At 42.7% G+C, this 57,671-nt stretch carries 48 protein-coding genes and 1 pseudogene (2 of these 49 only partly in view); 34 read left to right on the forward strand and 15 right to left on the reverse strand.

Going from position 1 to position 57,671, the window contains the following annotated elements; translation table 11 throughout:
* From radC to METHO_RS03630, 7 genes are all read left to right on the forward strand, one after another.
* On the forward strand, positions 1 to 668 hold the 3' portion of the coding sequence (radC, locus tag METHO_RS03600; RefSeq protein ID WP_015324161.1) for a RadC family protein. The gene continues 22 nt to the left of window position 1, outside the view; the window shows 668 of its 690 coding nt (coding positions 23-690); its start codon lies beyond the left edge, outside the window; its stop codon occupies positions 666 to 668.
* 46 nt (positions 669 to 714) lie between these two features.
* Entirely contained in the window at positions 715 to 1,632 is a 918-nt protein-coding gene (gene mmp11 / locus METHO_RS03605; RefSeq protein ID WP_015324162.1) for a methanogenesis marker protein 11, read from the forward strand.
* A 13-nt stretch (positions 1,633 to 1,645) separates the two neighbouring features.
* Positions 1,646 to 3,160: a thiamine pyrophosphate-dependent enzyme gene (locus METHO_RS03610; protein ID WP_245546329.1), complete on the forward strand. Its 1,515-nt coding sequence runs from the start codon at positions 1,646 to 1,648 to the stop codon at positions 3,158 to 3,160.
* A gap of 262 nt (positions 3,161 to 3,422) precedes the next feature.
* Positions 3,423 to 4,487, forward strand: a complete 1,065-nt coding sequence (gene endA, locus METHO_RS03615; protein ID WP_015324164.1) for a tRNA-intron lyase — start codon at positions 3,423 to 3,425, stop codon at positions 4,485 to 4,487.
* Positions 4,488 to 4,496: 9 nt separating this feature from the next.
* Positions 4,497 to 4,958 carry a DUF2209 domain-containing protein gene (locus METHO_RS03620; RefSeq protein ID WP_015324165.1) on the forward strand — a complete coding sequence of 154 codons (462 nt, stop codon included), beginning with the start codon at positions 4,497 to 4,499 and terminating at the stop codon, positions 4,956 to 4,958.
* Positions 4,915 to 6,159 (forward strand): GTPase HflX, encoded by a 1,245-nt coding sequence (hflX, locus tag METHO_RS03625; protein WP_015324166.1) that lies wholly within the window; start codon positions 4,915 to 4,917, stop codon positions 6,157 to 6,159. The genes METHO_RS03620 and hflX overlap by 44 nt, the downstream gene beginning before the upstream one ends.
* 268 nt (positions 6,160 to 6,427) lie before the next feature.
* Positions 6,428 to 7,099 (forward strand): CehA/McbA family metallohydrolase, encoded by a 672-nt coding sequence (locus METHO_RS03630; RefSeq protein ID WP_015324167.1) that lies wholly within the window; start codon positions 6,428 to 6,430, stop codon positions 7,097 to 7,099.
* Here METHO_RS03630 and METHO_RS03635 read toward each other — a convergent pair.
* From METHO_RS03635 to METHO_RS03645, 3 genes are read right to left on the reverse strand one after another with little or no spacing between them, the layout of a single operon-like run.
* On the reverse strand, positions 7,096 to 7,710 hold the full coding sequence (locus METHO_RS03635) for a DUF447 domain-containing protein (RefSeq protein WP_015324168.1): 615 nt from the start codon (positions 7,708 to 7,710) through the stop codon (positions 7,096 to 7,098). The two genes, METHO_RS03630 and METHO_RS03635, sit on opposite strands and share 4 nt — an antisense overlap.
* A complete protein-coding gene (locus tag METHO_RS03640) occupies positions 7,683 to 8,657 on the reverse strand; it encodes a triphosphoribosyl-dephospho-CoA synthase (RefSeq protein WP_015324169.1) in 975 nt (324 codons plus the stop codon). The genes METHO_RS03635 and METHO_RS03640 overlap by 28 nt, the downstream gene beginning before the upstream one ends.
* Positions 8,654 to 9,787 carry a methanogenesis marker 9 domain-containing protein gene (locus METHO_RS03645; RefSeq protein WP_015324170.1) on the reverse strand — a complete coding sequence of 378 codons (1,134 nt, stop codon included), beginning with the start codon at positions 9,785 to 9,787 and terminating at the stop codon, positions 8,654 to 8,656. The genes METHO_RS03640 and METHO_RS03645 overlap by 4 nt, the downstream gene beginning before the upstream one ends.
* Positions 9,788 to 10,038: 251 nt before the next feature.
* Between METHO_RS03645 and METHO_RS03650 the strand changes: the two genes are divergently transcribed.
* The 3 genes from METHO_RS03650 to npdG all read left to right on the forward strand — a co-directional run bounded on the left by METHO_RS03650 (position 10,039) and on the right by npdG (position 12,578).
* Positions 10,039 to 10,245, forward strand: a complete 207-nt coding sequence (locus METHO_RS03650) for a hypothetical protein (protein WP_015324171.1) — start codon at positions 10,039 to 10,041, stop codon at positions 10,243 to 10,245.
* A 227-nt stretch (positions 10,246 to 10,472) separates the two neighbouring features.
* Positions 10,473 to 11,720 carry a Glu/Leu/Phe/Val family dehydrogenase gene (locus METHO_RS03655; protein ID WP_015324172.1) on the forward strand — a complete coding sequence of 416 codons (1,248 nt, stop codon included), beginning with the start codon at positions 10,473 to 10,475 and terminating at the stop codon, positions 11,718 to 11,720.
* 129 nt (positions 11,721 to 11,849) lie between these two features.
* The gene (gene npdG / locus METHO_RS03660; RefSeq protein WP_015324173.1) at positions 11,850 to 12,578 is read left to right on the forward strand and encodes an NADPH-dependent F420 reductase; all 729 of its coding nucleotides are present in this window, start codon (positions 11,850 to 11,852) and stop codon (positions 12,576 to 12,578) included.
* A gap of 23 nt (positions 12,579 to 12,601) precedes the next feature.
* Here the strand turns inward: npdG and METHO_RS03665 are convergent, their stop codons facing one another.
* The gene (locus METHO_RS03665) at positions 12,602 to 15,307 is read right to left on the reverse strand and encodes a PEP/pyruvate-binding domain-containing protein (RefSeq protein ID WP_015324174.1); all 2,706 of its coding nucleotides are present in this window, start codon (positions 15,305 to 15,307) and stop codon (positions 12,602 to 12,604) included.
* Positions 15,308 to 15,357: 50 nt separating this feature from the next.
* The gene (locus tag METHO_RS03670) at positions 15,358 to 16,953 is read right to left on the reverse strand and encodes an FMN-binding glutamate synthase family protein (protein WP_015324175.1); all 1,596 of its coding nucleotides are present in this window, start codon (positions 16,951 to 16,953) and stop codon (positions 15,358 to 15,360) included.
* 476 nt (positions 16,954 to 17,429) lie between these two features.
* Between METHO_RS03670 and METHO_RS03675 the strand changes: the two genes are divergently transcribed.
* The 7 genes from METHO_RS03675 (at position 17,430) to METHO_RS13075 (ending at position 24,526) form a co-directional block, all read left to right on the forward strand.
* Positions 17,430 to 19,364: a hypothetical protein gene (locus METHO_RS03675; RefSeq protein ID WP_015324176.1), complete on the forward strand. Its 1,935-nt coding sequence runs from the start codon at positions 17,430 to 17,432 to the stop codon at positions 19,362 to 19,364.
* Between the two features lie 110 nt (positions 19,365 to 19,474).
* Positions 19,475 to 20,635 (forward strand): glycosyltransferase, encoded by a 1,161-nt coding sequence (locus tag METHO_RS03680; RefSeq protein WP_048831038.1) that lies wholly within the window; start codon positions 19,475 to 19,477, stop codon positions 20,633 to 20,635.
* 257 nt (positions 20,636 to 20,892) lie between these two features.
* Positions 20,893 to 21,207 (forward strand): B12-binding domain-containing protein, encoded by a 315-nt coding sequence (locus tag METHO_RS03685; protein ID WP_015324178.1) that lies wholly within the window; start codon positions 20,893 to 20,895, stop codon positions 21,205 to 21,207.
* A 216-nt stretch (positions 21,208 to 21,423) separates the two neighbouring features.
* Positions 21,424 to 22,452: a methylcobamide:CoM methyltransferase MtaA gene (gene mtaA, locus METHO_RS03690; protein ID WP_015324179.1), complete on the forward strand. Its 1,029-nt coding sequence runs from the start codon at positions 21,424 to 21,426 to the stop codon at positions 22,450 to 22,452.
* Between the two features lie 284 nt (positions 22,453 to 22,736).
* Positions 22,737 to 22,943, forward strand: a complete 207-nt coding sequence (locus tag METHO_RS03695; RefSeq protein ID WP_048831039.1) for a hypothetical protein — start codon at positions 22,737 to 22,739, stop codon at positions 22,941 to 22,943.
* 90 nt (positions 22,944 to 23,033) lie between these two features.
* Complete coding sequence (locus tag METHO_RS03700) at positions 23,034 to 24,143, forward strand: transposase (RefSeq protein ID WP_015323778.1); 1,110 nt, start codon at positions 23,034 to 23,036, stop codon at positions 24,141 to 24,143.
* 62 nt (positions 24,144 to 24,205) lie between these two features.
* Entirely contained in the window at positions 24,206 to 24,526 is a 321-nt protein-coding gene (locus tag METHO_RS13075) for a DapH/DapD/GlmU-related protein (RefSeq protein ID WP_281162799.1), read from the forward strand.
* 90 nt (positions 24,527 to 24,616) lie between these two features.
* Here METHO_RS13075 and METHO_RS03710 read toward each other — a convergent pair whose 3' ends face one another.
* A complete protein-coding gene (locus METHO_RS03710) occupies positions 24,617 to 25,558 on the reverse strand; it encodes a hypothetical protein (protein WP_015324180.1) in 942 nt (313 codons plus the stop codon).
* Positions 25,559 to 25,796: 238 nt separating this feature from the next.
* Here METHO_RS03710 and METHO_RS03715 point away from each other — a divergent pair, with 238 nt between their 5' ends.
* The 11 genes from METHO_RS03715 to mtaB all read left to right on the forward strand — a co-directional run bounded on the left by METHO_RS03715 (position 25,797) and on the right by mtaB (position 37,751).
* Positions 25,797 to 26,717, forward strand: a complete 921-nt coding sequence (locus METHO_RS03715) for a mechanosensitive ion channel family protein (protein WP_015324181.1) — start codon at positions 25,797 to 25,799, stop codon at positions 26,715 to 26,717.
* A gap of 104 nt (positions 26,718 to 26,821) precedes the next feature.
* On the forward strand, positions 26,822 to 27,964 hold the full coding sequence (locus tag METHO_RS03720; RefSeq protein WP_015324182.1) for a pyridoxal phosphate-dependent aminotransferase: 1,143 nt from the start codon (positions 26,822 to 26,824) through the stop codon (positions 27,962 to 27,964).
* Between the two features lie 179 nt (positions 27,965 to 28,143).
* Complete coding sequence (locus tag METHO_RS03725; protein WP_015324183.1) at positions 28,144 to 28,641, forward strand: metal-dependent transcriptional regulator; 498 nt, start codon at positions 28,144 to 28,146, stop codon at positions 28,639 to 28,641.
* 157 nt (positions 28,642 to 28,798) lie between these two features.
* The gene (locus METHO_RS03730) at positions 28,799 to 29,038 is read left to right on the forward strand and encodes a FeoA family protein (RefSeq protein ID WP_015324184.1); all 240 of its coding nucleotides are present in this window, start codon (positions 28,799 to 28,801) and stop codon (positions 29,036 to 29,038) included.
* A gap of 77 nt (positions 29,039 to 29,115) precedes the next feature.
* Positions 29,116 to 31,110 carry a ferrous iron transport protein B gene (gene feoB, locus METHO_RS03735; protein WP_015324185.1) on the forward strand — a complete coding sequence of 665 codons (1,995 nt, stop codon included), beginning with the start codon at positions 29,116 to 29,118 and terminating at the stop codon, positions 31,108 to 31,110.
* A gap of 9 nt (positions 31,111 to 31,119) precedes the next feature.
* Entirely contained in the window at positions 31,120 to 31,599 is a 480-nt protein-coding gene (locus METHO_RS03740) for a hypothetical protein (protein WP_015324186.1), read from the forward strand.
* The gene (locus METHO_RS03745) at positions 31,566 to 31,871 is read left to right on the forward strand and encodes a winged helix-turn-helix transcriptional regulator (RefSeq protein ID WP_156811022.1); all 306 of its coding nucleotides are present in this window, start codon (positions 31,566 to 31,568) and stop codon (positions 31,869 to 31,871) included. The genes METHO_RS03740 and METHO_RS03745 overlap by 34 nt, the downstream gene beginning before the upstream one ends.
* A gap of 237 nt (positions 31,872 to 32,108) precedes the next feature.
* Positions 32,109 to 33,725 (forward strand): methylamine methyltransferase corrinoid protein reductive activase, encoded by a 1,617-nt coding sequence (locus METHO_RS03750; RefSeq protein WP_015324188.1) that lies wholly within the window; start codon positions 32,109 to 32,111, stop codon positions 33,723 to 33,725.
* Positions 33,726 to 33,758: 33 nt separating this feature from the next.
* Positions 33,759 to 34,859: a GTP-binding protein gene (locus tag METHO_RS03755; protein WP_015324189.1), complete on the forward strand. Its 1,101-nt coding sequence runs from the start codon at positions 33,759 to 33,761 to the stop codon at positions 34,857 to 34,859.
* A 722-nt stretch (positions 34,860 to 35,581) separates the two neighbouring features.
* On the forward strand, positions 35,582 to 36,343 hold the full coding sequence (mtaC, locus tag METHO_RS03760) for a methanol--corrinoid protein MtaC (protein ID WP_015324190.1): 762 nt from the start codon (positions 35,582 to 35,584) through the stop codon (positions 36,341 to 36,343).
* Positions 36,344 to 36,359: 16 nt separating this feature from the next.
* Positions 36,360 to 37,751, forward strand: coding sequence for a methanol--corrinoid protein co-methyltransferase MtaB (gene mtaB / locus METHO_RS03765; protein ID WP_015324191.1), 1,392 nt, complete (start codon positions 36,360 to 36,362; stop codon positions 37,749 to 37,751).
* A gap of 273 nt (positions 37,752 to 38,024) precedes the next feature.
* Here mtaB and mtaA (METHO_RS03770) read toward each other — a convergent pair whose 3' ends face one another.
* The 3 genes from mtaA (METHO_RS03770) to METHO_RS03780 form a co-directional block, all read right to left on the reverse strand.
* On the reverse strand, positions 38,025 to 39,044 hold the full coding sequence (gene mtaA, locus METHO_RS03770; RefSeq protein WP_015324192.1) for a methylcobamide:CoM methyltransferase MtaA: 1,020 nt from the start codon (positions 39,042 to 39,044) through the stop codon (positions 38,025 to 38,027).
* A 175-nt stretch (positions 39,045 to 39,219) separates the two neighbouring features.
* Positions 39,220 to 42,051 (reverse strand): DEAD/DEAH box helicase, encoded by a 2,832-nt coding sequence (locus METHO_RS03775; RefSeq protein ID WP_015324193.1) that lies wholly within the window; start codon positions 42,049 to 42,051, stop codon positions 39,220 to 39,222.
* Positions 42,048 to 42,881 carry a metallophosphoesterase gene (locus METHO_RS03780; protein ID WP_015324194.1) on the reverse strand — a complete coding sequence of 278 codons (834 nt, stop codon included), beginning with the start codon at positions 42,879 to 42,881 and terminating at the stop codon, positions 42,048 to 42,050. The genes METHO_RS03775 and METHO_RS03780 overlap by 4 nt, the downstream gene beginning before the upstream one ends.
* 145 nt (positions 42,882 to 43,026) lie before the next feature.
* Here METHO_RS03780 and METHO_RS03785 point away from each other — a divergent pair, with 145 nt between their 5' ends.
* Both METHO_RS03785 and pyrF read left to right on the forward strand, forming a co-directional pair.
* Positions 43,027 to 43,977, forward strand: a complete 951-nt coding sequence (locus METHO_RS03785; protein WP_015324195.1) for a deoxyhypusine synthase — start codon at positions 43,027 to 43,029, stop codon at positions 43,975 to 43,977.
* A gap of 23 nt (positions 43,978 to 44,000) precedes the next feature.
* A complete protein-coding gene (pyrF, locus tag METHO_RS03790) occupies positions 44,001 to 44,660 on the forward strand; it encodes an orotidine-5'-phosphate decarboxylase (protein WP_015324196.1) in 660 nt (219 codons plus the stop codon).
* A 77-nt stretch (positions 44,661 to 44,737) separates the two neighbouring features.
* On the opposite strand, the gene METHO_RS03795 is transcribed toward pyrF, so the two are convergent.
* The 5 genes and pseudogenes from METHO_RS03795 to METHO_RS14375 all read right to left on the reverse strand — a co-directional run.
* On the reverse strand, positions 44,738 to 45,631 hold the full coding sequence (locus METHO_RS03795; RefSeq protein WP_015324197.1) for a Ppx/GppA phosphatase family protein: 894 nt from the start codon (positions 45,629 to 45,631) through the stop codon (positions 44,738 to 44,740).
* The gene (gene ppk1 / locus METHO_RS03800) at positions 45,628 to 47,709 is read right to left on the reverse strand and encodes a polyphosphate kinase 1 (protein WP_015324198.1); all 2,082 of its coding nucleotides are present in this window, start codon (positions 47,707 to 47,709) and stop codon (positions 45,628 to 45,630) included. Before ppk1 ends, METHO_RS03795 begins: the two co-directional genes overlap by 4 nt.
* Before the next feature lie 203 nt (positions 47,710 to 47,912).
* The gene (locus METHO_RS03805; RefSeq protein WP_172635182.1) at positions 47,913 to 49,718 is read right to left on the reverse strand and encodes a CHAD domain-containing protein; all 1,806 of its coding nucleotides are present in this window, start codon (positions 49,716 to 49,718) and stop codon (positions 47,913 to 47,915) included.
* A gap of 82 nt (positions 49,719 to 49,800) precedes the next feature.
* Entirely contained in the window at positions 49,801 to 49,911 is a 111-nt protein-coding gene (locus METHO_RS14370; RefSeq protein WP_216594314.1) for a 4Fe-4S binding protein, read from the reverse strand.
* Positions 49,904 to 49,990 (reverse strand): annotated as a pseudogene (locus METHO_RS14375) (4Fe-4S binding protein); the annotation flags it as partial. The gene METHO_RS14370 and the pseudogene METHO_RS14375, both read right to left, overlap by 8 nt.
* A gap of 166 nt (positions 49,991 to 50,156) precedes the next feature.
* On the opposite strand from METHO_RS14375, the gene METHO_RS03810 reads away from it, so the two are divergent.
* Positions 50,157 to 51,461: an MgtC/SapB family protein gene (locus tag METHO_RS03810; RefSeq protein WP_015324200.1), complete on the forward strand. Its 1,305-nt coding sequence runs from the start codon at positions 50,157 to 50,159 to the stop codon at positions 51,459 to 51,461.
* 26 nt (positions 51,462 to 51,487) lie between these two features.
* On the forward strand, positions 51,488 to 52,960 hold the full coding sequence (gene pap / locus METHO_RS03815) for a polyphosphate:AMP phosphotransferase (RefSeq protein ID WP_015324201.1): 1,473 nt from the start codon (positions 51,488 to 51,490) through the stop codon (positions 52,958 to 52,960).
* 8 nt (positions 52,961 to 52,968) lie between these two features.
* Here pap and METHO_RS13240 read toward each other — a convergent pair whose 3' ends face one another.
* Positions 52,969 to 54,219 carry a CYTH domain-containing protein gene (locus METHO_RS13240; protein ID WP_015324202.1) on the reverse strand — a complete coding sequence of 417 codons (1,251 nt, stop codon included), beginning with the start codon at positions 54,217 to 54,219 and terminating at the stop codon, positions 52,969 to 52,971.
* 448 nt (positions 54,220 to 54,667) lie between these two features.
* Here METHO_RS13240 and oadA point away from each other — a divergent pair, with 448 nt between their 5' ends.
* Together oadA and METHO_RS03830 are read left to right on the forward strand one after the other, a co-directional pair.
* Complete coding sequence (oadA, locus tag METHO_RS03825) at positions 54,668 to 56,395, forward strand: sodium-extruding oxaloacetate decarboxylase subunit alpha (RefSeq protein WP_015324203.1); 1,728 nt, start codon at positions 54,668 to 54,670, stop codon at positions 56,393 to 56,395.
* Between the two features lie 9 nt (positions 56,396 to 56,404).
* Positions 56,405 to 57,671, forward strand: the 5' portion of a protein-coding gene (locus METHO_RS03830; protein WP_015324204.1) for an acetyl-CoA carboxylase biotin carboxylase subunit. The gene runs 224 nt beyond the window's last position; only the first 1,267 of its 1,491 coding nucleotides appear in the window; its start codon is at positions 56,405 to 56,407; its stop codon lies off the right edge, out of view.

A 57,671-nucleotide genomic window follows, 5' to 3' on the forward strand; every position in this document is an offset into this window, starting at 1 on the left:
TGCATGACATTCCTGTTGATGACAGGCCCACTGAGCGTCTGTTGAAATATGGTCCAGAGTCTTTGTCCACTGCCGAGCTTCTGGCTGTGGTCCTCAGAACAGGAACGAAGAAGGAAAATGTAGTAAATATGTGCCAGAGGATCTTCTCTGAGTACAACGTAAAGCAGTTGAGCCAGGCAGAAATATCAAAACTTATGCAGATATATGGTATAGGTCCCACTAAAGCTGCTCAGATCGCTGCAGTGTTCGAGCTTGCACGCAAGCTGGAGAGGCATGTGGATGGACCTAAGCGCAAGATATGCTCGCCTGCTGATGTTTATTCAATGCTGTATCCGGGTATGAGGGAGCAGAAGCGTGAAAAGCTTGTGGTGCTTTACCTGGACACAAAGAATCAGGTACTCAAGGAAGAAGTTGTTTCCATCGGCAGCCTGAATTCTAGCATTGTGCATCCCCGGGAAGTCTTTAAATCCGCGCTCATGGAGTCGTCTGCATCAGTTATCATATCTCATAATCATCCTTCTGGTGACCCGACTCCCAGCAAGGAGGATATAGCAATTACCGAAAAGCTCATAGAGGGTGGCAAAATACTGGGTATCGATGTGCTGGACCATGTAATCATAGGTGATGGCAGGTATGTGAGCCTCAAGGACGAGGGTCTTGTCAGTTAAAGGAAAACAAAACCTTTAAGGTATTTACTATCAATTAGGCAATCAGATGAAAGATATAGAACTTAATGACCCTTATACAACTCCATATAGAGGTATATACGCAATATGCGATAAACACAATGAATATGTAGAGATCGTTGAGCATTCCAATTGTTATGGCGGTGCTGCATGGTCAAAGTTCCATTATTCGCATTCTCCTCTCATCTTAAAGACAAGGTCCATAGGGAATATGGTCAGGTATCTTGCAAAGACAGGCACATGCAAACTTGAACTTAAACCTTCAGTTGCAGCTGCTGGCATAGAATCTATTATTGTGGATAAAGATGAGGTCCATATCACATATGCAGGTCTGGGTGGTGGGGGTGTAGGCGCCACTAAGTGCCGGGCCTTTGCACAGGGTGTCCTGCGCTGCGACTACAGTGAATCAGGGGGAGGGCGTGCAGCAAGGGGTAAGGTCATCGTTCCCAGAAGGGAAAGAGTGCTCATAGGGATCGATGATACGGACTCTAAGGAAACGGGGGCAACATGGACTCTTACTCACAATATCGCAAAAGCGCTGGATTGTCCCGAGGCGGTCTATCTTTCACATTCTCTTGTTCAGCTTTTTCCCGTATCTGCAAGGACACAGAACTGTGTATCCACAGTGCTTGAGTTCGGGTGTGTGGACGCAATATCCACTAAAGAGCTGCTTGAAAGCATAAAGGCAGCACTTCTGAAATACAGTGTTTCAGATGAGACCGGCATGGTTGTGCTTCGGAATTTCAATGCACATGAGATCTATCCGTATAGCAGGGAGTGTCGCAGTGGTGAGCTCAGCAGGGAATATGCAGTGCAGTACGCTATCGATAATGGTGTGGAGATATGGCTGAACGGCAATGGGGTTATAGGTGCGCTGGCTTCTCTTGCATGGTTCTCAAGGCCGGATGAATCTATCAGGATGGACGCTGAGATAAATGACCCCTGACACAGTCTCAAGCATGAAAGAAACAACTGGTCTTGAAGCTCTTTTGCTTGCTTCCTTTGACAGCAATGTGCTACTTGTGACAGGTGTTGCTGGTTATCCTGCAACTGCTGTTATGGAATTGCTGGTAGAGCGCTCAAGTGAAGGATACGTTGCCTGCTGGATGACCAATGAAAAAGCAGCCCTTGAAAAAGCTCTGGGAGCATCGGTTACGCAACAGCGTTCCATGGTGGTAGTAAAACATGTAGGCATGAACGTGCTCAGTGATCCGCTAATGACCTCAGTGTACCACACCATCGGAGCAGGTGTTGTTATTATTGCCGGAGACGATACCGGAGCACGAGCTTCCCAGAACGAGCAGGATTCCCGTTATTATGGGTGCCTTGCAGAGGTCTCTTTATTCGATCCGGCAACACCTCAGGGAGCATATGATGCAGTCATGCGTGCGTTTAAGCTATCAGAACAGTCAAAGGTTCCTGTGATCATCAGAGTGACCGACAGATTGCTGGATAGTAAAGGAGCTGTTCTCAGAAGCCGACAAAATAAATCAACAGCCACTTTCGACAAGGATATCTGGAAACTTACTACAAAAGGCAAACATCAGCGATTCCACAGGATATCCATGCCTTTGCTTGAAATGGCTGTTCAGACTACTTCTCTGAACAGGCTTCATCCGGGAGACAGTGGGATAGGCATAATCTCATCAGGTTATCTTTCAGTGCTTGTGGGTAAAGCACTCTCCAAAGCAAAGTGGTCAGGTCATGCGCACCTTGCTCTGCAGATGTTGTCTCCTTTTCCTTTTGCAATGGTACAGCAGTTCATCAGCAAATGCAACACGGTGCTTGTGGTGGAGGAAACGGAGCCTTACATAGAATCCCACATTGCGGTAACTGGAAAAATACGGGGTAAAATGACAGGCCATCTTCCTTATGGTCAGGTGGGGATCGAGCATATTGATTATGCACTGGATCACCTGCACGAGGACAGGATAGAGAAGTATACTGAAGTGCAGACCATAAAGAGCAGAGGTTCCAGACCTTTGTGTCAGGATTGCCCTTTTATGCCTCTTTACAAATGCCTGGCTAATATCGATGTTATGGTTGCCGGGGATATGGGTTGTTCGATCAGGGCAGCTCCGGAACCATTACAAGCTGTTGATACGGGATTCGCTCTTGGTTCAGCTATATCTACTGCCTGTGGTTTCAAGGATAAGGGCATTGCAGTGATCGGTGATTTCGCACTCGCTCATTCAGGCATTGTTGGCCTGATCAATGCCGTGGGTTCTGAAGATGATGTTGTTGTCGTCATATTGCAGAATCGGATTGCTGCTATGACGGGCGGACAGGAGGCTCCTGATCTGATGTCTGTTGTAAAGGCACTGGTATCGGATGTTACTGTCATGGAAATGCCAGTCTTTTCGACAGAAATATCAAGTTATACAGAAGGTCAACTACAAGAACTGCTTCTCTGCAAACTGGCTCAAAAGGGAATATCTGTGATATATCTCCTGGGTAAATGCACAAAATTATAGATGTGCATTATAGAGAAGGTGGGTGCCCGGTTGGTAGGAGGAAGGATTTTAGGAACCCCATATTAAGGCTAGGTTATATCGTTGGCACCCGTTTCAATATATGTTGGTATAAATATATAAATTTATTGTATATTTATTTCAGGCACTTTACTGTTATATTATTTTGACATTTTCAACACTCATTCTGCTTTAGTCCAGTATGGTTAAATAAGATGGTCCGGTATTGTGGCGTATAATTCATTTTTACATTTAGGTGACCTTTTTGATCGGAATACTTGTCAATGACCGGGTTAAAGCTGGTAAACAGGCTATCAATGAGTTGTACAATGTTGGATATTACGGACGTCCAAAAGGTGATACATTAGAACTTACACTCATTGAAGCTGCATATCTGCACTACAAAAAAAAGCTTGAGATACAGATAGATGACAGATCATTGTCATTTGAGGAGTTCTTTACTGAGGCATCAAAAAGGCAGCAGTATTTTGACCTTAAATATATCGTTTATAAAGATCTTCGAGAAAGAGGTTTTTATGTCCAGCCTTCTGTGACGGATTTCAGGGTCTATCCCAGAGGAGGGCATCCGGGAAAAACCCCGGCAAAGTTCTTTGTCCATGTTATCTCGGAGCGTATACCTTTATCTCTCAAGGAGTTACGCATGTCGCTGGAAGCCGCACATAACGTGCATAAAACAATGGTCCTTGCCATTGTTGATGAGGAAAGCGATATAACTTTCTACGAGATAAGGAAAGTGGAACCAGCGGGAAGCGTGGAATCCATTGAACAGGCAGTACAGGGTAAACGTGGAAGGTCCACATTCCTTGAAGACCGCGTGGTGGTCTGGAACAGTGATTTTTCCAGTTCATTACACGCCGCAGGTTTCTATGGTCATCCCCTTGATGCGGATCGTCTGCAGTTATCTCTTGTGGAATCAGGCTATCTGCTTAAAAAAGGTATACTGGAGGTTGCCGATATGTCCGGTACTTCTTCTCTTGGATTCTCTGAATTTGCTGCAAAGGCCTCGGTCATAGAATCGGAATTCATGCTTAAGTACATGGTATACGAGAACCTCAGGGACAGAGGCCTTGTCCCCAAGACCGGTTTCAAGTTCGGCAGCCATTTCAGGGTATATCTGGATTTCAGATCGGTGGATAAGCTCCCCCATTCGGAGTACCTGGTCCACTCCATAGCTGAAGAATATGAGTTCATGCTGCCGGTGATGTCAAGGGCGGTGCGCCTGGCCAATAGTGTGCGCAAAAGAATGATATATGCAGTATATGATAACGTTCACTGTGCCTATATTGACATTGGCAGGATAAAGATGTGAACGATACTCATGTTCGATATTATTGCCGTGGATATTTCTGGAAGACATGTAGAAGATGGAGAATACTTCATGGTATGCGTGGCAGTGTCATTTTCTGTGTTTCCTGACCATATCGATAAGACGCATCAGATCAATATCCGCCATTTCACAAGCAGGAATGCCCCTGAAATTAATGATGTGGCCACAATGGTAGAAAAGACCGTGGAAGGCCTTAATCCTCAGGCTACCATCGTAATGGAGGCAGGGGATATGTTCAACAGGCCCCAGTGGCTGGTCACAGGCATGTTCTCCCGGGATTTTAAATACCAGGAATCTCTGAGCGAGCGCAGGGCCATAGAGATAGCACACCATATTTCCATGAGCGCCAGAAGGCTACTCAAGGTAAAGTGCGCCTTTAGTCTTCAGTCTGATAAAGAGGATCTTATAAATGAAAAAAGTGATCGTTGTGCAGAGGGTAGATCCCGACAGTGATGATCTCAAGAACAAAAGACAGTTAGCTGAGTTGAAGGACCTGGCCTTTGCTGCTAATTACTCTGTTACAGGAGAGGTCATACAGTCCCGGTACCCTGATAAAAAATATCAGCTGGGCAAAGGTAAGGTGCAGGAACTTGCATTGTCCGTGAAAGCTCTGGATGCAGAAAAAGTGATCTTCTGCAATGAACTGAGCAGTATGCAGCTATATAACATTACAGATACCTGCAAATGTGCGGTCATTGACAAGTTCCAGCTTATCCTGGAAATATTTGCGCTGAGGGCTACCACAAGGCGCGCCAAGCTGCAGGTTGAGCTTGCAAGGCTTGAATATGAGATACCCAGGGCAAAGATCATTGTATCTCATCTGAAAAAAGAGGAAAGGCCGGGTTTTATGGGTCTGGGTAGCTATGAGGATTCCTATGAGCAGGATATCAAAGGGAGGATAGCTCGCATCAAGGGCGAGCTAAGCCACGTGCAGGGCCACAACGAATCCCTGCGCACTTTCAGGCACGCTCATGGTCTGTCTATGGTGGCTCTTGCAGGCTATACTAATGCCGGAAAAAGTACGCTGTTCAATGCTCTTATGGAGGAGGATGTGGACGTGGCTGATATGCTTTTCACGACCCTCTCTCCGGTTGCCCGCTCCATGGATGTTATGGGGCGCAAGGTAATTCTAACTGATACGGTAGGTTTTATAGAGGACCTGCCTCACTGGCTCATAGATGCCTTCCGTTCGACCCTGGATGAGATCTTTTTCGCAGATATCATATTGCTTGTAGTGGATGCAAGTGAGCCTCTGGACATAATGCACGATAAGTTGCTCACATGTCATGAAACTCTGTGGGAACAGGTACATGATGCGTCTGTGATTACTGTAATGAATAAAACTGATCTCATCAGCCAGGAAGAGCTTAATGAGAAAATGGAAGCTCTTGGATACCTTGTTCCTAATCCGGTCTATATCTCTGCAAAGACCATGGGCGGTCTGGGTGATCTTAAACAGGCTATAAGATCTAAGCTTCCAGTATGGGAAAGAAAGGAAATATCAATGCCTTTTTCAAAGCATTCCATGTCAGTTCTTTCCTGGCTTTTCAAAGAAGGGGTAGTACATTCTGTAAAATATACGGATCAGATCCTAGTGGATCTGGAAGCAAGGGAGGAGGTAATAAACAAAGTAATATCTTTTATAGATGTGTAGGGAAAATTAATTACAAAATATATTTTAAATCCTTAGATTTGGATATGTTTATATAATATCAAGTATGTTAGTGAACATGCGAACGGGTCTCTTCTCAAATGTACCACCAATCCTATCCAACCACCCAATACACAACTCCTTAACCCGTTCGCTTGCTTCTTATGCTTGTTTATTCTAATGAAAACCTTTGTTGTGTTCTCATATGTTTTGGTACTTTCCGGTAAACAGATGCAGACAATTTATAAGTGATAATCTTTAATCTCATCATATGAAATTCGACCTGCACGTCCATACGCGTTTTTCAAAAGACAGTGATGCAGACATTGATGCGATCATTCTTCATGCTAAAAAGAATGGTCTTGATGGTTTTGCAGTATGCGACCATGATGTAACTGGAGGAGGTCCTTTTTCTGTGCAGCGGGCAGCAGAGCTGGGCTCTGATCTTGTGATCATTCCGGGTGTGGAAATAAGCACTTCAGAGGGGCATCTGCTGGTGCTGGGTATAAAGGAAAGTATAGAACCAGGTCTCTCCCCGGCTGAGACCATACTCCGGGCAAGAGCACAGGATGCGGTGGTAATATTACCTCATCCTTTCAAGCTCACATCTCATGGGATAGGATATATCGCGGGTCTTGATGTGGACGCTGTGGAGGTCCTGAATTCCCGCTGCCTTACAGATGGTCCTAATAACAAGGCATGTGCTGCAGCAACTTCTCTTGGGATCGCTCAGGTTGGTGGCAGTGATTGCCATGTGCCTGAAATGGTGGGTATTTCGTACACTGAAATAGATGTGCAGGAGAGGTCCTTGGATGCTGTCCTTGATGCTATCCGGCAGGGCAAGGTAAGGCCGGGCGGCGGCAAAACCCCAAAGGTATTTGTGATGCGCCAGATGATGAAAAACGCACAAAAAAGAACAGCTAAAATACTGGGTCTGGATTAAAGAAAGGTATGCAGTAGACGAATAGCCTCTTTCTCTCTTTCTCCGCCGCACTTGTTTATTATGTCCTCGTAGAAATCTATTAGTTTCATATATTTTTCTTCTTCATTCATCTTATAGCGTGTGGCATGAATGGTCGCCTCTATGACAGCGTTCAATCCTCTGTTAGGTGCTTTTGGCTGGAATGATCCCACATGTCCTCTTAATGGTCTCAGTTCCGCAACAAGAGCTTCAGATGTGATCTTGGTATTGATACATTCAAAAGCTATCCAACTCTGAGCCGCCTTAAGGACGGGAAATTCTCTTCCAGGAGACGATATGTTCTCTATATCTTCCGGCTGAACCTCAGAAAAAGTATATCTGACAAATGCCACAGGATCGTTCGTTATATTGACGACAAGAAAATTCTCTGCCAGAACATTCTGATAGGTCCTGGAGCCTTTGAAAAGCCTTATAAGGGTCGTATCCTGTTTTCTGATGATGCCCATTGGGGCTGCATTGGGAGACAAGCCTTGGTGCGTGGTAACAATGGTTTCAGAGATACCTTCAAAGAGGCCAAAGTCCTCAAGTTTAAGTCTCTTTTCTGTCAGAATCTCATTCCTCCAAGAAGAGATATAAAAAGGCCACCTATTATTATATCCGCCGTAGAACCTGGATTAATATTTCTTGTGAGCAGCTCCTCGTCAAAGTTGTATATATCTAATAATACATCTTCCATATTATATCCGGAATGTTCTAAGTTAGTAATAATTCTCCTTGCCCTTGAGGATACTTCTTCAGCTATCTGCATGTCGAACTTTGTTTCTATGAATGTGTCCATGTTCATTGCAAGCATCTTCACAAAAGCGTAGACTATAACCTGATTGATCCTGGAGTTACCGGTATGGATAAGTGTTGCATCAACATCCATCTCTTTTGTAAGTATCCCGGAGCACTGTGCACAGCTTCTAAAACCACTAGTCCACTCCCGTGCAATCAGGTCATAAGAGCTGGATATCTCCATTAAATGGTATAGTGTAGTACACTTGTTCTTTATATCTATAATGGCTTTTGTATTGGACAGGTCGAATTCATCTACCTTGCGCACTTTGACCCCTGCCGGCCCAAAAGACAGGTATATCTGCACCGCGTCTTCTACATCTGTTTCTTTTACAATGTTGAACGCTTCTTCAGTAATATTTTCAGGTGTAAGTTCCCTGGAGTTCCGAATAAGTTTTCCGGCTGCCATTGCAAGGGGAAATAAAAGTAGAAAAGCACCGAAATGTGTATTACCTCCTTTCTGCCAAGCCATACTTTCAAGCACTGACTTGTGGACATATTGTCCAATTCCATGTTCTTCTTCGGCAGCTTTCTCAAATATTGGGTATACTGCTACAGAAGATGTGAGGAAATGTTCAAAGGTCGTATTCTCATAATCATGATCCCTGTCGACATTTCCAGGTTTGGGATGAGCAGATACTTCAAGCAGCATGGCAAGCTGTGCACATCGTGCCACATAGGCAGCAGTCCGGTCGGCAGAAGCATTGTCATGCTTCGTCTTTGTTCCTTGCTCGTTCCTCATTTACCGGTAACCTTGGGATGGTCAAGAATGTAATCTGCAAGTTCTCTTTTCAGTTCCATATAGTCTGCATCGGAAAGTCCAATCATTTCAAGGACTCCGTCCCTTAAAGGACACATTTTTGTGATCTTACAGCACCACACCAGACTTCCGAAACAGGTGCTATCGCCGTACTCAAGAGGTGTTCCCTTTGCGAATTCCATCTTCACATCAGCGAACTCCTTAGGTGAAAGCCCTATCTTCTTTACATTTGAATGTACAGGGCACGGCTTGACTGGCATACAGCAGAATGCAAGCCCACGAAGGTCACCTTCTCCTCTGCATACATGCTTAGGTGCATTGTACCATCCGAGTTCTTTCTGTATCAGAGTAGTTTCATTTACAAGGTGGGTTATCAGAGATGGGTCTTCCATGATCCCTCTTCCCACAGAAACTATGTCTGCACCTCTGGTAAACATCTCTTTTGCGGTATTGAGATCATTTACAGAATTATTACCTATCAGAAGGAGTCTTGTAGCATCTCTTATCTTCCTGATGGCTTCTATATCGGCTCCTGCTCCTTCTTTCATAGCATCCACGTGCAGTATGTCAGCACCTGCATCTTCGATGGCTTTGGCCATTTTGATATTATCAACCACATTGGCACGTACTTTCACTGACACAATGGCTCCTGTTTCTTTAACCTTAAGGATAGTATCACGGAGCTTGGGCAGATCACTTAGAAATGCTTCGCCTATGCCTAATTCCGTCATTTCAGGCTGCCTGCAATGCGCGTCTATCTCTATTATAGCATTTGCATTCCTAGCCATAATGGCAGCTTCGATCAGTGGCTCCAGTGTTGCGCTTCTTACATTTATGGCAACTACACTTTCAGTTTTCACTGATCTTAGTTCATTATCTATCAGTTGCAAAGGTTCATCTGAAATGAACTCCTTTCGCCCTCTTTTAACTATTTCTGAAGCTGCATGGTTAGTTGCAGCATCGAGGTTATATCCTCCAAGTATGACAAGTCCCGCATCTTCTGCGAATTCATTTGCAAAGCGGCTGTCTGTTATTCCTCCCATTGAAGCAAGAGCTATGGGGTTCTTTATAGCAAGATTTCCTACATTAATTTTAAAAAGATCATCAGACACGTTTTTCCCTCTGGAAAATGTAAATTATCATGTATGCCGCTGAATAATGGCAGATTCTATTATTAATATGACGCTGCACTTTTAGTGAGTTCTTTCTATGCTATATAGAAATTATGGACATTGTGGATGATGGGTGTTGTAAGTATAATGCTCAAAACCTAAATATGATTAGCACAAATATTAGAAATGAATATAGGTATAAATGAATATAGGCCAACCCCAAAGGTAAGGTCAATTGTGGAGGTTATATTATGAAATGTCTGGTTTGTGGTATTGAAAGCGAGACCAAGTATTGTAGCACATGCGGAAAAGTAATGGCCGATGTCATAAAGGCCGTGGGCGAAGAACGCTGGAGCAATATCGATGACTGTTCCTTTATCTATCCTACAGTGCTGCGTGTTGCAAAAGGGGAACTTACTGTAAATGATGTTATACAGGCACTGGAAGCAGAGGATTGAATTCTTTGCCTCTTCCATTTTACTATATATTATCGGAATGAATAGCATTATTCTTTTTTCATTCTTTTTGCACTTTTGAAATGACCTTCTCTCTAAAATGAACTATAGCGTTTTCCGATCTCTTTTCTTGTTATTTTTGTGCAGTAACTAACAGAAAACATATTATAGTTTGAAGTCGGTTACTTCTCACCTAATGGGTATATACGTAGCATGTAAGAGGAAGAGTAATGACTTTAGAAAATCCATTTGAAAATTCAAGAAAACAGTTAGCAAAATGTGCTGATATTCTTGGTCTGGATGAAAGCGTACATGAAATGCTAAGACACCCGATGCGCGAACTGCGTGTCACGCTCCCTGTTCGCATGGATGATGGCACTATCAAGGTTTTCGAGGGTTTCAGGATACAGTACAACGATGCCCGGGGTCCTACAAAAGGCGGTATCAGATTCCACCCTGAAGAAAACATCGATACCGTGAGGGCACTTGCAGCGTGGATGACCTGGAAATGTGCGGTAGTAGATATACCATTGGGTGGAGGCAAAGGCGGAGTCATCTGTAACCCTAAGGAAATGTCTGAGGGTGAACTTGAGCGCCTCAGCCGCAAGTATATTTCAAGCATTGCCCAGATAATCGGTCCTAGGAAAGACATTCCTGCGCCTGACGTATACACAAATCCGAAGATCATGGCATGGATGGTTGACGAATTCTCAAAGATATCTTCCTTCAATCAGCCTGGTGTGGTTACAGGTAAGCCCCTTACAATGGGTGGGTCACTTGGAAGGGGAGATGCAACAGCAAGAGGAGGTCTCTACACTGTTCGTGAGGCTGCCAAGGTTCTAGGTATCGATCTTAAGGATGCAAAGATAGCCATTCAGGGATTTGGAAATGCCGGATATTATGCAGCAAAGCTCGCAACTGAAATGTTCGGCAGCAAGATAGTGGCCATCAGTGACAGCAGAGGCGGTGTCATGAACATGGATGGCATCGACCCTGAAGCTGCAAACCAGTACAAGGCAAAGACCGGCTCAGTTACGGGTATGCCAAACACAACACCCATCAGCAATGAAGCTATTCTTGAGTTAAATGTGGAAGTGCTGATTCCCGCAGCCCTTGAGAACGTTATCACAGAGAAGAACGCACACAAGATCAATGCTAAGATCGTTGCAGAACTCGCAAATGGTCCGACAACGCCTGCAGCAGATGAGATATTGTTCCAGAGGGGTATTCATGTTATTCCTGACTTCCTCTGTAATGCAGGCGGAGTGACAGTATCATATTTCGAAATGGTCCAGAACTTTTATATGTACTACTGGAGTGAGATCAGGGTTCACACCCGTCTGGACAGGAAAATGACTGATGCATACAAGGCAGTATACAGTGCATCACAGAAGTACAACATTGATATGAGGACAGCTGCTTACGTTGTTTCTATCGAACGTGTCGTAACTGCAATGAAAGACCGTGGATGGATCTGATCCTTCTTGGATTCAGTTCTGCAATACAACTGAGCAACATTTATATGTGTCTGGGTTCACAGACACATATATTCCTTCCTTTTCAGATAGGATAATTGATATAGTTGTATTGTTGTTGATGGGATTATCATGAAGATTGCACTAATTGGCGGTACAGGCAGCATAGGCAAAGGTTTTGCTCTCAGGTGGGGGCAAAAACATCAGGTGATAGTAGGTTCAAGGAATCAGGAAAAAGCTCAGGCCAGGGCGGCTGAGTATAATTCTATATTAAAGGATCATGGTTTCAAGGCGGACATAACAGGTGAGGTCAATGCAAAGGCGGCTTCAGAAGCTGATGTGGTGCTCCTCGCCATCAGATACGGTCAGCTAGCTTCTACCATGGAGCAGATAAAACCGGAACTTGAAGGTAAGGTCGTCATATCTGTGGTCGTGCCGATGGAAAAGAATTCTTGCATCATCGTTCCGGGCGGGGTTCCTCTCGAAATATCAGCAAATTCCCGGGAAGACTATAAAGCAGAATATTTCTGTTATGTCACCCCACCTTCGGGAAGCGCTGCACAGGAAATAGCTACTTTATTGCCTGGAGGGGCTACTGAGCTGGTTTCAGCTTTCCATACGGTTCCGGCTGCCAAGCTCTCTAACCTCGACATAGAGCTTGATTATGACGTAGGGGTCTGTGGAAACAGCATGCATTCTAAGAACATCGTCTTTGACCTTGTCAGAGATATTCCTGGAATGAGGCCTATGGATATAGGCCCACTTGAAGCCTCTTCTATGATAGAATCAATTACCCCTCTCCTTGTCAATGTGGCTATCCGCAATAACATGAAAGATGTCAGCATCAAATTCGTAGATTAGTATCCCTTCGGGAATTTCTTTTTTTATTGCCATTGTCCCTTCAGCTTGTCCAGTTTCCATGTTCTTGCAACCGTAGGTTTTTCAAGGTAGCAGATGGCATTCTGTTCATACAGGTTCGCGATAACTACTGCATTACCTCCGCCGGATGCCTCACGGACATTGATCACCTTGACCACAGTGCTAAATCTTTCATGGTCAGGCAGGATATCTTTGATCATGTTGCCCGAGTTCCTGAAGAAAGCTTCGTTGAAGCTAGAGTTTTTCATGTCCGGATAGACAGGCATGTAGATGATCTCTTCTTCAACTATGTCCTGGAAGAAATGTGTCCCATAGGAGACTTCCGGAATATGGCCTGCTTTCTCAAGCGCAATCTCGACAAGCAGTGATGTGTGATCTATCTCGCTATATGTTGCATTGACGCCCAGTTCTATGTTGCTGCTTCCCCATCTTCCAGGCCCCATCAATATGAAATTAGTGTCCATAGTGCTCATTTTTTCGTTGATGCTTCCTACAATACGGCCTATGGACCTTTTTGTATCCATATCTGCAATTTCATATGCCTGGGGGTCAATGTAAACTATATACTCAATATTTTCCACTTTTCCCTCATTGATGAGCATGTTGGACCGGAACAGGATATTATCCTCTTTTATGTTGTCTGGTATGGTTATATTCTCGCTGTTGCCTGGTGTTGTCATGGGTCTGCACTGGACTATGTTTATCCTTATATTTCCCCTTTGATCAGCAGATGCTGTAAATTCGATATCTACCGGATGCTCATATACTTCTTCTACTATCCTTAGTATTTCTCCTATAGTATCAACGAATTTTGTGTTCTTTATGAGGTTGTTGAATGTTAGCACTATTTCCTGTGAGCAGTCTATGGAATTGGTGTACGGATCAGTAAGATATCCTTCGTTCATGACCGAAACGAACAGTCTGAGCCCAGGGTAATCACAGTCTTCAATAAGGTTGCGGAAAGATATGGTTCTGAGTTCCCTTTTATCAAGGTCCAAAACATCGACGTCCCACTGCGAGTATTTTATGACCTTCAGGCCGGTCTCAGGGCGCAATGTCGGCTGGCTTACTGCGATCATTCTGGGGTAGTCCCTGCCGACACGATCCACAGCTCGGGTTCCAAGTCCAAAGACAAGCCGGATCATTCCTTTTCCAGGGTCTATCCTCTTTGTCCAGCGGAAGAGGTTCTTTGAGAAAGCGACCCCTGCAAGCGCCGGGAAGAAATATTGTTTATAGGGCATGCCGGACACGCGCTGCACCAGTATGGCCATCTGCTCATCCTGGTAGTGAAGTCCTCTGGTCCTTCTGTAAGCAAGGGCATCCGGGTTAAGGGCACTGGCATAGACAAGTTTGACTGCATGCATAAACTCTTCAAGACGCTCTTCCGGACTTCCCTGATTGGGGCAGAACTCACTTCTATATTTGCCTGCAAAAGCATTTCCATAATTGTCTTCCTGCAGGCTGCTTGACCTTACAATAATGGGGGCCTGTCCAAAGTAATCCATCAACTCCCTGAACTGCTCTACAATATCTTCAGGGAACTTGCCTTGCAGGAACCTTCTTTCAACCTCTTCGAATTCTTCTTTTGTCATGCTGGAATTGTCTGACAGCTTTATCTTGAGGAGAAACAGATCATTATTGATCATGAAGGTGAAAAATACATCTGAACCAATGTAGAATGAATCATGCGGTTCGATTATATCTGCAAACTCTTCTTTTTTTTCGCTTGCTAGGATAATGTTGCGTGAGAGCAGCATTCCTACAGCTTTCCCACCAATACGACCGGAACCTATCATCCTGTCTCGTATGCTGAGCAGATCTTCCAGTGACAGGTAGGCATCAGCAAGGCGGTTGAAGCGGGGATGGTCACCGATGATCATCCTTGACAGTTCCTGTTTCAGTGCAATTATCTCGGGCTGTGGTAGAGTGTCCAGTGTTTCCATATCATGATGGAACTTCAGTTTCGTGTACACTGTTTCCCAGGGGGATGTACCACTTTTCCGCGTACGTATGATCTTTCTACGATCGCTGGATGATATTGTGGCAGCCTTTGAACTGTCTAATATAGGTTCCCATGCCTCTCCAGTTACCAGGTGGGGAAGGAACATACTCTGAGAATAGCGATCGTAGACCTTAAGTGGATGAATGTATGCCTTTCCGTTGATGTGGTAGTAATCTATAAGCACTTGAGTTGTTTCTCGGATGCCAGCTACAGTGGAATGACTATGCTTTCCGCGGGTAAGGCAGAAATAACCAATGGTCTCAAGTTCGAACAGATAGGGACATGTGGCTTTGAAGAAATTGGCTACCAGTTCATCGGTGGCCCACTCCACCATGAGTGATGAAAGATTATCAAATACGTAATAGACCTTCTCTCCATAATACTCTATTATCCTGTGGACCTGGCTACTAAAAAAGTCAAAGCCGCTACCAGGATCTACTTTTACGATCTCCAGTCCTTCCATTGGCTGGAGAATGGGCTCATGTGGTGCGAACCTTACATATATACACTTAGAGCTGGACCTGATAGCTTGTCTGATAAGTCTTACAGCAAAATGTCTGTAATCTTCAAGCTCCTCTACTTCCCACACCACGTTATCCCCCAGGCGCAGAGAGTGAATTATATCATCGAGCTGGGGGATTCCGCTTGTTATTCTATCTTTATCTGCGTACTTAAGGAACTTGGTTTTTGTACTGCTGTTTTTATTCACATTTTTCTCCATTGTGACAAGGTCAGAAACAAATCCTGTGTTTTACGGGATCAGCTTTCAAGTATCTCCTCTGCAATGTCCCTGTACGCATCCATAACATAGGCAATTCCGGATACCTTTGATGCTTCTTCGGTGAGCGCCATGACATCTTTTCGTGAGATGGCATGGATGTTGAATCTTCGGGAGCCTGCCATAAGCTGTTGTAATCCTACTTTGATCCTCTCCGTATATGAATAGATGCCCACTGCTCCAAGAGGTATGTTTTTCATTTCTTCGCCATATTTCTCTTTCAATTCCTCATAGTGCACGAAGATCTCCTCTTTGGTACTACCAAACTCGGATACCGTCTTTGGAAGGTCTTTTTCTTCTATCCATTTACCTATGTTCTTACCCACCATTCCAGGGATCATGAGGCCACGACCCATGCATACTGCCTTGAAATAGGGTGATCCCATTGCAAGTGCCTTATAGACTCCGTCCTCACTGGAGAAACCGCCTGCCATTGCCAGATCAGGCACTTTCTTACCTCTGTCTGATAGTTTTTGCGCAAATTCGTAGACCTGGGACTGCAGGTAGAATGTCGGCACTCCCCATTCTTCCATCATGGGCCAGGGGCTCATGCCGGTGCCTCCGGGTGCTCCGTCATATGTGAGCAGATCTATCCTGGCCTCTGAGCTATATTTTATGGCCATGGCGGTCTCTGCCATAGAATATGCTCCTGTCTTGAGGGTTATACGTTTAAAACCAAGGTCCCTAAGCCTTTCGCACTCCTCGCAAAATCCTTCTTCTGTGACAAACCCAAGCCTGGAATGCCTTTCAAATTCCTTTATGGCACCCATTCTGAAAGCTTCCTGGACGGAGTGAAGCTCAGGGTCCGGAGTGACTATGTATCCTCTCCTTTTCAGCTCCATAGCACGGTCAATGTCTGCAACCTTGATTTCGCCGCCAATACATTTTGCTCCCTGTCCCCACTTAAGTTCGATGCTTTCCATATTGTGCTTGCTTGCAAGGTACTCTGCAACACCAAGCTTTGTATCCTCTACATTCATCTGGACAAGCATCTCTCCGTATCCATCATAGAATTTGTTGTAAAGTTCGATCCGACGGTCCATTTCCGGTGATTCTTTAACAAGGCCATCACATCCCAGTTTCAATTCCGGGTCCACTCCACACACATTTTCTCCACATACGATGGTGATGCCTGAGATCGCCGCACCTATAGTAAAATGTTCCCAGTTGTTCCTTGCGATATCTGTTGAACCGAGTGCGCCGGTAAAGATAGGCAATTTCATCTTGACCTTTCTTCTCCAGCCGTATTCTACCTCTGTATTGACGTTAGGGAACCTTGCAGTTTCAGGACCCGGGATCATGCCTTCTGGCATACCCATAGCACCGACTGCATATCCCTGGATATTAAGATGTGAGTAATCGATGGGGTAATTCTTGTCCCCGCCGGCAGTGATCTCCCCGAAAGGTCCGGGATATATCACTTCACGTCCCCGGAAGGATGACTTGAATATTTCACAGTTGCCGCGGCATCCGTCCAGACAACGTGTACAGATTCCTGACATTGGTGTTACGTTCTTTGATCTGTTGAAGGTCCTGGTGGCTTCATTGGCATTTGGTTGTCTTAGGTTTCCCATCATTTCACTTCCTATTAATCAGTCTGCCTGCAATGCAGGAGATATCACTTTGTTTCCTTCTTAATTATTTGGCAATAGGATAGTGGTTAGCTAGTACTACTATTTATACCTATTTAAAGTCCTATTCTGTTATGGTCAAATGTAAGTATACATAAACAAAGCATTGATTTCACTCAGCTGGATCTGCATACAGGTTACATTTTTTTATTTTTTAATATACGTTAAATAGTATTCTTAAAGCTTGACAAATAACTGCAATTCAGATAATTGGCAAAATTCTAGGACATCTGCGGAATATATGATTATAGTTTTCTTGAGTTAATTTTATATTCTAAGATGAGGTTTAACCCAATAAAATGACGAAAATAGTACTGTCTTTAGGGAAGACTATTTGAATATAATACAATACTTAATAAAGAAAACCTGATCTTTGAAAGAGCTTCTTAAAAAGGTCAGTCCCGTTTTTAAGGAGTCTATAAATGCAGGAAAAGAAGATCGGTACAATCCATAAACTGTTAGGATTTATTGCAAGTTTTTTCCCTTTATTCATCATTGCGGTGGTTGCTGCTGGCATTGCTATAGCCTATGTCATAAACCGTCCTGATTTTGCTATCAGAGGCTTGTTAGTAGCTGTACCGGCAATATTTTCTGCCATATTTTTGTCAAAAATGTTTAGGGAAGACCTGAATCATGATGAATCTCTTCTCAAAAGGATCCCTTTGAACCAAAGGAATACGGTTTTAGCCTTTATAACTCTCTATGTCTTGTCCATTATAATTCTATTTCTGAGTGCCGAAAGGACATTGTATTACTTTGGAATGATGGCATTGATCTATGTACTGATCCTTAACCAGATCTTCTCCAAGTCGTCAAAAGCCCATATCGTTTTGATAGAGCTATTTCTTTCAAGTTTAAACTTGATCTATAGCGTCACGTTAAAATATCCATTATATTTTGGCGGCACTGATATTATTCCGCATCTATTTCTCTCAAAAGTAACTTACCTTTCGGGTCACCTGGCTCCGTCGGATATGAGCACTCTTTATGCCAGTTTTCCCTTATTCCACATTTTAAGCTCTGAATTTGCTCACTTATCAGGACTGGAAATGCAATCAGCTTACTTCATTGGCTTAGGTTTAGTCTATTCGATACTTATAGTTTTCATATACTACTTCTTTATGAAAACTACAAAAAACTCCACATTTTCTCTGTTGGCATGCATGGTGTATTCAGTTAGTGGTGTTGTTATCTATTATGGAATGTATGTGATCACAAGGACTTTAGCCTATGCAGGATTTATCATAATCCTGTACCTGCTATATAAAAAAGATGCCAACAATCGTGGTTTTGCGTATCAGGGACTTGCTATACTCCTCACTGTATTTGTAGTGCTTGTTCATCAGGTTTCTGCTGCTCAGATCGCAGTTATACTGTTCCTTCTTTTAGCATGTGAACACATCTTGTCGGATGAAAGATATATTAACTTAACATATTTCTCATTGTTCTGTTCAATGTTCGTGGGGTACTGGTTCTACTTTGCAAATGTTTTCTTAGAAGAGTTGTTGCTGAGCCGGTCTAACATTCAGTTATATGAAGAATTCCAAATTAAAGATACTGTGCAGATCGGTTATGAGTGGATATATATATTTAATCACCTTGATGTTTCCATATTTTTGTTCTTTGCTCTAATTGGAATTGGTTATCTTCTATGGGATCGTATCAAAGCCAATAAGAGGCACTACATGGATTACTTCTCTGTTTTCGCACTCTTTGCCTTAATTACACTTGTACTTTATATTCCAACTCCAATTCAGACTCTTTGGCAAACAATGACCTTATTCCGATTTGATCGGTTCATGTTGCTGATAAGTCCTTTCATGGCCTTTGCCATGGCTGCAGGTATTTACATTCTTTATTCGCACCTGTCAAACAGTGGTAAAAAGCCAGTCTGGATAATCTTGATTTCTGTATTGATGGCTATTTTTGTGTTCACTTCAGTTTACTATAATGGTCCGGAATCAAAGCCGATTTTGTCAACTCCTGTTAGAGAATACTTTACTGCAGATGAGATACAAGGATTTAATCATATTATGGACCATGTTGAACCCGGATCAGTATTGTACTCTGATTATCATACGCAAAGGTTCTTCACCCAGGAGAACTTTAGTTTGTCGGAAGAATTAGGTTTGACTTTCTTTAGAAGTTATACTATTCTGAACGTTGAAACCATTCCTACATATAGGGGTTATGTGATCGTAAGACAAAAACAGTTTTTGGATGGCGGTATCTATACTGGTTCGGGTTCCTCTAATTTCCTCTTTGGGCCGGAAGATGGCAATGATGCAGTACTGTTGAGTGCATTATCAAAGGACGCAAAGATATATTCTAATTCAGGGGTTGAAGTGTATCGTTGAGATGTTGGCATCCCGGACCTTTAATAATATTCTTTTTATGGGGTATATTTGACCTAAAATTAGTATCGCGCATGAAATAAAATATTTGACCTTCTATAATGTTGTTTCCCATGGCATCTAAAAAAGGATTCATATCAATGGCTACTGTGCCATCTTATAGTGTTGTGCAGTCATCGAGGGCCTTGCATATATTCTCTGAACTCAGCAAAGAGTTCCAAGACATGTACTTGATCATGCAACACTATGAAGTGAATGAGGTCAAACTTGATAATTTGATCCAGGTACGGCCTTTGATACCTATTGATGGTCGTTTTTCCCTGGTAAAAGGAATGCTCTACAGGCTGCAATTATCACTTTCTGCATTCTGGTTCGCGATCCGTTCTCATCGGGATTTTGCGATATTAAGAGGATATGACTCAATTATGCTGCTTATCTTATTGAAGCTCGTAGGTGTCAGGGTATATTCTGATTTTCATGGAAAGTATGATCTGGAATTGTCTCAGCGGGGAAAACACCTGAGAAGTTTTTTTGTGAAATATATTGATATGATCACTCTGAAGTTGAGTGACCGCATCATTGTTGTCAGCGAAGGCATTGAGGCTCAGATACAGGAGTATAAAGATAAGTGTATTTTAATACCCAATGGTATAGATGTGCAAAAGATCGATGATGCTAATACTGGTATCAATACTTTGGACTTCAAGGGCTATAAGAAGATTGTGGGTTTTGTCGGTAATTGGGAATCTTTTATGAACGTAGAGGATATGTGCCAGGCAGCTGCATATACTCCAGAAGTTTTATTTGTCATCGTAGGTGAAGGGTTCAATGCCTCCGCATTGATGGATAAGTACAGAAGCTATGAAAATGTGCTCTTTGCGGGTCGCAGACCTCAGAAAGAAGCATTTTCAATAATGCACATGTTCGATATTTGCATTTTGCCCTATGATAAAATGGACTCTCATTCAAAATATCCAGGTTTCTTTTCTTCCAGAAAGACAAAAGAATACATTGCTGCAGGCAAACCTATCATCGTTGCTGATGTTATTGGAAAGGAATCCTGCCTGATCCCCGGTCATAACTGCGTACTATATGAATCAAGGAATCCCCGGGATCTCGCAGATAAGATATCAGAGCTATTTAATGATACTACACTGCTCGCTTCCATGGGACTGAATAACTTTGAAATGCGAGAGCATTTTACATGGGATTATTTGATACAAAATTCTGGTATTGTTGAAGACCTACAGAATAATGGATCATCACCGGAGTAAAATTTTATTCATATTCATTCTTTTCTTTTAGGTATTATCTTTTTTATAAAACTATGCGTGTTCCCTTATGTTCAAAAAGGGTCCAAAAATCATGCATACTCAAATACGTAGCTATCTATATATACACTATATTTTGCATTCTAATATATATTCAATTGTGAGTATCTATTTATTGACTTGAGTTCTCTTGCTATTTGAAGGGCTTGAGACCTTCGAAGTATCGAAGAATACAGACCAGAGAAACATGTGATGATAACATGCTATTTGAAACAGAAGCTACAAACCTCCTTACAAAAGCAAAGAGGTCAGTCATTGAACGTGATAACGTCACCGCAGAACAAGTATCCTACGAGGCACTGGATTTTGGCGTAAGCCCACTGGAGGTCATAGAACTTGGTTTTATTGAAGGAATGAAAGTATTAGGTGACCTTTTCGAACATGGTGACATAGATATCCAGGATATATTTGCAGCATCCTTTACCATGAATGCAGGTATTGATGTACTAAGACCATATATTATGGCCTCTGCGGACAATGCATGTGCATTTGAGGATCTTGTGCTGAGGATCTGATATCCAGGCAGAGATCTATATTTTTATTTATTATTTTGCATATAATGTGTAAGGGCATCCAGAGTATCGAACATTTGAAATATGAGATGATCAGAACCTTATATGATCGGAGACTTGGATGTGTAAGTGGTTTACATTAAAATGAATTAGTAATTAAGTTATTTCAATAATAATGATCCAATATGGGCAATTATAGCATTTATGGAGGAACCGTTCTTGTCAGACCTAACTTTGAAACAGCGTTTTATCGCTTCTCTTGAAAGAAAAGATGTTGATAAGGTACCTGTCTGTTCAGTAACTCAGACAGGAACTGTGGAGCTCATGGAAATGACAGGTGCAAAATGGCCCGATGCGCATTATGATCCTGAGAAAATGGCAACTCTGGCTATTGCGGCACACGAGATTACAGGACTTGAGGCGGTAAGGTATCCTTTTTGCAACACTGTGATGCCTGAGACTCTTGGTTGCACTGTCAGGGAGGGTTCTCTGGACAGCCAGCCCCAGATCATAGATTTCCCATGCAAGGAAAAGAAAGATGTTGCAGGTCTGCTGGTACCTGATAACTTGCTTGAAAGTAAAAGAATAAAAACGATTCTCCAGGCTACTGATATTGTAAAAGACAGACTCTCGGATGAAGTTCCGATAGTTGTTGGTATACTGGGCCCTGCTGCTATTGCCTGTTGTCTGTGTGGTGTGAACAATTATCTAATGTGGTGTATCACTGCACCTGAAGTCCTTAAAGAACTGTTGGTCTTGGGTACAAGTGTTTGCAAGGAATATGCAAATGCCTTGTTTGACAGGGGTGTGGATGCGGTGGTGATAATAGATTCAGAGGCAGGTCCTGATCTATTCCCTCCTCCTCTGTTCCAATCCATGATATTACCTTTTTACAGGTCGCTTACAAAGGATATGAGAGGCCCTACGATCCTTCACATTTGCGGTGATGCTACGGAAATCCTGGATGATATGGCAGATTCCGGTTTTCAAGGACTGAGCATAGAGGAGAAAGTGAACCTCGCCTATGCAAATCAGGTGGTTGCAGGTAGAGCCTGTCTTGTAGGCAATATCTCTCCTGTTTTTACATTACTGGAAAGATCTCCGGAACAGGTAAAAAAAGAAGCAAAGGAATGCATAGCGGATGGAGTCGGTATCCTTTCCCCGGGTTGTGGGATAGCCCCCCATACATCAATTGAAAATATCAGGGCATTTGTGGCTGCCAGGGATGAATATTACGGTTTGGGGTAATTTCCCCTCACTGTCCTCAGCTGAGAATATCAGTAAAGTGTGCTAGTAGTTTCCTAGATAATATACTTTTATCTAACAACTTATTTTGTTCCTACGGACCTAATTTGCTGACCTTCCTGTAACAGCAAGGTGTGGGGAAAATTTTAAAATAGTTACACTAATTTAAACGTCCTTATTAATCAAAGATTGGTGTCATAATGCCATTTAGAACTATTTTTAAAATAATGTCTTCTGCTAGATCTTTTTTAAGAGTGAACATAAGGAGTATAAGGTTTAGAAAAAAAATGATGTTGGAAAAAAATGTATTCATTGGAAGGAATGTGCTTATAGATCCGGGCTACAATTGGCTGGTATCTATTGGAAATAATTCTGTTTTATCATATGGGACTATTGTTCTGGCACACGATGGCAGTCTTAGGAATTATACAGGCTACACGCGGGTTGGGAAAGTTTCGATTGGTTCTAATGAGAATCTCAAATTAGGATTTTGATTTAAAAACCTATTCCTTTTTTCGTTGATACTGCTATTCTCTTTTTTTTTGGTCAGTGGTAGCTATAAATATAAAAAATTTTGCTTCTTTATGGATAAAAAATCTATCGAGTATAGAGGAGTCCTCTTCGAGGACTCCATAGAAAACTATCTTTACAGAGAAACTGCCTCTATTTGCCAATTTCTTCATTTTCTCTGTATAGAAGACATTTCACAATACGTTGAACGTACTGTGTATACCAACAAACGTTGGCATTTTAAATATAACGTTTCCTCAATGATAAAGCTCTTTATTGTAAAGTGCTTCAGGAATCTCTCTTATGAAAAAACAGTATCCAGTTTAACAGAAGAAGAAGCTATTATGCTATCGTTCTGTGATAAAAATGGGCAAATAAGACTTCCTTCAGCTGGAACCCTCCATCATTTTGTAAAATATAGACTTGGAGAAGATGGGGTCAATGAACTAATAATAATGGTAGGCGAAAAGATTCTTAAAAGCTCAAAGTTAAAAGACGCCAAGATAGATTCAACACCTCTTGAAGCTTCACGATATGACAAATATGCGGATTATAATCCGCATTATAAATGTAAAATGGACAAAGCTCACATTACAATGATTGGAACTTATCCGGTATTTATGACATATACTAATGGCCTTAGTTCTGATTCTACGGAACTTATCAAACACATACACGCATTAAAGAAAATGGAAGCTAATATTGAATTTTATGCTGCGGATGGAGCTTATGACTCATTCCAAAACAATGCAGATATATGGTATCATCTGAATGCAAAACCAATTATTTCCTACTCTTGTGATGCAGTATTGCACAAAGAAGGTGAAGTAGAGAGGATTGATCATTGGGTGAACAAAATGTGGAAACTTGGTGGAGAGGTTCATACCAAAATAGAAAATAAGCTGAAGTTTCTGTATGAAAATGGAAGACAAGAACAAGTTGGGATGTACCTAAGAAATCAAAACATCCTCGATGAATTATTTTGGGAGTTATACAAGAAAAGAGTAGAATGCGAAAAAGTACATGGCCACATGAAAGATACGATGAACTTCGATGTCAGAAGAATAAGAGTAGAGAGCAGAGCTCTCTACTCTCTGCTGAATTTCGTTTCCTATCAACTATTAGTGCTTACTGAATTGCAAAATAAAGTTAAACTCAGGAATTCGTTTGGGAGGCTATTCTAAAAAAGTACATCAAATTAGAATAGAAATATAAGGAGCTAATTTGATGGCCTCCTAATGCTTTCATTGGTGCAGGAAGCATTATAATGCCTGGTGTTAGTATAGGAGACAATGCAGTTATTGGTGCAGGGAGTGTTGTTACAAAAAATGTTCCAGATAATTCGGTGGCTATAGGCAATCCGGCAGTTGTAGTTGGTTCTATCTCCCAACTTATCAATAAGCACAAAATTAATATGCAGAATTGTCAAGTCTACGAAAAGATGTCAGAACAGACTGCGGAAATTATCAAAGAAGAGCTGAAAACAGGATCTGCATACATCCGTACTCATTTTGGGCAGGATCTGATTTCAGTAGACGATATTGATGAAAATAATAAGAGTATATAAGAAGCCGACTGACAGGTAATCCCTCGAGAGTAAGCCTTCTGAATATTGAAGGCTTTTTATTATGAATATTTTTGGTCTACGTTATATTAATTATGGCTGGGTTATTGCAATTCTGCAATTGTCCTTATTCCGGACACAGATCCGGAAAAGGTTCACCACACCATGACAGTTGCAGGATGTAGCGATAAAAAAGATGTTTTTTGTTCCATCAATATTATCTATCTTATTAGCAGCCGCATCAATAGAATGCACATATTTATACATTTCCAGTAAATTCAGTTTCATATCATCTCCTTTCATTGCTCCAATACCCGGTTTCATCTGGTAGCTTTCGAAAACCCAGCCTTTGATCAAGGGAAACAGGTCCCGTAAGTAATTTGTTATTGTCTTTGGTTTCTCTCTTCTGAAATTAGGACAAAACTTCTCAGGGCCAGGGCATCCATCAGGGCATATCTCTCCAGGTCTGGCGTATGATAACATAGCTATTCCCTGAGCAGGATAAAGGCCGGCTCTAATGTTCTCTGGAAAGTGTGATACGAATTGATCAAAAAACTGTATCATATCTTTATTTTCAGGAGGAATCTCTATCTCTGTGACAGTTTTATCCTCTCTGTTAGAATAATTGAGATATTCCTTTGCAAGATAAGCTGCCATATGGCAAGGAATAGCAGGTACGATATATTCAGGCATTCCAAAAGAGAGAATAAAAGGAAATTCATCGAGTTCTGAACAATAAAAATATATATGAGAGTTTTCTTGTTCAAGTGGAGATCTTAACTTTTCTTCCAGCAGTTTACGCAGGGAATTTACATCTTTTATGATCTCTGTACCGGAAGACGCTGGAGCATTTCTGTCATTGTCCACCACAATCACAAGGGGAAAGCTATGCTTGCGTGCATGCTCCGTGAAGCTTGTACCTATTTTTCCACCACCCACTACCAGATAATATCCTCTGATAACAGGCAGGGACTGAAGATCTTTAATTATGTCGCCTGGATGCAGTAACCCATAAATTAGCTCATAATGTCCCATTGAATTGTAGGTTTTCTAACTGCTGGTACATGTATCATTTGCTCGTGCTAAAAAATACATCTGCATGTCTGAAATATCAGATCTTTTTGCATATTGGCTGCCTAACACTTTTTGAATACAGGCAAATGCTTTAAATATCTTAATCAACAGAACATTATTGAGAGGGTTCAGATAGGCAGAATGGTGAGAGCATATCTATCGTCTTGCCCGCTTTTATCATATTCGGAGAGTGGTATAAATGGCATCAACACCAATACTTACTAGTTTATATGGAATGGTGGATCAAATCATTGCATTTGCTCCAACATTAATTGCCATAATTATTCTTTTAATAGTAGGCCTTGTAGTTGGAAAGGCAATAGGTAAGATCGGAGCCAAGTTCCTGGATAAGATAGGACTTGATGATCTGATCAACAAGACTATCATCGGGGATATGATCAAAAGGACTGGAGGACATGTTGTAGACTTCTTTGATGTGTCTATCAGATGGTTCATTTATCTGATATTTGCAATAGTCATCATCGACCTGCTGAATATCCAGATTGTTGCAGACTTCATTGCCTCTTTAGTTCTGTACATTCCTATCATCCTGGCTGCAATGATCACATTGATCATAGGGCTTCTTATAGTGGATTTCCTGGCAGATCTGGTACGCAATGTCGTCATTGGTATGGGAATTGATGATAAGGTAGAGAGCACACCAATGGGAGCAACTATCACAGCAAGTGGAATGAAGACTTCCAGCATAGTTTCGGGTATTGTCCGGGTATTCGGATATCTTATATTCATACTGGCTGCACTGAACATACTCAAGCTGACCATCATAGCGAATCTCGTACAGGATGTAATCAATTATCTGCCAAATCTGTTTGTCGGTTTGCTGATATTGATAGTTGGTTTGCTTGCCATTGACTTCTTCGCTGACTACATAGCTAATATAATGAAAGGCATGTCAGTTGAGCATGCTGATATCCTGGTCCCTGCCTTCAGAGGAATTCTTTCTCTGGTGGTTATGCTTCTGGCCCTGGACGCTATGCTTATAGATACGGGTATATTCTACCTATTCATAGGTCCTCTTGCATGGGGTCTGGCGGTTGTTGTTGCCTTTAAGTGGGGTATCAAAGACGCAATTGTTGCCTATGCCAGGGAAAAGAAATAATCCCTGTTCTCTTTTTTTATCCCTTTTTTTCATTTATTCTTTCTGATTGTCCTTTTCACATCTTCACCCGTACATTTTAAGTGTATAAGATCTAATTGAAGCACATGTTGTCCCGTAATGTGATAGATATGCCTCCTTTTCATGTAATGGAAATACTGGAAAGAGCACAGGAACTGGGGAGAGCCGGGAGGCACATCATACACCTGGAAATTGGGGAACCTGATTATCCTACAGCACCACATATATGTGAGGCGGTTTCTGTAGCCTTGAGTGCAGGTGAAACTAAATATACTCACAGCCAGGGTATCCCTCAACTGCGCGAGGCTATAGCTGATAATTATAACAGGAAATTTGGGCTGAACATTGAACCGGGGCAGATCATTGTGACTTCAGGGACAAGCCCTGGTATGCTATTGCTCTTCATAGCGCTGTTAGAGCGGGGAGATGAGGTGATCATGTCCAACCCGCATTATGCATGCTATCCTAATTTTGTTCGGGCGATGCAGGCTATACCCCATTTCGTCTATACAAAAGAAGAGGATGGATTCATCCTGGAGCCTTCAGAAGTGTTCAAGGCCATAAATTCCAAAACCAAAGCCATACTTATCAATTCTCCTTGCAATCCCACTGGCCAGGTAATGACAGCAAAGCAGCTCGTGGAGCTGGCAGCGATAGCTGCAGATGTGCCTATTATATCTGACGAGATATACCAGGGATTGGTCTATGAGGGTGAGGACCATACCATCCTTGAATATACGGATAATGCCTTTGTGCTCAACGGTTTTTCTAAACTGTATGCTATGACAGGCTGGCGATTAGGGTATCTGATAATCCCAAAACAATATGTGCGCACATTGCAGAAGGTCCAGCAAAATTTCTTCATATCTACTAACTCTTTTGTTCAGCATGCTGGTGTGGCTGCACTTACAGGTCCTCAGGACCAGGTGCTTGAAATGGTCAGAACCTATGACAAACGCAGGCGTTACATGCTTAAGAGGATCAGAGACATAGGAATGAAAGTAAGAACACCGCCTATGGGCGCTTACTATATACTGGCAGATGCGCGCCAGTATGGCACAAGTTCACTGGAACTTAGCTGGCGGATCCTGGAAGAAACTGGAGTTGCAGTTACGCCGGGAATTGATTTTGGTGAAGGGGCCGAAGGTTATCTGAGATTTTCATATGCTAACAGTATTGAGAATATCTCAGAAGGTATGGACAGGCTTGAAAAGTATCTGAATGGCTGAACATCCGCTCAGTTGTCATCCTTTTTCGGGACAAATGCCTTCAAAAAGTATCCCTTCTTTCTTACTCTATAGTATCATGTCCTCTTTTTTAGTTAGTATATAAGCAAATCGCTATACTTAAATAGTAATGCAACTCTCATTCCAAATGTTATTAGCTTATCAAGATAAGGTAATTCCCCATGACAACTGAACGAACTGAAGACTATTTGAAAGCAATTGAGAAAATAATCGAAAAAAAAGGTTATGCTCAGGTAAAAGATGTGTCCAGAGAACTAGAGCTAAGCTCACCCAGTGTCACAGGCATGTTCAAGAAGCTTACTAAGATGGGGTACATCAATTATGAGAAATATGGTGGGGTCACACTTACCGCTGAAGGCGAAAGGATAGCAAAGAAAACAATGGAAAAACATAGCACTATCAGGGATTTTCTGTTGATAATAGGTCTTGATGAAGAAATAGCTAATCACGATGCGTGCAGGATAGAGCATATACTCACTCCCCAAACCTTCGACAGGTTCACAAAATTTGTGGAATTTATGAACTTCAATCACGAATTGCCTTTATGCCTTGACCACTTCAAATATTTCTATGAAACAGGTGAAAACATCGATTGCACTCTTTCTTCACGGGGTCAGTGCCCTGTTCATGGTAAAGAGTACAAGACTGATCAGAAATGATGCTTTGAGTGCTATTCTACATTGTTGTATTATCCAGTATCTGTTTCAATTATAATGTTTTTGTGTACTTAACTATATTAGCTAATCCGAAATTGCTATATATCTAGAACCATGTTTAATGCTCAAAAATAGCAGCTTTGTAAAAAAGGGAACTATAATGGTGGAAAGTACACTTAATGATCTCCTGCCTGGGGAAAAGGCAAGAATAATCAAAGTTCTTGCTAAAGGTACGGTAAGAAGGAAACTCATGGATATGGGGATGGTCCCTGGTTCAGAAATAGAGGTAGTAAGAACTGCACCTCTGGGTGATCCCATTGAGTTCCGCATTAAAGGTTACAGTCTTTCCATGAGGAGGCAAGAAGCTGTGAACATTGTGGTAGAGACTATTATTGCATAATCTCGTGCAGCAGGATATTTTATAATGAAGTTAAAACGCTTTTTTGTGTGTTTCTATTGATCTATGATGGGGAGACAATGGCAGATAACAGGATAAGAGTAGCTCTTACAGGTAATCCTAATGTGGGGAAGACCACTCTTTTCAATGTGATAACCGGCTCCAGGCAGCATGTGGGCAACTGGCCGGGTGTGACAGTTGAAAAGAAAAGCGGTTTTAAGATATACAAAGGATATGAAATAGAGGTCATAGATCTTCCCGGAACTTACAGCCTTACTGCTTATTCTCTGGATGAGGTTGTAGCCAGGGACTTCATTGTTGATGAAAAGCCCGATGTAGTGGTACAGATTGTGGATGCTACCAATATCGAGAGAAACTTGTATCTGACCACACAACTCATGGAACTGGGTTCAAAAATGATCATTGCCCTTAATATGTATGATCTGGCAGAAGAAAGGGGAGACAAGCTACATGTAGAGAAAATGGAAAAGATCCTTGCCATGCCTGTCGTTCTAACCATCGCAAGCGACAACGTAGGTATATATGAACTTCTGGACACCGTGATAGCTGAAAAGCAAAAGGAAAACTATCATAGCCGGGAAATAGGTTATGGTGATGAGATCGAATCCAGGATAATAGAATTAGAGAAGGTGCTTTCTCAGGACAAGGGACTTGCTTCAAGGTATCCTTTAAGGTGGCTGGCTGTAAGGTTACTGGATGGGGATGAGAATATCCTGCGTAAGATCGCCGGAAGTAGTGTAGCCCCGGAGATAAAAAGCATCCTTTCGAGACTGGACATTGAAGAATATGAAGCTTTGATGGCAGACAAAAGATATGAGGTCATAAGTGCCATGTTCCCTCAGATGTGCGAACGCTGTATGACGCGTATGACAACTTCGGATATGATCGATCGTGTCATGACCAATAAGTATCTGGGTATTCCTATATTCCTCGCTCTTATGTGGGGTGCCTTTGAACTTACTTTCAGTTTTGCAAACCCCTTTATGGCTATTATTGAACTGATCTTTGTATGGTTGGGGGAAGTGACTGCAGTTCATGTTCGTCCGGAATGGCTTGCATCACTGATAGGGGAGGGTATTATTGGAGGTGTAGGCTCAGTTTTCTCGTTCATACCCAATATCTTCATCCTTTTCTTCCTGCTTTCTATGCTTGAGGATAGCGGCTATCTGGCCCGGGCTGCTTTTATCGTGGACAGGGTCATGTATAAGATCGGATTGCAGGGCAAGTCATTTATTCCGATGCTGCTTGGTTTTGGGTGCAATGTACCTGCTATCATGTCTACTCGCAGCATAGAGGATCGCATGGATCGGATGGCCACTATTATGGTGGTCCCTTTCATTTCCTGCGGGGCAAGATTGCCTATTTATATACTGTTTGCAGGTACTTTCTTCAGTAAAAATGCCGGAACAGTTATCTTTTGCATATATCTGCTGGGTATACTTGTAGCTGTGGCTTCTGCAAAGCTATTGCGCACCACCGCTCTTAAAGGCCATCCGGCTCCATTCATCCTGGAACTTCCACCATACAGGGTCCCAACTTTAAAGAACAGTATAAATCATATGTGGGACAATGGTTCGATGTATATTAGAAAAGCAGGGACTATTATCCTGGGGGGTTCTGTTGTTATATGGCTGCTAGCTGCCTTGCCATGGGGAGTTGAATATGGCAGTGAGGACAGTTTTATAGGCATTATAGGACATGCTATTCAGCCTCTTCTTGATCCTCTTGGCTTTGACTGGAAGATCTCTGTATCTCTGCTATTTGGATTCGTGGCCAAGGAGATAGTTGTGGCATCTTTGGGTGTGTTATATGGGGTTGGTGATGATCAGCTTGCTCTTACAGACAGCTTGCTTGCTGATCCCAATATGTATAGTATCACAGCACTGAGCATAATGGTTTTCAGTCTGTTGTATATGCCCTGTGTGGCAGTGGTTGGGATCATCAAAAAAGAGACCGGATCATGGAAATGGACTGCTTTTTCCGTAGTTTATGGATTAGTCGTTGCCTGGATATTGGCCTTTGTAGTGTTCCAGGGAGGAAAGTTGCTTAATTGAGGGACATTTATGGAACAATATTCAGGCATATCAAAAGATAAGATGCGATTTGCATTCCTTAATGGCTTCCTTTATGTACTCGCAGGGAGCATCCAGTTAGTTTTTAGCTTACTTACTATGTTTAATCTATGCTCGGTCAATTCCTTTGAAAACGGTCTTATTGGGATACTCTTTGCTCCTTCAGATCTGATGGGCAGTTTGATACTGGTGCTTATTGGCAGTGTTTTTATTTACGGTTTAATGGAAATGAGGAATGGATTAGATGAAGGCATTGCTTATGTATACGTGGGTATACTTATCTCACTACTATTTGCAATGGTCTATGTACTTGTGATAGCAGGTAACTGGATGGAAATGTACCTGTTAAATGTTCCGCAAATCAGCTACTGGGATATTTTATATGATCTCAGGCCAGCAATATATCTTGGGATACTGCCATTATGCGGATACCTTATATGGAAAAAAGAATTCAGGACTATGAACAAGTAAATCAGGGAATTTACATGATCTCCGAGATATTGAGGTATATATTTGTTGAGAGGATGTCACTGAACGAAACTGCTGATATGATGGGTATGTCAGGACAACAGTTAAAAGACAGGATAATGACACTGGAACAGATGGGGTATATCAGAAAGGCAAATACAACTGTTTCTCACGAATGTGGTTCGTGTGCTTCGTGCAATGCATGTAGCACTGATTTTGGAACCGTTCAATATATGATTACTGATAAGGGTTCAAAGCTAATTGAAAAAACTTAAATCTTTTTATTTTTATATATGAAGCAGGCTGACACTCATACTATATTAAGATATGTAGTTACTGACAAGATTTGGCAGTATTCTTATGGTAGATTTGTCATTAATCATAATATATTACTTTCTTTTTCGGCAGAGGGATAAACCCGTCTGTTTTTTCTAGGATGTGATGTAAAAGAATATATAGTTCTCTACGAGAAAACAAATCATTTATAAGAACGAGTATCCAGAGGAATAAAAATGAGACTAGGTGTTGCAGTAGATATAGGAACCAGTGGGATCCGTGCACAGAAGGTCGATCTTGATTCAGGGGAAATAAAGAAAACAGTTATTACACTGAGAAATCCCCTGCCTGGTGCAAACATCATGGACCATCTGGATTTTGCTATTAATTATGGGCAGGATCTTGCACACGGACTCCATGTGAATGCGGTACGGAAGGTCATCGAGCAGCTTGGGATCAAACCAGAGGAACTTGAAAGGTTGGCTATTTGCGGTAACCCTATTCAGTTATCGATTTTCCAGGGCATACCCATTGATGACCTTGCATACGCAGGTGAAAGGAAAAAGGAAAAACTGAATATCAAAGAGCAAAAAAGAGATGCAGCTATCTTAAATTGCAGTGATGTACCTGGTCTTGAGGTCTATCCTAATGCAACTCTGAGGGTTCCTCCGGCCATAAGGCATGAAATAGGTGCGGATGCTCTTGCTCTCATAATTAAATCCGGGTTTCTGGAAACTACTGATATTGCCATAGCTACTGACTATGGAACTAATGCCGAGATGGCTCTGATTGTTAATGGTACAATCTATACTGGTTCCGCAGCAGCAGGTCCTGCGCTTGAAGGTCAGCAGATAACTCATGGGAAGCTTGCTTCTCCCTTTGTGATATCTGATGTGGAGTTTGAGGATGGCAATCTAAGGAACTATGTGCTTGATGAAGAAATGAACACAATAAAAGCAAAACTGGTGGACCCAAAGAGTGGAGAGGTAGTTGAAGATCATCCGCTCAAAGCCAAGGGGATAACCGGAACTGGTGTTATAGCGGTCGTTGATGCTGGTATGAAGGCAGGTGTAATACAACTGCCCAAGATCAATACTCCTGACCATATTCTCCACTTGCAGGATAAGGTAAAGTTCTTCGAGCAGGATGTGAGTGAAGCAGGACTTGCCATGGGTGCTCTTCGTGCTGGCCATCTTGCTCTCTGTAAGGCTGCAGGTATCGAAGTAAGTGATATACGCAAAGCATACATGTCCGGTGCCGCAGGAACATATATGGATGCGGTCAAGGCTCATCATGTAGGCATGGTACCCTTCAATGTGGATGAAGTGATACAAATTGGTAACACTTCACTTTCTGTTGCCAAGGATATACTGCTTTCAGAGGAGAGGCTCTGGGAACTGCAGGACATCGCAAGAAAGATCCTGAGCAATCATGTAATGTTCGCAACAGACCCGGCTTTTAAGGATGCATACATCCAGGAAATATCCTACTGGACCGAAGGTATGCCCTTCAAGATGCTCCAGAAGATACTCAAGAAAAAAGGCTTGCCTATCATAGAAGAGGCTTCAAAGACGGTTAAAGTGGACAGGCGTGTGCAGAGAGATATACCTGTACTGGGGGAGGAAGGTCTTGAAGTGCTGGAACAGGTGGGCACTTATCTTACTATGAAAGTGGAATGCCCGGAGTGCAAGAAATGTATAAAGGTCTGCCCGACAGATGCTATTTCCATAGATGATGAAGGCGTTGTGATGATAAGATCTGATCTATGTGATGGCTCAAATTGCAAGAGGTGCATCAGGGCATGCCCGCCGGATCAATTCCAGTGGAAGAACCTGAAGGTAATGGAGATCTGATACTCCATTTCTCTTTTTATGGATGGTATTCCAATGAGGGTAATAGTTATAGGTGGATTTCTGGGAAGCGGCAAGACCTCTACTATCATACGACTTGGTACAGAACTCAGTGCGCTGGGTAAAAAGGTCGCTATCATTGTTAACGAGATAGGTGAGATAGGGATCGATGGAGATATTATTTCTAAATATGGGCTTGACACCACTGAACTTACCAGTGGCTGCATCTGCTGTAGTCTTAAAGTGAACATGAAGATAACTATCTCTCTACTCATGAAGGATTTCCAGCCGGATATTTTACTTATCGAACCAACTGGTATCGCTTTCCCTCAGGTGATCAAAAATGAGATCAATCTTATGGATCTGAAAGGGACGGTAGTTGCACCGTTGGTAACGCTCATCGATGGCAGCAGGTTCAAGCAGCTCATGAAGGAAGTAAAACATTTCTCTATGAGGCAGATCATTGATGCAGAGGTCATGGGGATCAATAAGATCGACCTTATGGAACCACGTCAGATCCCTATTGTTGAGGCCTCGGTACAGCAGCTTAATCCAAAGGCAAGTGTTATCCGGCTTTCTACAAAGCTGCAGGATGAACATTGGTATGATTTTATCAGGTTGATATTAGAAGAAGATACAACAGGAACAATTGCAGGTGCGCTTCGTACCGTAAGTCCGCAACTGCAGGCAATTGAAGGAGAACAGGATTCTGATGAGAGCATGGATTCCATAGAAGCTTCAGGTATCAGCAGTTATGCAACGGAGTTCATTGTGGATGGTGGGAATATACTCCCGGATGTTGCCCAGACTGTTGTGCAGGATACTATGGGATTGATCAAATCCAGGGTTATGGAACACAGTCCTGAGTTTGTTGGTCACATCAAGATGTTTCTGGAAAATGGTAGTGAGACAATCAAAATGAACATTACGGCCTATTACGAGGAACCGGTCATGGAACTCATAAGTTCGAGGACCGAGGTGCCAAGGTTCAAGATATTGTCTGCTGTTTCCAACATTGATAACACTGCTTTGATAGATCTCGTTGATTCCAGTGTTGTCGAAGCATTTGCTTTAAAAGGCATAAAAGTCCACAAAAAAAGTGACAAGCATAAACATCACGTTTCTTTGAGCTTATAATGTTAGGATGAAGCATTATAAGCTCACAACACTTCTTATTTTTATGCATTTGTATTTACAAAAAATATCTCTGTATCCAAACCTTCTACTTTTTATATTAGTATGTTTTCCCTAACAAAAAGCACAGAAAAAATGTAGTATATATTCTTTTTGGTATGGTCTCTTTCTGGCAGTTAAAGTTAAATATACTAATATTATTTTTTGCACAGTTAATGTCAAAACAAATTCAATTAAAACTTGTATTTTTTAATACTGAATATATATAGGCTAATACGGCTCGGTTTATGTTATATATATATTAATACTAAAATACATTTTAAATTTGCAAATAAACGTGCTTTATTGCTTTTTTTGATAATAAATGATTAATATGGCTTAAAATAAGTAATAAAAAATTAATTTACCCTTATATCTCTATCTAGGCTCTATTAATAGATATAATTAACATAGTACTTAATATTATTTAATTAAAATTCAAAAAAAAACTTGTATTCTCTTTATCTAGTGTAATTATTTAAAATATGATTGCAACAAAGGCATTGACCGTAATAGTTATAAGTGGGATAATGATACTTAGTTATGTGGAAAGAAGAAAAACAGGTAGAAGATGTCAGTTGTAAGGAGAAGCTCTCATTACAGCTTAATAAGCCTGTTATCTGAATGCCACATGTTTAAGTTGCAATGCGTTCATGCATGCAACGAGACAATAAGGAGGTAAATAAATGGATTTAGACCCCAGTAAAATACTAATTAGGTACAATGTGCAAATGGAGAAGGCACAGACACCTGAGGACATGGCCGCTGAGAAATATCCAAAAGCTGAGCCAGCCAAAACAATTTCCAAGGCAATATTTGAGGGTGAAGAGGACGATGTCGTCGAAGGCCTCAAAAAAGCAGTTGCTGCCGGTGCAGACCCAATCAAGATGATTGACGATGTACTGATGCCAGGAATGAAGATTGTGACAGACCTGTATGACATTGGTGTCATATTCCTGCCAAACGTTATGATGTCTGCTGATGCAATGCTTGCAGGTATCGAATACTGTAAAGAAAAATCCGGTTCAGCCCCAACTCCAAAGGGCAAGGTTGTCTGCCACGTTGCAGAAGGTGACGTTCACGACATTGGTAAGACCATCGTCGCAGCCCTGTTAAGAGCAGCAGGCTATGAGGTAGTTGACCTTGGACGTGATGTCCCAGTAGATGAGGTCATTGCAGCTGTCAAGAAAGAGAAGCCAATGATGCTTACCGGTACAGCACTCATGACAACAACAATGTATGCCTTTAAGGAAGTAAACGACAGGCTTCTTGAAGCTGGCATAAAAGTACCATTCCAGTGTGGTGGCGGAGCTGTGAACCAAGACTTCGTAGTCACATATGAGCTTGGTGTCTATGGCGAAGAAGCCGCAAATGCCCCACAGATGGCAGAAATGATTCTTGCTGGAAAGAGCTTGAAGCAGCTTAAAGAACACTTCCACATGCACTAAACGAGAGGTGACAATAATGACAGTAAAAAGATACACTGAAATGGCATACAGCAAGGCCGATGACATGCTCTTCGGTAACGCAAAGCACCCTGTAAAGGCAAAGTTAGGTTTGGAAGTCGGCGCCGGTTATGTTACAGCCGAGGTTAACTATGCACCAAGGCCAGAGGCCGGACAGAGCAAAGAGAAACTGGTTTCTGAATACCGCAGACTTACCACTGACATAATGGCCAGGGCTGTACAGATTGGTTTCCCATCTATCTCACTTGAGACAGAACACGTGCAGCAGATGACTAACAACCCCTCATGGGGAGGCGAAATTGCTCACGTCCAGAAGACCATTCTCGAAGAATATTATGAAGAGTATGGCATAAAGTGCGGTCTCAGGCACACCCCCGGTGACATCCGTGAAGAGCGTGACTACCTTGCACTGATTGGTCCAAAGTATGACTTACTTATGGAATCCTTCGAAGCAGTTGCAGAAGGCGGAGCAGACTTCCTGTCCATTGAGACAATGGGTGGAAAAGAAGTTCTCGACTATGCGATCCTGAGAAACGATGTACCAGGCCTGATCTACTCTATCGGATGTCTTGGATCCCTCGACATGACCATGATCTGGCAGGACATTGCCAAGATCGCCCAGAAGAAGGGTGTAATCCCTGCTGGTGACACGGACTGTTCACAGGCAAACACTGCAATGTTCATTGCAGGCGGACTGCTTGACAAGAACCTTGCTCACACTCTGGCAATCATTGCAAGGACAATCTCTGCATCAAGGACACTCTGTGGATATGAAGCAGGGGCAAAGGGCCCAGGTAAGGACTGTGGATATGAGAACACTATTGTAAAGTCCATAGCTGGTGTACCAATAGCTCAGGAAGGAAAGTCAGCAACATGTGCACACGCTGATGTCATGGGTAACCTGACAATGCAGTGCTGTGACTTCTGGTCCAACGAGTCTGTTGAATACCACGGTGAGTTCGGTGGTACCTCAGTCCAGTGCTGGGCACAGACCCTGAGCATGGATGCAGCCCTCATGAACGTTGCACTCAACACCGGAAACGGCAAGATGCTCCGTGACATGATGTGTCTGTCCGACAAGTACAGAGATCCACAGGGATACGTTCTCGCATACGACAACGCATGGAAGGTTGGTGACGCAATTGCCAAGAACGGTAACGATCTGTACCTCCGTGCAAAGGCCGCTGCAGTTGAGACCGTGAAGATCCTGAATGCCTCAAAGGCCGAGGGTAAGCTCCAGATGTCCCGCTTCGAGACAAATGCACTTGCAGACGCAGAGAAGGCAATCAATGCACTCACTGACGAGTCCGACAAGTTCATGAGCGACATGCTCGCCCTGTACAAGTCTGAAGTAAAAGTATTCAAACCAGAAGAGAACTACAAGTTCTAAACTTGAGTTCCTTTCTTTTTTTCTTTTTTGTCTATAGCAATTATCCTATAGCTTATGTTTTAAAGATATAATTCATAGATTCTAAAAAGTTTTATAAAAATCACTTGTCATCAATATTCTTATAAGAAGCACTTATCAGGCCAGCCGCAGGACCTGAAATGATAAACTCTATTGAAAGAGAAGAATATTTAAAATCGCATGGGATTTATTCAAAGAATATATCTAAAAAAAGAAAAGGTATGTGGCCACAGTGGCCACATTGATAAAAATAGTTTACTTGTAGTATTCGTTCCTTGCTTCGACCATTGCCTTAAGGTTGGCAACAGGTGTGTCCGGCGCGATACCGCAGCCTGGTGCAAGTACATCTACTCCTGCCTTAAGAGCATCTGTGGCTGCTTCCTTCACCTTATCAGGTGTTGCTCCAAGCAGAATGAAGGGGCTTGACACATTTCCACAAATGGCTACTTTGCCAGCAACCTTTGCCTTTGCGCCTGCCATGTCCTTTACCTTCTCTTCGATACTAATGGCCACGAAGCCACAGTCTGCCATTGCGGGGATAATTGGAGTTACATCACCGCAGATGTGGAGGATCATTGGAACCTTTACAGCTGCTGCGAACTTTTGGAGCCTTGGCTTAAGATCTGCTTCAAAGGCAGCTGGTGGCATGAGGTCAGGAGAAGCTACTGGGTCTGGTACACTGATAGCATCTGCACCAGCATCTGCCAGAGCATTTGCGTATGCAATGCATGCTTCAGTTGCGAAGTCGAGTATAGCATTGTATGAAGCTTTGTCCTTTAGGGACCATTTCATGAACCTCTTAACACCGCAGAGGTCTGATGCAAGGGTGATAGGTCCTTCCATACCTGCTATTACAGGGACCTTTCCGTCTGTTTTCTCCTTAAGTATCTTCATTGCTTCCAGCACAGCAGGGATCCTGCCCTGTTCAAGGAGATTCTCAGGCATCTTCAGGTTTTCAACACTGTCAGGGTATGGGTGTGCTGTAACAGATGGCTGTCTGTTCTTTGTACCCATGTTGACCTCACAGCCCATTGCCTGAGCAAGAACTGTAAGACAGTATGGTGCCCTTACGCCCTCAAGGCCACATTCCTCGTATGAGGCGTATGCGAGTGCTGCCATAAGCTTTGCGTCGCTGTGTGCCTCTGGCCATGCAGCTCCTGTTTTGTCCATGAGCTCGACAATAGCGGTCTGTGTAACTGACAGAACTGGAACTTTGTCGACTTCCTCACATTTCAATGCTTTTAAAAACCTTTCCTTCATGTTTAAGTCGCTCATAATTAATCCTTCTCTCCAATTAAAGAGTTAGTCACCTGAATTTGCAATACATCGAATATAAAACTATTGGGAATAGCGCTTTATACTAGGTTAAATACATTTCTGTTCAAAATTACATACTATGTTTGTAAAACCCGTTTTCTTTCCATGTGATAAGAGCATTTAAATACAATTCTCAATCCCAGAATTTCTTAGTTTTGGCATAGTTGCGCTCCGCTCCCATAATATCTCTATAGAAGTCTTCTTCATCAGGCCTGTTTTTCTGTATGATACGGGAAGCTATTTCAGGACCCACACCTCTGGAAGCAAGTGCAATAACAGCTTTTTTTCCATGTGACCTTACAAAATTAGCATTCCTATATACTCTTTTTATACGTTTTATTTCTTCATCGGAAGCAGATCCACCATGTTTCTTTACAAGTTTGATCTCTTCATCTTCCCATGGCTTGAGGGCAGCCACCATTTTTGATCCGCATACAGGGCATATGATATCATCCGGTACATTCATCACTTTTCGGTGAGATACCCATTTTTTACAGTGTATGCAGAATAATATTATGCTGTCTTGCATAATACGTTCCTTGAGGGCAAGAACTATCGATCTGTCTGCTTTTTCCGGAGCTACCAGATCACGTTTCATCGAGAATCCTGATGAACCGATGGGTGTTGAGACACTGATCACGATTTTGATCTCACCTGAAGATATCTGTGATAAAACCCCGCGGGCAGAATCCACATCCAGCATATCATGCAGGATCTCCCGGACCACCTCGTCATACATAGAAGTACCTTTGTATATCTCTAAAAGTTTTTTCATGCTGATCCTGTCATAATCCAGATCTTTGCTAAGCGCTCCGAACTTCCTTGCAACATGCACCATTTTCCACTTCATAAGAGACGTGTTCTTGAGGGTCATCTCTATGATTGGTTCAATGTGGTCAGGCCCAACATCAAGCAACATTGACCTGATGTCATCAGGTTTCAGCCTCCGTGGTCCTTGGAGTCGTATACGGTAGGGGTCCACTTCCTGTGCCACACTGCTTCCAAAACGTGCTGCAAGCAATGCCGTCAGTACTTTGGCTAAAGTTTCATTGGTGTTATGCCCAAAGCAAGCATTAATGATCACCGCATCATCATCGCTTTCAATAACCAATGTTTTATCATCCGGCACTTTAAGCCCGACAGCCACATGTTCAGCCACAAGCGAGATCAACTCTGAAGCACCTGCCATGTCAACGTGGTACTTGCGCATAATATCTTCTGCTATTTTTTCTGGTTGCATGTCCTGAATAAGTGAATCCCGGATGAAAGCCCGCAGCTTTCCAACTGCCTGAGCTACATCAAAAGGCACAGGTATTTCCTCACCCACCCAGCTGGGTATCTCACCCTTGGCTTTGACAGGTTCTACTTTTATCCTGTTCTTTTCATTGTCTATATCAACTACTTTCCACATGTCACCCTTGGTGATGAACACAGCACCAGGAGTCGCGGAAGTAATAACAAAAGCTTCGTCCAGCATTCCTACCGGCCTGCCGGAAACCATATCTAATACCTCGTATTTTCTCTCATCGGGTATCATGGAGAGATTCTCATAATAATACTGCCAGCTCTTGCGCCGCCTTCCCAGTATGCTTGATCCTTCTTCCCTCCACACCAGCCTGTATTCTGTTACCTGTTCCACAACCCTTTCCAGTTCCTGCAGGGTCAGATCACGGAAAGGATATGCTCTTTTGAAGATCGAATGCAGGCGTGAAATATCAAGTTCTCCGAAATCAAGTACCATCCCGGATATCTGGTTGGCCAGCACATCCAGAGCCCCGGTCTGTACTGATATCTTTTCAGCCTTTCCTTCAAAAGCGTACATTACGATCATCATGCTTTCCGCAACATCATCCTGTCCAACTGCAAGAATAGTTCCTCTGGAGATCTCATGTATCCTGTGACCTGCACGTCCTACCCTTTGTAAAAGCCGGGAAACCTGTCTTGGAGATCCATACTGCACAACATGGTCCACCTTGCCGATATCAATTCCAAGTTCCATGGAAGATGTACATATAAGGCCTTTTATATCTCCTGCTTTGAAGGATTCCTCAGCTTCGATACGCGCTTCCACAGACAGGGATCCATGATGCACTCCTATGGACTCGCCCATTATCCTGAAACCCGATGCCAAAGCTTCCGCACTTTGTCTCGTATTGACGAAAATAAGAGTTGACTCGTGCTTTTGTACTATATCACGGATACATCTCAGATGTGCAGCAAACTCAATATCACATCCGACCATCTGAGAGATCTTCATGTCCTCCGCTGCTATCTGCGGACGTACCACATTGAATTCCAGGAGTTTGGACATGATGACCTGTAAGACCACTACATTTCTCTTTGATCCTGCAAGGAACCGTGCAACTTCTTCGGGATTACCTACAGTTGCGGAAAGCCCCACTCTCTGGAACTCACCTGCGAACTCCACCAGTCTTTCAAGACCTATAGCAAGCTGTGCTCCTCTTTTTGAAGCTGCCAGCTCATGGATCTCGTCCACAACTACATGTTTCACATATCCCAGACTTTCCCGCAGCAGCCTGCCTGTGAACATTGCCTGTAAGGTTTCAGGCGTCGTGATCAAAAAATCCGGTGGTCTGCGCGACTGTTTTTGCCGTTCGTTACGTGGGGTATCCCCGTGGCGGACCTGCACATCGATACCCAACTCCCTGCCCCACCATTGTATGCGTGAGAGCATGTCCCTGTTCAATGCCCTCAGGGGTGTAATGTACAGAGCAGATATGCCCTTTCTTTCTTCAAGGGATCTTGCGAGGATGCTATTAAAGATCGGCAGTACTGCAGATTCTGTTTTTCCTGAACCTGTGGGAGCTATTAGAAAAGTGTGTTCTCCTTTTAGTATATGGGGGAAGGCTTTTTCCTGGGGTTCCGTAGGTGCCTTAAATCCAAGTTCCATCAAAGTCTCCTGAATTTTAGGATCAAAATCATCGAACATATTCCCAAAGCTCATCTGCGTCCCTTTTCCTTTCTTTTACGTTCTTTTTTCGGACCATTCAATTTGCGCACATGTTTCAAAAGCCCAAGCTTTGTGCCATCCAGCAGGTATATTTCTGCATTATCCAGTTCCACTCCCCCGGATGAAAAAATCGGACCTAACAGGTCATCTTCCAGTGACTCGTTGAATGCAACGCCTCCGCACAGCTCGTTGAAAGATGGTACAATGAATACTCTCGGATCTTTCCATCCCTCACTCAGGTCCATGCTACTGTAATGTGCCTGTAATGCCTCTTTTTTCAGCCGGGTGCGCACCCAGGCAGGCTCCACTACCGCATGACCTAGGGGGTCTGTGAAACGGATCGTAGGATGGTTGTGGGCTGTAATGATATATTCAGCTTCAAGCAGTTCGGGAGCTGGCCAGGTATGACCGTGGAAGTAGCCCACACCGTCTATAACAGCACCTCTGGAAGAATGCAACTGCACATCCTTTCCTTCAGGGAGGAGGAACTCTATGCCTGCATCATGATTACCAGGAAGGATATCCACATGCGTGTGTTCTGCCAGGGTGCTCAGGAAATAGGGTAGTTCATCTCTTTCCTGCCAGGAGATCTGAGGCACATTGTGTTTGACGTCTCCAAGCAGTATTATCCTGTCAGGATCTACAGATCCTATATACCCCAGAATGCGGTCAAGTCCTTTTTGCATACGGCTGGGTATGGAAAAACCGCTGGCATACAGGTCCCATTCTATTCCCAGGTGTATATCGGCTATCACCAGCGAGCTCACTTCATTTTCTACAACGAGTGTAGGTTCATTGAATATGGGTTTGATATCTATTGTCATTTTTGCGTAAGAGATGTTTTGCTTTGAATATGGCAATAATGCATTTTAAATTGTGCATGTATGAGTAAAATATATGAGTAGAATATATATGAAGAAACCTTAAAACACATGAGTGTCGTAAAAGTACAAAAAGAAGGGCTTTTAAATGGATCATCATTCAATAGAAAAAAGTCTTCAGTGTCCTATAAACCAGACCAGGGTCACCGCTGGTATGAGTGTGGACGAACTGATGCATGCGCTGGATGGCTGTGCTTTTGGAGCAGGCAGGATAGCTGATGCAGTAAACATCTATCACGAGATGTTAAGTAACAAGAGCACCAGTTTCTTCGGACTTGCCGGAGCTATGGTGCCAGCCGGCATGAGGGCCATAGTAGCTGATCTAATAAGGGATGGCTACATAGATGTACTAGTTACTACAGGGGCAAATATGGTGCATGAAGTGGTGGAATCCATGGGTCTGCACCATTACAAAGGTACCGAGCAAACAGATGATCTGGAACTCAAGCATCAGGAGATCAATCGTATCTATGATGTATTCCTGCCCGAGCATCATTTCACGGATTTTGAAGAGAAGATGCAGGCCATATTCTCTGATATAGGGGACAAGACCATATCCATCAGGGAATTCATGACACATATCGGCAATAACATCGATGATAAGAATTCCATATTACGTACTGCTGCGGACATGAACGTGCCTGTGTATTGCCCTGCCATACAGGATTCTATGATAGGGCTGCAAGCCTGGCTGTACAAACAGATGCATACTCTTAATGTAGATGCCTTCGCTGATATGAGGGAGATGATCGATATCTGCTATGAAGCAAAAAACCCGGGTGCATTGCTGATCGGCGGTGGGGTTCCCAAGAACTACATTTTCCAATCCATGCTTGTGACCCATCAGGAATTCGAATATGCTATACAGCTCACCATGGACACCCCTCAGACCGGAGGTTTGAGTGGTGCCACACTTGACGAAGCGCGGTCTTGGGGTAAGTTAAGTGAAAATGCCCGTTCGGTCACGGTCCACTCTGATGCGACTATTACTTTGCCTCTGCTTGTGGCAGCTGTAAGGAGCAGGCTGGCTAAAGCTTAGAGATGACATAGAAAGTGATATACATGATAAAGGATACACGACTCATACTTGCCCTGGATGTTACGGACAGACATCAGGCACTTAAAATATCTCAGGATGTAAAAGGCTATGTGGATGCTATCAAGATAGGCTATCCTCTTGTCCTGGCAACGGGCAAAGACATCATAGGTGAAATTGCAGAAATGGTGCCCGTGATAGCAGATTTCAAAGTGGCCGACATACCTAATACCGATCGTCTGATCTGTGAGCAGGTGTTTAGTGCAGGGGCAAATGCATTGATTGTGCATGGTTTCACTGGCTCTGACAGCCTTAAGACGTGTGTGGAAGTTGCTGAAGTGCATGGAGCCGATATATATGTCGTTACTGAGATGAGCCATCCCGGAGCCCTTGATTTTATGCAAAAGGTCGCAGAGGATATGGCGCAGCTGGCATCAAATGCAAAGGTCGCAGGAGTTGTTGCACCTGCTACACGTCCGGAACGTGTGCAGAAGATCCGCAGTATTATCGGAAATGATATAGCCATCATATCTCCGGGTGTGGGTGTCCAGGGTGGCAGCGCTGCCGATGCCATCAAAGCCGGAGCTGACTGGGTAATTGTCGGCAGGAGCATCTATCTGGCCGATGACCCAAAAAAAGCAGCTATGGAGATAGCAAAAGAGATCAAGGATGCAATCGATCAATAATAATGTGTGCCTGTGATGAGCTTGTTTTCTGAACAGTGATGAACCCTATGAGTCCTGAGGCACACTTTTTTTAGTGATCATACAAAAGTCTGTTTGTGTTTATTGTACAACATGTGAATGATACCATCTGCCAGTCCCATTTGCGGCACGAACATTTCAGTAGTGTCACTCCATTTCATCACTGACAGGTATATTTTTGCTGCGTGGACTATTACATCTGCCCTGTCAGGCCGTATTCTCAGTTCTGATATGCGCTGTTCAATTGTGAAAGAATAAATAAATTTATATAATTTTTTTAGGTTGTTGTATTCAATTGGTTTACCATCTTTATTTTTGGACATATTGAATAGAAAATTTATGTTACCGCCACTTCCTATTGTGGATATTGGATGATAGCGGGAAGAAATATGTTTCACCCACAGCTTCATATCTTCCCAATCTCTCCTGGTAACCAATCCTTCTTGTATGCGTATGCTGCCAATGTCAAAAGACCGGCATTCCATTATCCTGTGTTCATTAAAAACTATTATTTCGGTGCTGCCACCGCCAACATCCACATACATGTGGCATGCATTGTTGTTGTCATCAGCCAGCCTTTCGACATGGTTATAGTAAATGATCTCTGCTTCCCTTTTTCCACTGATGATGGAAAGCTCGATCCCGCTTCTTTTGCGGATAAGTTCAACTATCTCTCTGCTGTTGCTGGATTCCCGCATAGCTGATGTGGCACATGCCATATAATCTGTAGGTTCGAAAGCATCCATCAAATGCCTGAAGCCCGTCATTGTCTTGATAAGTTGCTGGGCTTTTTCTTCTGATATCCTTTTGTGAGGGAACGCATCTTCTCCCAGGCGGATAGGCATTCTTAAAAGAGCAACTTTTTCATACACAGGCTGCACACTCTCTTCTTCTACCCTTGCAAGCAAAAGCCTGACAGCATTTGAACCTACGTCTATGGCAGCAAATTTCATGGTACTTCACCTGTTTTGGAAGCTTTGTCACTGAAGAATGTATACAGTTCGTCCTGCGATCTTCTAATACCACTTGAACGTTTCCTTTTCACATACCTGTTATTCTGGTCTTTATCAATGATACGTGCCTTAGTATTATCAGCAAATTGGATCTCCATGAACTTTTTAAGTTCTTCCTGTATCGAAGGATCATATATCGGTATCGCGACTTCTACTCGCCTGTCAAGGTTACGCACCATCCAGTCTGCAGAGGAAATGAAATATCTCTCATCACCACCATTACAAAAAATAAATACGCGTGAATGCTCCAGATATTTATCTACTATGCTTGTTATCTCTATGTTCTCACTGAGTCCTTTGATTCCGGGTATAAGAGAACATATACCCCTTGTTACCATTCTGATCTTGACACCTGCCTGGCTGGCATTGTACAGTTTTTCTATCATCCTGCGGTCCACAAGATTGTTCATCTTCAGGTAAATATAAGCCTTTTTTCCGGCTCTGGCATTCCTTATTTCATCATTGATCAGCCTGTAGATCTTGTTACGCATGTAGTGAGGTGCAACTATGAGGTGGTCATAACTGATATGCTTGTATGTATGCTCAAAGAAATCGAAAATATGTTTTACTTCGCTGGTTATGGCAGGATTGGATGTAAGCAATGCATGATCACTATAAACGTGGGCAGTAGACTCGTTAAAATTACCCGTGCCTATACATGCGTATGTCACAGGGATATCATTTTCTATCCTTGTGATCTTACAGAGCTTGGCATGTACCTTCAGTCCCGGGACGCCGTCTATAATTGTAGCACCTGCTTCTTCCAGTTTTTGTGTCCAGAAGATATTTGCCATTTCATCGAAACGCGCCTGCAGCTCGATGACCACTGTTACGGATTTACCGTTCTTCACAGCATTGATGAGGGCGTTCACCACATTTGAGTTCTTAGCTACTCTATAGAGCGTCATCTTAATGGTGGTGACATTCGGGTCAATGGCCGCTTCTCTTAACAGATCGATCATATGATTGAAAGAATGGTAGGGGTAACAAAGCATTACATCTTTACTGCGTATTGCTTCCATAATGCTGCGGTTAACTGGAAGATCAGGATGTCTTATAGGCTTATTTTTTTCATATAACAGGGAGCTTTCACCTACTTCCGGGAAGTTTATGAAGTCCCGTGCATTGTGGTATCTTCCGCCGGGAACTATATTTTCAAAGTTTTTCATTTTCAGGCCATCAAGTATGATGTTCAGCAGGTCTTCCGGCATTTCCCTGTCATATACAAATCTCACAGGTTCTCCTCTTTCTCTTTGCTTGAGACCTTCGGAGATCTTTTCAAAAAAGCTTTTCATAACATCATCTTCTATATCAAGTTCAGCATCCCTGGTCAGTTTGATGGTGTACGCAGTTATGGAATCATAATCAAATATAGAGAAAATGTTCGTGAGGCCGAAACGTATGACATCATCCAGCATTATTACATGATTAGTGCCAGAGTCCGATGGTAACGGAAGAAAGCGGGGTAGTACATCTGCAGGCACTTCTATCAGGGCGTAGTTGAAGTCCTGCGGGTCCCGATATTTATACATTGCGACTGCCAGATATATGGCCTGGTTCTTAAGATAAGGGAATTTTTTAAGTTCCCGGAACATGATAGGTACAAGCCTGGGACGCACTTTGGAAATGAAGTATTCCCTTACGAACTCCTGCTGCTGCAGAGTAAGTTCAGTTTCATTTATAATGAATATATTCGCTTTTTGCAGCTCATTCTCTATCTCTGTGAATACCTCATCGAACTTGTCTCTAAGCTGCAATACCCTTTTATGGATCATTTTCATTGTTTTTTTTGGTGAATCTCCTATCGTTTCACTGGATTTCACGCCTGCATCTATCATTCTCTGGACAGTCCCCACTCTCACACTGAAGAATTCATCCTGGTTCGACGAGAAAATACCCAGGAACTTCAGGCGTTCCAGTAATGGTAATGAAGGATCTGCTGCCTCCTGCAATACCCTTTCATTGAAGGAAAGCCAGCTCATTTCACGGTTAACATATTTTTTTAATTTTTCCACCATCTAGATCACAATGTATATTTTAAATTACATTTAAATATTACAGTTATAATATACTCCACCACCCGAGCATAATTTCATGGACTGTAATCCTAAAGGATATTCCCACAAAATATTAGTTCCCTTATAATTACATTTTATACTTATTAGCAATAGCTCTACATACATGTATATATTTTCTATATTATTCTGGAATGAATACCGTTTCAATTGTGGTATAGTTCAGCTATTACATTTGAGAACCTTACTCCGAAATCAGTTTCCATTACTTTTGTCCATACTTCCGGGAAAGATTCAAGTAGCTCTGTTATCTCTTTTCTGCGATAAGCAAGATAATTTTCAACTCCAGGGTCAATTATTATCTGCTCTCCTACTGATTTCCTGCCTTCTGTGTAGTCCCACTTCCCATATTTCAGATAGTTTTCCAGTAGTTCCATTGCAACTACTGCATCATGGATATCGCCAAGAACATCCTGCAGTTCTTTAAGGTCTTTAATAAGGCTTTTTGTTTCCTCTCCAAGAACTTCATCGAAGAATTCCAGTGTGTATCTCAAAATCTTTATATCTATGCGCAAAGCATGTAACATCTCAAAGGAAGGTTCATCTTCGCGTACCAGATCATCGTAGGCTCGCACTTTAGAGAGCTCATTATACAATAGAGGAGGAAGTACATCCCTTACTCTGTGGGGCAGGGGTCTGCCATCCCTGTCTACCAGTGATTCTTCCCATTGCCCCTCCTTTTCCAGTATTTTTGTGAAATTGAGCTTGAACTTATCATATTTAGTACTGTCAAGATGTAACAGCATAAGTCCTCTTGCCTTGTCTCTTTCTATCAGAAGAGTTCCAACAAGTTCGTCCAGTTCCGAAGTTCTATCTTCGGGAAGCGATCCGGTATAGTGTTGTATCTTTTCCATGAACACATCCAGGTCGCGGACAGCTCCAAGGGATCTGCGGGTATCTTTTATGTTCCTGAAAATAGGCTTCATAGTATTCATATCCAGATGACCGTTGAACACCTGCAACACAGAACGCATGCGCATGGCTGCGACACGCATATCGTGTAACTCTTCTATATCCTTACCCAGCATTGTGCCACGTTCATGTTTGAGCATTCTTCCAAAATGGAATCTCAGGATCTTGTGGGCAGCTTCTTTCATGTGGTCATCTTTTCTTATATCAGTTCTTTTCATTGAAAAGAAGCTTTTACTTTTTGTTACAGCAGTAGCACTCTTTGTACCAGTTTCAGTTATTATTTCAAAAGTGTCTGTAGTCCCATTTGTTTCTATAGTTCCACTTGTTTCCGGGTCAATGTCCATCATTGTTTCCGGGAACATAGTTTCCGGGATATTTCCGGAAGATGAACCAGTTTCACAGATTTTTCCTTTTTCCTTATCATCCTGGATAATGTCATTGTTAATTATGTATATCTCATTTTCATTATCAGTAGAGTTCCAGCTTGCATAGCTATCTTCAGGATATAATATCCGGGATACCATCATACTACTGATAACTGCTACTAATTGGCTCTCACCGGCATACATGGTGTTCCCGGTTTCAATATCTTGCGGCTCGGATCCGCTCTCTGCAGGCATCGATGTATTTCCGGATTGTTGCAGCATGATATTGAACAATAACAGGAGTATCCCTGCTGTATAAGTGAGTACTACATATGCCACTTTAGGATAGAACCAGTCTTCAGGGTAAAGGATTATAAAACCAAGTACACCGGAAATTGATAGTAAGGAGCCGCAAGCTAAAAAAAAACCGGAGCTCCCTTTCCATGGAAATTTTGTGTTAAGGCCAAGTAGGATGACTAGTATCCCCGATCCTGCAAGTCCCAGGGATACAAGGATCTTTCCAGGTTCAGAAAATCGATTCATGTTCTCCAACATTGCATATGTGATAGCAGATGCAATTAAGATCAAGCCGGCAGCGATCATAAAAAGCGCAGGAGCTTTTTGATTATTCTTTTTCCCCTCTCTATCCATACATATCCCTATGTTTCCTGACAATTAAAGTTTTTTGCATGCATTTGTGCTTTTTCATTTTCTTGTGCAATGACCTTATGTTCGTTTCCACATCAAGTTCCACTTTTTACTTATCCTTCAGTACGGCATGTACAGGGCAGACTTTCACACATTTGCCACAGTAAATAACATGTCTGGTCTTCAATAACTGCTTTACCTTTGGACATATAGATCGCATCTAATGGGCATTTCTTAACACACTTCTTACAAGCAATGCATTCCTTCTTTAATACCCAAGGTGTATTGTACCTCTTAATTAATGCAGCAGATAAAGAAAATGCCCTTAGAAATCATATCTCTTGTGATACTGTTTCTTACTCCCCATCAATGTAATTTCTGCTTAGCAAATAAAAATCTATAGAAAATATATTATATATAGAGCATAAGATCTATTATTATTCTAAATATGTATAAGAAGGAATTATGCAAATAATCGACATAATTAATAATATTGGACTTGACCCTTTTCTTGTAACTTTTTTCAAGAAACTGGGAGTTTCTCTCATGATAGGGATACTCATCGGGATTGAACGCGAGCACTGGAGGACCAGCAAAAAGATCTATGCAGGGGTAAGAACCTTTACCATTACATGTCTTATCGGCATGCTAGCCACATTCATGCAACCTTATGTTTCCTTTGACATACTTCTTATAACTACTATCTTTATGTTTTCTTCCTGCGTTCTTATAATCTACTCAGTGAACATAGTCTATGGTCGTTCCGGCCTCACAAGCGCTATTGCTCTCTTTTTTACATACCTTTTAGGCATCCTTGTAGGCAGTGGCATGTTCCTGGTGCCAATAGTTTCTGCTGTTGTCCTCACATTTGTCCTAATTGAGAAAAAACCATTGCATGCATTAGCGGAGCACCTTTCTGAAAAAGATATCTCTGGAGCACTGAAATTCCTCGCAGTGGTTTTCGTCCTATATCCCATAGTACCTGCAGAACCCTTATATGATGTGCTGAATCTCAAATCCGCCATCCTCATCGTTGTCCTCGTGTCTTCCATCAGTTTTGTAAACTATCTATCTCTCAAAAAAATGGGTTCCAAAGGAGGTATAGCTTATTCCGGGCTTCTGGGAGGTCTGGTCAGCAGTGAAGCTACCATTGTAGCACTCGCAAACATCTCACGCAGGAGGATCAACCTCACAGAGAATATATACATGGGCTCCATGCTGGCGGTCATATCTATGCTTATCAGGGACATTGTCATAGCTATCATTGTGGACACCAGCGGTAGAACTGCATTACTTATGCTTCCTCCCTTCTTGATAATGGGACTTGTCACAGTGATGCTTGTACTCTTTGAAAGGCAGAAGATAGAAGTCACCCAGGAAACACTTGAGATTGGATCACCCTTTGCCTTGGGCCCTGCTTTTAAGTTTGGTTTGATCTTCGCTCTTTTCCTTTTACTGGCAAACACCACCAACAATTTCGCCGGATCCATAGGCACCTATGCTACAGCTTTGGGAGGTATAGTAAGCAGTGCAGCAGTTATTGCATCTGTGACATCTCTTGCACTTGGTGGTAATATCTCCTATCAGACTGCTGCTGAAACTGCAGTAATGGCAAGTATTATAAGCACATTGACAAAGCCTGTATTTATAAAAATAACTGGTTCCAAGGAGTTGTTCAGCAGATCCCTGAAACCTTTCATATTGATAGTTATTACCGGAAGCTTAGCCCTCATAGCCTGGAGCATATTCCAGCCTGGGTTATTAAGATAAAGCAAAATTTCAAAGGAGATTATTATATGCTCAAGAATATTGATCTTTCTCTCTCTATGACCAAGACGGAGTACAAATCCCAGATAGATGATCTGTATATCCGTATAGGAGAACTGCAGCGTAAAGCCTGGAAGATGAGGATACCGATTGTCATTGTGTTTGAAGGATGGCATGCTTCCGGCATGGCAGAGATCATTAATCGTTGTCTGATGGGATTAAACCCAATGGGGTTCAGGTACCATGTTACAACGAAACCAACATATGAAGATCTCAAAAAACCTCTTATTTGGAGGTTCTGGCAGGACATACCTGCATATGGCAGCATTGCTATCTTTGACAGGAGCTGGTATAGCCGGGCTGTCATAGAATATTTTAACAGAAAAGGAAACAACGAACAATTTGAACATTGTGTTGAAAGGATAAATGTTTTTGAACGGCAGCTTGCAGACGACGGTCACCTCATAATTAAATTCTTTATGCATATAACCCAGAAAGAACAGCAGAAAAGGTTTCGGGAATATGAGAAGAAGATCATACCCCTCTGTGTTGTTGATGAGGAACTTGATTATCTCAATGAATATGACAACTATCTGCCTTTCATAGACCAGATTCTTGAAAGCACACACAGGGGATATGCTCCCTGGACTGTCATAGAGGCCGAAGAATCTAATCACGCAACAGTAAAAGTGCTTTCTACGACCATAAGCATGATGGAAGCACATATCGAAAAAATAAATGATAAAACCTTAAAACCCTTTAAGGATACTATCAGCAGTATAGATCCATCCGCCCCCAGACTTTCACAGGTCGATCTTTCCCTGAAGACCGAAGAGGATGAATATGAGGAAAAAAAGGATCAGTACCAGGAAAGGCTGGGTGAACTGCAGTATGAATTGTTCAACCAAAAAATTCCCGTGGTAGTAGCCTTTGAAGGATGGGATGCTGCAGGCAAAGGTGGTAACATAAGACGGATAGCCAGGAAACTTGATCCCAGGCTTTATAGTGTTGAACCTGTGGGGGTGCCCAATGATTTTGAAAAGAACCATCACTATTTGTGGCGTTTCTATCGAAAAATACCCGAAGCCGGACATATAACCATCTTTGACCGAAGCTGGTATGGAAGGGTGCTGGTGGAGAGGGTGGAAGCCTTTTCCAAGGAAGAACAATGGAAGCGGGCATACAACGAGATAAATGAGTTCGAGGAAATATTGACAGATTTCGGGACGATCATAGTAAAGTTCTGGTTGCACATAGATGAGAACGAACAATTGAAAAGATTCAAGGAAAGAGAAAACACTTCTTATAAACAGTGGAAGATAACCTCGGATGACTGGAGGAACAGGGAAAAATGGGGCGAATATAGTGAAGCAGTAGATGAGATGCTTTTAAAGACGCATACTACTCATGCTCCCTGGACAATTGTCGAAGCAAATGATAAAAAATATGCAAGATTAAAGACCTTAAAAACACTTGTGAAAACCATTGAGAAAGAGCTGTAGTTAGCCAGTCAGGGATTCTGTTCAGCTGCTTTGAAAGTTATTTCATGTTCATACAGGATCCTCCATAGATCACTTTTCTCATCAGCTCTGGCAGCATCTGTTTGTGCACCAGGGCCCTGTACTGTGATCAGTATTTTCTTTTCCTCTATGGTGATCCTGTTCAACTGTGAATGCATGCGGCTATAATCCAGCCCATCAGCAATGCGTATGAGTGCTGCCAGCCTGAGTGTATTCTCCTGCATCTGCGCTGACATTTTTCCAAATGGCTTGAGCTGCAGTTTTTCCAGTTTTTCCCTGCTCATCTTCTTCTTGTGCAGGAAAGTTGTCCACACTGCAACTGGCCAGAACCTATGAGGTAACTCCCTGGGAGGGGAATGCATCAGTATATCCCTGCCAGTCTTATGGTGGTCTGCCATGTTGGTGTACACTCCCACATCATGTACCAGAGCAGCTATCCATATTACCCTGCGATACTCTTCTTCCAGGCCATGTACCTCTTTTAGCTCATCGAAAAGCTTAAGAGCATTTTCTGTGACCTTTCTAGCATGCACTCTTTCAACATGATGAATTTCAAAGAGTTTCTGCACAGAGAGAGGTTTAGATACAAGATCCATGTTCTCTTTTAGAAAAGGACCTTCTTTTTCCACTTCTTGCATTAATTGCAGCGCATACTCAAACTTTGCGAGAGAATCAGGGGAAAGACTATAGTTTTTTTTAAGCTCATCCATCAGCTTTTCCATATCTCCCTTATTTCCTTCGGGAAGCATCTCCACTTCTATTTCCAGATATTCCAGCCTTTTTTCCCAGACCGTTATCAACACATCATCCAGGCTGAGCTCTGCCACATGCTTCTCCTTATTAAAGATATTTCTCACGTTCCTTATATGGGATACATTGAAGAGTGGTATAAGTTTGTTTTTTCCCACTATACCGGCAAGAAATTCTTTCATATCCGGATCGTTCCATTTTTCAAATGGTGTGTCCTGTTTCAGTAAGTACTCCATTTCTTCCCTATGCCTCACACCATTTTTTCGCATCCCTCCAAGGGATTTGATTGTGTAAATTATACTGTCTTCCTTTTGCCTGCGCCTGAGGTAATGTCCACTGGACATTATAGCCATGTCCACGGTATCCAGATAAGTGTCCTCCAGCCGGGCCTGAACAGCAGTACTTAGTGCAAAGGGGCCGATGCTTTGGGCAGACATAAGGGCTTCAAAAGTATCCTTTTTGGGAACCGAAAATTTAGCTTCTATTTCCATTCAGTACCATAAAATGATTTGTTTATTGGTACTTAGTGTTTACTAAAGAAAAAGAAACTGGATTCAAAAAGTCATATCATTAATGTCAAACAAAGAAGGCAGGGTCTTAATTCCCGCTCTGAGCGTTTCATACAAATTGGTACAACTATTTAGTTTCATTATCTAGAGCACGTTCCTCAGATCCAGCAGGATAAGCAATCTGTCATCAAGCTTTCCAACTCCCTTAATATAGTTGGCCGATACTCAGGATGTTATGATATCAGGTGAAGGGTAGACGTAAACACAATAATTGTTCTGTTTATACCATAAAAAGCACTATTGAAGCCGGATAACCAGAAACTAAATATGATATCATGGAGTATTAAGTACAATTTTAGCTTGAGCTGCACATCAAAGCGGCTCATTTACATTTATTATATTTAGTTTATTTATGTCCCAGAGGTGTCACATGAAAGTAAAAATTACAGAGACCGTCCTGCGAGATGCACACCAATCGCTCATAGCCACCCGCATGCGCACCCGCAACATGCTACCCATAATGGACAAACTCGATCAAGTAGGGTATTATTCTCTTGAGATGTGGGGAGGTGCCACATTCGATACCTGCATCAGATATCTGAACGAAGATCCGTGGGAAAGGCTCAGGTCACTCAAAAAACAAATGCATAATACTTATGCTCAGATGTTACTTCGGGGACAGAACCTCGTGGGTTACAGGCATTATTCGGATGACGTTGTTGAGAAGTTCGTTCAGAAGGCCTATGAAAATGGTATAGATATTTTCAGGGTATTCGATGCTGTCAATGATATCCGCAATATGGAAAAGGCCATATCAGTAGCTAAAAAGCAGGGAGCTCACGTTCAGGGTGCTATATGTTATACTACAAGTCCCGTGCACACTATAGAAAAATACGTGGAACTTGCAAGAGATCTGGCGGAGCATGAATGTGATTCTTTGTGTATAAAGGATATGGCGGGACTTATTTCTCCCCATCAGGCATATGAGCTTGTAAAGGCTATCAAGAAAGAAGTCAATTTGCCAGTGGACCTGCATTCTCATTGTACATCCGGTATGGCACCTATGAGCTACATGGCAGCATGCAGGGCAGGTGTGGACATATTGGACACTGCAGTATCACCTCTGGCGTGGGGAACTTCACAGCCTCCCACAGAATCCATAGTAGCTGCCTTGGAAGAGACAGAGCGTGCCACTGGTCTGGATATAGAGCTCATTACAGAGGTCGCAGAGTATTTCAAGAAGATAAAAGATGAGCTGAGGTGTGTCCTTAACCCAATATCAGAACAGATCGATACTAATGTGCTGGTATATCAGATTCCGGGTGGCATGCTCTCTAACCTTGTATCTCAGTTAAAGGAACAGAATGCTCTGGACAAGTACAAGGATGTGCTCAAGGAAATGCCCCGGGTCCGTGCAGAACTGGGATATCCTCCGCTTGTGACTCCCACCAGCCAGATCGTGGGTACTCAGGCAGTACTTAATGTACTCATGGGGGAACGCTACAAGGTCATCCCCAAGGAGGTCAAGGACTATGCCCGGGGGCTGTATGGCAGACCACCTCACAAGATAGATGAGGACATATTGGTTAAGCTCATACAGGACGAAGAGCCTATCACTTGCCGCCCGGCCGATCTGCTTGAACCTGAATATGAGAAGATGAAAGCTCAGGCAGAGAAATTGGGCCTCATTAAGAAGGAAGAGGATGTCCTCACTTACATCTTGTATCCTGCAATAGCCCCGGCTTTCCTGAGGGGCGAATCAAAAGAGGAAGAACTCACTCCCATCATGACAGAAATGCATCCCTGTGCAGTTTCCAGTTCTCAGGGAATACCCACAGAGTTCAAGGTGGAAGTGGATGGTGATGTTTTCAATGTGAAGGTCCATCCGGTGGATGGTTCCCTTACGGTGACAGAAAGCTCTGGAAAACCCTCTGCAAGATCGGTTGCTGGAGCGGTCACAAGCCATATGCAGGGCATGGTCCTCTCCATCAAGGTTGGCGTAGGCGATGATGTTAAGGAAGGTGACATTATATGTGTCATGGAGGCCATGAAAATGGAAAATGCTATTCATGCACCACACAGTGGGATTGTTAAAGAGATCTTCTTCGGGGAAGGCGATCCTGTTGCCTCCGGAGATATATTGATGGCAATCGAATGAGGAGATCCCATGTTTAACAAAGTGCTCATTGCGAACAGAGGTGAAATAGCCATCCGGGCCATGAGGGCCTGCAGAGAGCTGGGAGTGAAGACCGTTGCCGTATATTCTGAAGCTGATAAGAATGCCCTCTTCGCAAAGTATGCTGACGAAGCATATCTTTTAGGCCCGGCACCTTCAAGCCAGAGCTATCTTAATATGGAGAAGATACTTGATGTAGCTGAGAAGACAGGTTCTGAAGCTATACACCCTGGTTATGGTTTTCTGTCGGAAAATCATGTATTTGCATCCAAATGTGAAAAAGCCGGAGTAGTTTTCATAGGTCCTCCCGCAAATGTTATCAAGAAAATGGGTAGTAAGATCGAGGCTCGTAAGACCATGAGCAAGGCAGGGGTCCCTGTAGTTCCAGGTACCGAAAATGCCATCTCTGAGGTCGACGAAGCTGCCGAGATCGCAGAAGATATTGGCTATCCGGTAATAATAAAAGCGTCTGCAGGTGGTGGCGGTATAGGAATGAAGATAGTCCATTCCAGAGAGGAATTTGCCAACGCTATCGCTTCCATTCAATCTGTTGCAAAATCTGCTTTTGGGGATCCAACTGTATTCATAGAAAAATACCTGGATGAACCCAGGCACATAGAGTTCCAGTTACTCGCTGACAGGTACGGGAATACGGTCCATTGCAATGAAAGAGAATGCTCTATACAGCGCAGACATCAGAAGCTGATAGAAGAAGCTCCTTCTCCGATCATTACCGAGGAGATGCGTGAACTTATGGGAGAAGCCGCTGTCAAAGGAGCAAAGTCTATAGGCTATGAAAATGCAGGCACCATGGAGTTCCTGTATTCCAAGGGAGAGTTCTATTTCCTTGAAATGAACACGCGTCTGCAGGTAGAGCATAGTATTACAGAGCTGATAACTGGTCTTGACCTTGCTAAAAAACAACTATGCATTGCTGCTGGTGAGGAACTTGCATACTCGCAGGAGGATATTCCTCTGTGGGGCTGGGCCATAGAATGCAGGATCAACGCTGAAGATCCTTTGAACGATTTCGCTCCTTCTCCAGGAAAGATACGCAGGTACCGTTCTTCAGGCGGGCCAGGCGTGCGTGTGGACAGCGGTGTACATATGGGATACACTATTTCCCCGTATTATGATTCGATGATCTCAAAGCTCAGTGTATGGGCGCCTACGCGTATTGAAGCTATACACAGGATGGACAGAGCACTTTATGAATACGTAGTCGTGGGAGTTGCAACTAATATACCGTTCCATAAGG

This window comes from Methanomethylovorans hollandica DSM 15978 (genome assembly GCF_000328665.1).
Lineage (GTDB): Archaea > Halobacteriota > Methanosarcinia > Methanosarcinales > Methanosarcinaceae > Methanomethylovorans > Methanomethylovorans hollandica.

Excerpts from the sequence above, each read along its gene's own strand:
- METHO_RS13240 (WP_015324202.1), bottom strand. The coding sequence starts at position 54,219 with ATGGAAATAGAAGCTAAATTTTCGGTTCCCAAAAAGGATACTTTTGAA.
- METHO_RS03680 (WP_048831038.1), top strand. The coding sequence starts at position 19,475 with ATGGCATCTAAAAAAGGATTCATATCAATGGCTACTGTGCCATCTTAT.
- METHO_RS03640 (WP_015324169.1), bottom strand. The coding sequence starts at position 8,657 with ATGAGGAACGAGCAAGGAACAAAGACGAAGCATGACAATGCTTCTGCC.
- METHO_RS03675 (WP_015324176.1), top strand. The coding sequence starts at position 17,430 with ATGCAGGAAAAGAAGATCGGTACAATCCATAAACTGTTAGGATTTATT.
- oadA (WP_015324203.1), top strand. The coding sequence starts at position 54,668 with ATGAAAGTAAAAATTACAGAGACCGTCCTGCGAGATGCACACCAATCG.
- METHO_RS03745 (WP_156811022.1), top strand. The coding sequence starts at position 31,566 with ATGGAAAAAAGAATTCAGGACTATGAACAAGTAAATCAGGGAATTTAC.
- METHO_RS03755 (WP_015324189.1), top strand. The coding sequence starts at position 33,759 with ATGAGGGTAATAGTTATAGGTGGATTTCTGGGAAGCGGCAAGACCTCT.
- mtaC (WP_015324190.1), top strand. The coding sequence starts at position 35,582 with ATGGATTTAGACCCCAGTAAAATACTAATTAGGTACAATGTGCAAATG.
- METHO_RS03685 (WP_015324178.1), top strand. The coding sequence starts at position 20,893 with ATGCTATTTGAAACAGAAGCTACAAACCTCCTTACAAAAGCAAAGAGG.
- hflX (WP_015324166.1), top strand. The coding sequence starts at position 4,915 with ATGAAAAAAGTGATCGTTGTGCAGAGGGTAGATCCCGACAGTGATGAT.
- feoB (WP_015324185.1), top strand. The coding sequence starts at position 29,116 with ATGGCAGATAACAGGATAAGAGTAGCTCTTACAGGTAATCCTAATGTG.
- METHO_RS03610 (WP_245546329.1), top strand. The coding sequence starts at position 1,646 with ATGAAAGAAACAACTGGTCTTGAAGCTCTTTTGCTTGCTTCCTTTGAC.
- METHO_RS03620 (WP_015324165.1), top strand. The coding sequence starts at position 4,497 with ATGTTCGATATTATTGCCGTGGATATTTCTGGAAGACATGTAGAAGAT.
- pap (WP_015324201.1), top strand. The coding sequence starts at position 51,488 with ATGCTCAAGAATATTGATCTTTCTCTCTCTATGACCAAGACGGAGTAC.
- METHO_RS03725 (WP_015324183.1), top strand. The coding sequence starts at position 28,144 with ATGACAACTGAACGAACTGAAGACTATTTGAAAGCAATTGAGAAAATA.
- METHO_RS03650 (WP_015324171.1), top strand. The coding sequence starts at position 10,039 with ATGAAATGTCTGGTTTGTGGTATTGAAAGCGAGACCAAGTATTGTAGC.
- METHO_RS03810 (WP_015324200.1), top strand. The coding sequence starts at position 50,157 with ATGCAAATAATCGACATAATTAATAATATTGGACTTGACCCTTTTCTT.
- METHO_RS03780 (WP_015324194.1), bottom strand. The coding sequence starts at position 42,881 with ATGACAATAGATATCAAACCCATATTCAATGAACCTACACTCGTTGTA.
- METHO_RS03740 (WP_015324186.1), top strand. The coding sequence starts at position 31,120 with ATGGAACAATATTCAGGCATATCAAAAGATAAGATGCGATTTGCATTC.
- METHO_RS03750 (WP_015324188.1), top strand. The coding sequence starts at position 32,109 with ATGAGACTAGGTGTTGCAGTAGATATAGGAACCAGTGGGATCCGTGCA.
- METHO_RS03715 (WP_015324181.1), top strand. The coding sequence starts at position 25,797 with ATGGCATCAACACCAATACTTACTAGTTTATATGGAATGGTGGATCAA.
- METHO_RS03670 (WP_015324175.1), bottom strand. The coding sequence starts at position 16,953 with ATGATGGGAAACCTAAGACAACCAAATGCCAATGAAGCCACCAGGACC.
- mtaA (WP_015324192.1), bottom strand. The coding sequence starts at position 39,044 with ATGAGCGACTTAAACATGAAGGAAAGGTTTTTAAAAGCATTGAAATGT.
- METHO_RS03730 (WP_015324184.1), top strand. The coding sequence starts at position 28,799 with ATGGTGGAAAGTACACTTAATGATCTCCTGCCTGGGGAAAAGGCAAGA.
- METHO_RS03700 (WP_015323778.1), top strand. The coding sequence starts at position 23,034 with ATGGATAAAAAATCTATCGAGTATAGAGGAGTCCTCTTCGAGGACTCC.
- METHO_RS03720 (WP_015324182.1), top strand. The coding sequence starts at position 26,822 with ATGTTGTCCCGTAATGTGATAGATATGCCTCCTTTTCATGTAATGGAA.
- mmp11 (WP_015324162.1), top strand. The coding sequence starts at position 715 with ATGAAAGATATAGAACTTAATGACCCTTATACAACTCCATATAGAGGT.
- npdG (WP_015324173.1), top strand. The coding sequence starts at position 11,850 with ATGAAGATTGCACTAATTGGCGGTACAGGCAGCATAGGCAAAGGTTTT.
- METHO_RS03630 (WP_015324167.1), top strand. The coding sequence starts at position 6,428 with ATGAAATTCGACCTGCACGTCCATACGCGTTTTTCAAAAGACAGTGAT.
- METHO_RS03710 (WP_015324180.1), bottom strand. The coding sequence starts at position 25,558 with ATGGGACATTATGAGCTAATTTATGGGTTACTGCATCCAGGCGACATA.
- METHO_RS03795 (WP_015324197.1), bottom strand. The coding sequence starts at position 45,631 with ATGAAATTTGCTGCCATAGACGTAGGTTCAAATGCTGTCAGGCTTTTG.
- METHO_RS03695 (WP_048831039.1), top strand. The coding sequence starts at position 22,737 with ATGATGTTGGAAAAAAATGTATTCATTGGAAGGAATGTGCTTATAGAT.
- METHO_RS03785 (WP_015324195.1), top strand. The coding sequence starts at position 43,027 with ATGGATCATCATTCAATAGAAAAAAGTCTTCAGTGTCCTATAAACCAG.
- METHO_RS03655 (WP_015324172.1), top strand. The coding sequence starts at position 10,473 with ATGACTTTAGAAAATCCATTTGAAAATTCAAGAAAACAGTTAGCAAAA.
- METHO_RS14370 (WP_216594314.1), bottom strand. The coding sequence starts at position 49,911 with ATGCGATCTATATGTCCAAAGGTAAAGCAGTTATTGAAGACCAGACAT.
- METHO_RS03775 (WP_015324193.1), bottom strand. The coding sequence starts at position 42,051 with ATGAGCTTTGGGAATATGTTCGATGATTTTGATCCTAAAATTCAGGAG.
- mtaB (WP_015324191.1), top strand. The coding sequence starts at position 36,360 with ATGACAGTAAAAAGATACACTGAAATGGCATACAGCAAGGCCGATGAC.
- pyrF (WP_015324196.1), top strand. The coding sequence starts at position 44,001 with ATGATAAAGGATACACGACTCATACTTGCCCTGGATGTTACGGACAGA.
- ppk1 (WP_015324198.1), bottom strand. The coding sequence starts at position 47,709 with ATGGTGGAAAAATTAAAAAAATATGTTAACCGTGAAATGAGCTGGCTT.